The organism is Rahnella sp. Larv3_ips, from assembly GCF_003697865.1.
Classification (GTDB): domain Bacteria; phylum Pseudomonadota; class Gammaproteobacteria; order Enterobacterales; family Enterobacteriaceae; genus Rahnella; species Rahnella rivi.
In genome coordinates, this window is the sequence record NZ_MJIB01000014.1 from 57,672 (window position 1) to 115,342 (window position 57,671).

General features: G+C 53.0%; 37 protein-coding genes (2 of these 37 cut by a window edge). 15 read left to right on the top strand and 22 right to left on the bottom strand.

The genetic code is table 11. From position 1 onward, the window contains the following. On the top strand, nucleotides 1-683 hold the 3' portion of the coding sequence (locus tag ED901_RS16965) for a hypothetical protein (RefSeq protein ID WP_162997888.1). It extends 55 nt beyond the left edge of the window; only the last 683 of its 738 coding nucleotides appear in the window; the start codon falls outside the window, past its left edge; it ends in the stop codon at nucleotides 681-683. A 75-nt stretch (nucleotides 684-758) separates the two neighbouring features. Here ED901_RS16965 and ED901_RS16970 read toward each other — a convergent pair whose 3' ends face one another. The 18 genes from ED901_RS16970 to fhuE form a co-directional block, all read right to left on the bottom strand. Further along, nucleotides 759-1,226, bottom strand: a complete 468-nt coding sequence (locus tag ED901_RS16970; RefSeq protein WP_162997889.1) for a hypothetical protein — start codon at nucleotides 1,224-1,226, stop codon at nucleotides 759-761. A gap of 181 nt (nucleotides 1,227-1,407) precedes the next feature. Next, entirely contained in the window at nucleotides 1,408-2,520 is a 1,113-nt protein-coding gene (locus ED901_RS16975; protein ID WP_122096606.1) for a VasL domain-containing protein, read from the bottom strand. After that, on the bottom strand, nucleotides 2,507-5,041 hold the full coding sequence (gene tssH / locus ED901_RS16980; protein ID WP_122096607.1) for a type VI secretion system ATPase TssH: 2,535 nt from the start codon (nucleotides 5,039-5,041) through the stop codon (nucleotides 2,507-2,509). Before tssH ends, ED901_RS16975 begins: the two co-directional genes overlap by 14 nt. Before the next feature lie 19 nt (nucleotides 5,042-5,060). Continuing rightward, a complete protein-coding gene (locus ED901_RS16985; RefSeq protein WP_122096608.1) occupies nucleotides 5,061-8,492 on the bottom strand; it encodes a type VI secretion protein IcmF/TssM N-terminal domain-containing protein in 3,432 nt (1,143 codons plus the stop codon). 6 nt (nucleotides 8,493-8,498) lie between these two features. Next, nucleotides 8,499-9,116, bottom strand: a complete 618-nt coding sequence (locus ED901_RS16990) for a DotU family type IV/VI secretion system protein (protein WP_122096609.1) — start codon at nucleotides 9,114-9,116, stop codon at nucleotides 8,499-8,501. Next, on the bottom strand, nucleotides 9,113-10,492 hold the full coding sequence (gene tssK, locus ED901_RS16995; protein ID WP_122096610.1) for a type VI secretion system baseplate subunit TssK: 1,380 nt from the start codon (nucleotides 10,490-10,492) through the stop codon (nucleotides 9,113-9,115). The genes ED901_RS16990 and tssK overlap by 4 nt, the downstream gene beginning before the upstream one ends. Nucleotide 10,493: 1 nt before the next feature. Next, a complete protein-coding gene (gene tssJ / locus ED901_RS17000) occupies nucleotides 10,494-11,141 on the bottom strand; it encodes a type VI secretion system lipoprotein TssJ (RefSeq protein WP_240993955.1) in 648 nt (215 codons plus the stop codon). Further along, a complete protein-coding gene (tssA, locus tag ED901_RS17005) occupies nucleotides 11,138-12,211 on the bottom strand; it encodes a type VI secretion system protein TssA (RefSeq protein ID WP_122096612.1) in 1,074 nt (357 codons plus the stop codon). The genes tssJ and tssA overlap by 4 nt, the downstream gene beginning before the upstream one ends. 25 nt (nucleotides 12,212-12,236) lie before the next feature. Further along, entirely contained in the window at nucleotides 12,237-12,536 is a 300-nt protein-coding gene (locus tag ED901_RS17010) for a PAAR domain-containing protein (RefSeq protein WP_056772571.1), read from the bottom strand. Further along, nucleotides 12,536-13,018 (bottom strand): hypothetical protein, encoded by a 483-nt coding sequence (locus ED901_RS17015; RefSeq protein ID WP_122096613.1) that lies wholly within the window; start codon nucleotides 13,016-13,018, stop codon nucleotides 12,536-12,538. Before ED901_RS17015 ends, ED901_RS17010 begins: the two co-directional genes overlap by 1 nt. 9 nt (nucleotides 13,019-13,027) lie before the next feature. After that, nucleotides 13,028-14,989: a type VI secretion system Vgr family protein gene (locus ED901_RS17020; protein ID WP_122096614.1), complete on the bottom strand. Its 1,962-nt coding sequence runs from the start codon at nucleotides 14,987-14,989 to the stop codon at nucleotides 13,028-13,030. Nucleotides 14,990-15,026: 37 nt separating this feature from the next. Beyond that, the gene (tssG, locus tag ED901_RS17025) at nucleotides 15,027-15,980 is read right to left on the bottom strand and encodes a type VI secretion system baseplate subunit TssG (RefSeq protein WP_122096615.1); all 954 of its coding nucleotides are present in this window, start codon (nucleotides 15,978-15,980) and stop codon (nucleotides 15,027-15,029) included. Then, on the bottom strand, nucleotides 15,971-17,767 hold the full coding sequence (gene tssF / locus ED901_RS17030) for a type VI secretion system baseplate subunit TssF (RefSeq protein ID WP_122096616.1): 1,797 nt from the start codon (nucleotides 17,765-17,767) through the stop codon (nucleotides 15,971-15,973). The genes tssG and tssF overlap by 10 nt, the downstream gene beginning before the upstream one ends. Beyond that, a complete protein-coding gene (locus tag ED901_RS17035; protein WP_056772556.1) occupies nucleotides 17,760-18,176 on the bottom strand; it encodes a GPW/gp25 family protein in 417 nt (138 codons plus the stop codon). The genes tssF and ED901_RS17035 overlap by 8 nt, the downstream gene beginning before the upstream one ends. 55 nt (nucleotides 18,177-18,231) lie before the next feature. After that, nucleotides 18,232-18,714: a hypothetical protein gene (locus ED901_RS17040; protein WP_122096617.1), complete on the bottom strand. Its 483-nt coding sequence runs from the start codon at nucleotides 18,712-18,714 to the stop codon at nucleotides 18,232-18,234. Between the two features lie 26 nt (nucleotides 18,715-18,740). After that, nucleotides 18,741-20,222 (bottom strand): type VI secretion system contractile sheath large subunit, encoded by a 1,482-nt coding sequence (gene tssC / locus ED901_RS17045; protein WP_056772548.1) that lies wholly within the window; start codon nucleotides 20,220-20,222, stop codon nucleotides 18,741-18,743. Further along, nucleotides 20,219-20,707, bottom strand: a complete 489-nt coding sequence (gene tssB, locus ED901_RS17050; RefSeq protein WP_056772676.1) for a type VI secretion system contractile sheath small subunit — start codon at nucleotides 20,705-20,707, stop codon at nucleotides 20,219-20,221. Before tssB ends, tssC begins: the two co-directional genes overlap by 4 nt. A gap of 720 nt (nucleotides 20,708-21,427) precedes the next feature. Then, nucleotides 21,428-23,617 (bottom strand): ferric-rhodotorulic acid/ferric-coprogen receptor FhuE, encoded by a 2,190-nt coding sequence (gene fhuE, locus ED901_RS17055; RefSeq protein WP_240993956.1) that lies wholly within the window; start codon nucleotides 23,615-23,617, stop codon nucleotides 21,428-21,430. Between the two features lie 530 nt (nucleotides 23,618-24,147). Between fhuE and ED901_RS17060 the strand changes: the two genes are divergently transcribed. The 7 genes from ED901_RS17060 to ED901_RS17090 all read left to right on the top strand — a co-directional run bounded on the left by ED901_RS17060 (nucleotide 24,148) and on the right by ED901_RS17090 (nucleotide 32,682). Beyond that, nucleotides 24,148-25,053 (top strand): homocysteine S-methyltransferase family protein, encoded by a 906-nt coding sequence (locus tag ED901_RS17060; protein ID WP_122096619.1) that lies wholly within the window; start codon nucleotides 24,148-24,150, stop codon nucleotides 25,051-25,053. Between the two features lie 72 nt (nucleotides 25,054-25,125). After that, the gene (locus ED901_RS17065) at nucleotides 25,126-26,667 is read left to right on the top strand and encodes an ABC transporter substrate-binding protein (protein WP_205965125.1); all 1,542 of its coding nucleotides are present in this window, start codon (nucleotides 25,126-25,128) and stop codon (nucleotides 26,665-26,667) included. 91 nt (nucleotides 26,668-26,758) lie between these two features. Then, entirely contained in the window at nucleotides 26,759-27,697 is a 939-nt protein-coding gene (locus ED901_RS17070) for an ABC transporter permease (protein ID WP_122096938.1), read from the top strand. Between the two features lie 18 nt (nucleotides 27,698-27,715). Further along, complete coding sequence (locus ED901_RS17075; RefSeq protein ID WP_122096621.1) at nucleotides 27,716-28,540, top strand: ABC transporter permease; 825 nt, start codon at nucleotides 27,716-27,718, stop codon at nucleotides 28,538-28,540. Further along, the gene (locus ED901_RS17080; RefSeq protein ID WP_122096622.1) at nucleotides 28,537-30,135 is read left to right on the top strand and encodes an ABC transporter ATP-binding protein; all 1,599 of its coding nucleotides are present in this window, start codon (nucleotides 28,537-28,539) and stop codon (nucleotides 30,133-30,135) included. The genes ED901_RS17075 and ED901_RS17080 overlap by 4 nt, the downstream gene beginning before the upstream one ends. Nucleotides 30,136-30,387: 252 nt before the next feature. Then, complete coding sequence (locus ED901_RS17085; RefSeq protein ID WP_122096623.1) at nucleotides 30,388-32,058, top strand: methyl-accepting chemotaxis protein; 1,671 nt, start codon at nucleotides 30,388-30,390, stop codon at nucleotides 32,056-32,058. 237 nt (nucleotides 32,059-32,295) lie between these two features. Then, nucleotides 32,296-32,682, top strand: a complete 387-nt coding sequence (locus ED901_RS17090; RefSeq protein ID WP_122096624.1) for a YebG family protein — start codon at nucleotides 32,296-32,298, stop codon at nucleotides 32,680-32,682. A gap of 92 nt (nucleotides 32,683-32,774) precedes the next feature. On the opposite strand, the gene ED901_RS17095 is transcribed toward ED901_RS17090, so the two are convergent. Next, a complete protein-coding gene (locus ED901_RS17095) occupies nucleotides 32,775-33,407 on the bottom strand; it encodes a M35 family metallo-endopeptidase (RefSeq protein WP_122096625.1) in 633 nt (210 codons plus the stop codon). 342 nt (nucleotides 33,408-33,749) lie between these two features. On the opposite strand from ED901_RS17095, the gene ED901_RS17100 reads away from it, so the two are divergent. Next, nucleotides 33,750-34,643, top strand: a complete 894-nt coding sequence (locus ED901_RS17100) for a LysR family transcriptional regulator (protein WP_122096626.1) — start codon at nucleotides 33,750-33,752, stop codon at nucleotides 34,641-34,643. 40 nt (nucleotides 34,644-34,683) lie between these two features. Here the strand turns inward: ED901_RS17100 and ED901_RS17105 are convergent, their stop codons facing one another. Continuing rightward, on the bottom strand, nucleotides 34,684-35,673 hold the full coding sequence (locus ED901_RS17105) for an aldo/keto reductase (protein WP_122096627.1): 990 nt from the start codon (nucleotides 35,671-35,673) through the stop codon (nucleotides 34,684-34,686). A gap of 372 nt (nucleotides 35,674-36,045) precedes the next feature. Between ED901_RS17105 and umuD the strand changes: the two genes are divergently transcribed. From umuD to ED901_RS17130, 5 genes are all read left to right on the top strand, one after another. Continuing rightward, on the top strand, nucleotides 36,046-36,483 hold the full coding sequence (gene umuD / locus ED901_RS17110) for a translesion error-prone DNA polymerase V autoproteolytic subunit (RefSeq protein WP_122096628.1): 438 nt from the start codon (nucleotides 36,046-36,048) through the stop codon (nucleotides 36,481-36,483). Further along, complete coding sequence (gene umuC / locus ED901_RS17115; RefSeq protein WP_122096629.1) at nucleotides 36,467-37,732, top strand: translesion error-prone DNA polymerase V subunit UmuC; 1,266 nt, start codon at nucleotides 36,467-36,469, stop codon at nucleotides 37,730-37,732. The genes umuD and umuC overlap by 17 nt, the downstream gene beginning before the upstream one ends. 401 nt (nucleotides 37,733-38,133) lie before the next feature. Further along, nucleotides 38,134-39,090, top strand: coding sequence for a LysR family transcriptional regulator (locus ED901_RS17120; protein ID WP_122096630.1), 957 nt, complete (start codon nucleotides 38,134-38,136; stop codon nucleotides 39,088-39,090). 267 nt (nucleotides 39,091-39,357) lie between these two features. Beyond that, on the top strand, nucleotides 39,358-53,250 hold the full coding sequence (locus ED901_RS17125) for an autotransporter-associated beta strand repeat-containing protein (RefSeq protein WP_162997890.1): 13,893 nt from the start codon (nucleotides 39,358-39,360) through the stop codon (nucleotides 53,248-53,250). A 144-nt stretch (nucleotides 53,251-53,394) separates the two neighbouring features. Then, nucleotides 53,395-54,147: a SapC family protein gene (locus tag ED901_RS17130; protein ID WP_122096632.1), complete on the top strand. Its 753-nt coding sequence runs from the start codon at nucleotides 53,395-53,397 to the stop codon at nucleotides 54,145-54,147. A 176-nt stretch (nucleotides 54,148-54,323) separates the two neighbouring features. Here the strand turns inward: ED901_RS17130 and ED901_RS17135 are convergent, their stop codons facing one another. Beyond that, a complete protein-coding gene (locus ED901_RS17135) occupies nucleotides 54,324-55,265 on the bottom strand; it encodes a LysR family transcriptional regulator (RefSeq protein WP_122096633.1) in 942 nt (313 codons plus the stop codon). Between the two features lie 53 nt (nucleotides 55,266-55,318). Then, nucleotides 55,319-55,564, bottom strand: a complete 246-nt coding sequence (locus ED901_RS17140; RefSeq protein ID WP_122096634.1) for a hypothetical protein — start codon at nucleotides 55,562-55,564, stop codon at nucleotides 55,319-55,321. Nucleotides 55,565-56,152: 588 nt separating this feature from the next. Here ED901_RS17140 and ED901_RS17145 point away from each other — a divergent pair. Next, nucleotides 56,153-57,671, top strand: the 5' portion of a protein-coding gene (locus ED901_RS17145; RefSeq protein WP_162997891.1) for an inverse autotransporter beta domain-containing protein. It continues 731 nt past the right edge of the window; only the first 1,519 of its 2,250 coding nucleotides appear in the window; it begins with the start codon at nucleotides 56,153-56,155; the stop codon falls past the right edge of the window.

Sequence of the window (57,671 nt, forward strand, 5' to 3'; positions counted from 1 at the left end):
GGGTTGCACCCAAAGAGGAGTATTACCCCTCCTCTGATGACGAGGATTGTGCCATCTCACGCAGGAGGATCTCTAAACGTGATAAAGCTCATATTTCAGAAATGGAAATCAGAAATCGGAGAAAGCAATCTCAAAAGAAAGCGAATCAAAATCTTAATAAAGCCAGGGTGCAGAATGCTCAACCCGCGCCTCAAAATATTGTCGACATGTTCCCACGGCTGCCCGGTTTTTTCCCAGAATTCGGTGAGCGGACCGTTTCAGCCTCGACATTCAGACATGTTGAAGTGGAAAGTAAAAAGAGCAAATGGCGTTCATCGCCTGATATTTCTGGAGTGGGTGCGGAATCAAAGACTTCTAAAAAGAACAGTAAATCTTCTCTCAATTCACTTACCCAGATCCCAGAGCAGAAACGTTGGACAATAGATGAAACGCATTTGGTTTTCTTTGAAAATGAGAAGAGATTATTTGATAAATATCAAGAGTTTATCGATTTGATCACAAAGTATAATGTGAGCCCGCTGGACCGTGAATTCGAACAAAAACGTTGGGACGTCAAACTGACTCATCAGAAGATCGGCTATAAACTCTGGAGAGCAAAGCTAACAGATTCTGGCCGGGTAAGCTTTTTAGTTAATGCAAAGGACAGGGTTGTCGAAATCTATACTGTGGGCAAGCATGACTAACCTCGTTTAAACGCACTTTCAACGTGCGGAGTGAAAACCTCTCCGCACACGCTTCATTTTACATTCGTCACGCGGTCAGATAACCAATCCTGTTGCGACATTTTTACGGGCGATGACTCTGTTAATCAGCTGACCATTGAGTCTGTAATGTATCGGCAGGAAGGGGATGTCTTTAAGGTAAAAGATATGTTCTCCGTCCCCTTTTTCGGGGCTTAGCCCGGAAAGATTCAGAACATAACAATAACGAATTTTATTTTGCCACGACTGATACGGGGCGTTTCCGAAAATAAGCGGGGCATAACGGGCACTGTTCTGCCTCATCAATTCCGGCGCAATATCAGTCAGATAGATCCGGCATAAACCTGCGGGCTGGCCGTGTTCATTTTTATTACTGGCGTTAATGGCGTTATCACGTCTGATACCCTGCATACCGGCTTCATTAGTATAATGGAAATAAACATTTCCTTTATTGCTGTTTTCAGAAAGAAAGTATGGCGGTTCCAGAAAGGTTTTAACCTGTTCAGTAATGAATTTTGATTTCACAGGCAGCGCCGACGGGCGGGTATAAGGATGGAACGATCTTTTCATTTAATATATCCCTTATTCAATGAATATCATCAGGTGAATGTGTCTTTCGATATTTCCTTTGATTTGGAAACGGCTATGCCCGCCGGTTAAAGGTCAGGCATATTGATTCCAAAACGTTGTGATTATTTCTGTGCGGCTACTGTTTATTCGTTAAAAGTATCAACCGGCTGTTTAACGCCTCGAGATGTTCAGCAATTTGTTTAATCTCGGCGTTGCTGACGGGTTGCTGTTTGTCGAGCTTACGTTGCAGATCATCCAGTTGCGCCTGCACCGGTTCGCCACCCTGCTGGAGTGTCTGGCGCATCTGATATATCGCGGTTTTCAGCTCAGAAATCGTCATATAGGGTTTGCGCTTTTGTTCAGCTTCCAGCAAACGCAGCTCGACACTGTTTAGCTGGTTGTTCACCAGCGCCCAGCTGTTGATGTCCGGCAACGTGGCACTCAGTTCGGTGTGATGATTTTGCCAGCGGGCCGAGAATGCATTCCCAGGCCAGAGCGCATTCAGGCGGATCGCCGCTGAGGGTTGCGCCAGCCAGTTCAGGGTACTCATCACGCATACCGTGACCGCAATGCCCACGCCGCCGCCGCAAAGCCAGGCTTTCCATGGGCGTGGCGCAGGCAAGGGTGCCGGTTTGACCACCGGGATTGCAGGAGGCGTTACCGGCGCAGGCGCGACGTCGGGCATGGCCGGTTTCGCCATCAGGGCGCGCTTTTGCAGCGTCTGTCGGCTCGATTGCAGATAGTCGAGCAGATTGCGCAGGGGAGCCTGACTGCGCGATTGCAGGGCCAGCGCGTGTTCCAGCATCATCGACACCGCCCCTTCAAGTTGCTGAAGGGTATCGACTTCTGCGCTGTTTAGCGGCAGACCGTACAGGCTGGTCGCCGCATGGGTGGAATACCATTCGATAATTTGCTGACGCAGATCGGTTGCGGCCACCGGCGGCCAGCACTGGCGCTGCTTCTTGCCAAAACCTTCCGCCAGCAGCAGTGTGGCATTCGCCATACCCGCCCAGCCGTGGCGCTGGCAGCTGATCAGACAAAACCAGACGCCGCTTTGCAGGTCGTAGCCGTGGCGCTGAAAAATCTCAAGGCACTGGTTTTCCTGCGTGAGCCACCATGACCGGTCGTGCACGTGGCCTTTCCAGCCGTTCACGCTGTTACTGAGCAGTAAAAACTCGTGATGATGACGGGGATCGTGGCAGCTGATTTTCACGTCGCCCGGCGTCACGCTGTAATTAACTTTTGTCATGAGCCCTCCATGTCACGAGTTTATCCTTGCTGACGCCAATCTTCAGGCCGCCCCGGACGGGTTTCTCATCCTGCAACAGGGTGTCGGTCAGCAACGGCAGAATGTGCCGGTTCAGTGCCTGATCGATATCACGGGCACCGCTCTGCATCACCTGACAGAGTTCTGCCACCCAGCTCACCACGCTCTCGCTGTAACTCAGTTGCACCTCGCCGTTGCTGGCGGCGTGATAGCGCTGGCAGATGCGATCCAGCTTCAGCCTGATGATTTGCGCCAGCGTTTTCGGTTGCAGCGGCAGGTAAGGGATCAGCGTGACGCGCCCCATCAATGCCGGGCGGAACACGTGCTCGAACTCCGGGCGGATCAGCGTACACAGGGCTTCCGGCGACGTTTCCCCTTCGGCGCAGGCGGCGGTGATTTTCGCGCTGGCCAGATTAGATGTCATGATAATCAGCGTGTTACGGAAGTTGATTAACTGACCTTCCGCGTCTTCAATCATCCCTTTATCGAATACCTGATAAAACAGCTCCATGACGTCCGGGTGCGCTTTTTCCACTTCGTCGAGCAGCACGACGCTGTACGGATTGCGTTTCACCGCCTCGGTCAGCACGCCACCCTGACCGTAACCGACATAGCCCGGCGGCGATCCTTTCAGGCCGGACACGCTGTGTGCTTCCTGATATTCCGACATGTTAATGGTCACCAGACTTTGCTCACCGCCGTACAGTAAATCTGCCAGCACCAGCGCCGTTTCGGTTTTACCGATACCCGATGAACCTGCCAGCATATACACCCCGGTCGGTTTCAGCGGATCGTTCAGATTGGCGCGGCTGATGCGCACTTGGGTGGCGATGGTGGAGAGCGCGTGGCGCTGGCCGATAACCCGCTGCTCCAGGCGGTGAAGTAATTCGCCCAACTGTTGCTGTTGTTTTTCTACCATGCGGCCAAGTGGCACACCGGTCCAGCCGGAAACCACATCGGCGATACAGGTGGCATCAACGCACTCAAACACCAGCGCATGAGCCTCATGCAGCTCAGCCAGCTCCCTGCGCCAGGCGGCGATAGCGCTCTCATCACGACTTTGTTGCAGTTGCTGCACCAGACTCTTTTGCTGCTCCCACAGGGGCCGGAGATGGGCGAGATCGGCCAGCAGCTCCGTTTCCCGCAGCGCCAGCGTCGCCAGCCGCTGATCGTGCTGTCCTTCCTTTTGTAAAGCCTCGCGCTCGGTATGCAGATTGCTGAGCAGGGCGTTGATGTCTTCAATCTCTTTCGGATGATGCGACTGGGACACCGCCACGCGGGCGCAGGCGGTATCCAGCAGGCTGACGGATTTGTCCGGCAGTTGTCGCCCGGCGATATAACGGCTGGAGAGATTGACGGCGGCATGGATCGCACTTTCGAGGATCTGCACGCCGTGGTGGCGAGACATGGCCGGTGCAATGGCACGCAGCATGGCGGTGGCGCTGTCGATACCCGGTTCCGCCACCTGTACCAGCTGGAAACGGCGGGTCAGCGCGGCATCTTTCTCAAAATACTTTTTGTATTCCGCCCACGTTGTCGCCGCCACCACGCGCAGTTCACCACGCGCCAGCGCCGGTTTCAGCAGGTTTGCCGCGTCGTTTTGTCCGGCCTGACCGCCCGCGCCAATCAGCGTATGGGCTTCGTCGATAAACAAAATGACCGGCTGAGGCGCGCTGGCGATCTCTTTCATCAGCGCCTGTAAACGGTTTTCAAATTCGCCCTTCACGCTGGCTCCGGCCTGTAACAGACCGAGATCCAGCGTCAGCACGTCCATCTGTCTGAGCACCTCCGGCACATTGCCAGCGGCGATACGCAGCGCCAGGCCTTCCACCAGCGCGGTTTTCCCCACACCGGGTTCGCCGGTGAGAATAGGGTTGTTCTGACGGCGACGCAGCAGGATGTCGATCATCTGACGTATTTCTGCTTCGCGCCCCAGCACCGGATCCAGTTCACCCTTACGAGCCTGAGCGCTCAGATTGCGGGTAAATTTGCCGAGTGCGCTGTTGCTGCTCTGCGTGGCCGGAGACGCTGCATTTTCGCGGGTGTTGCACGCGTCAAGCAGCAGCTGTTCCGCTGCATCCCGCTGGCAGTTCAGCGCCTTACGCACGCCGCTGGTTAACGACGGTGCGGTGTTCTCTTCCAGCAGACAGGCCAGCAGGGCGGCCGGGGCGAGCTGGGTGTGTCCCCAGCTGGCGCTGGCGTGCAGCCAGGCTTTTTCCAGCCACTGAACCAGCCCGGTCGAAAAGACCGGCGCGCGGCTGTTGCCGCTGCGAAAGGTGTTCAGCGCCTGCTGGGTGGCGCTCAGCAAGGCATCCGCCGCCAGACCTGCGCCTAAATTCAGGCTTTCCATCAGATCGCTGTGCTGGACAATCACCGCCAGCAAAAGATGCTCAACGTCCACTTCATGGTGAGTGCGCGAAATCGCCTGACTGACGGCGGCATCCAGACAGCTGCGGCTTTCCGGGGTGAGTTTGTCAACGATGCGTTTTAAATAGCTGCTCATAAATATCCCTTTTATTCAATTACCGGCAGTCAGCCGCGTTTTCCGGAAGCTCGGACATGCGCCCGCGCAGTGCTGCCGAGGGGGTCTGGCTTTGCTGCTGCTGTTCCAGCGCCCGTTTTTGTTCGTTGAGAGCGTCCACTTGCTCAGCAACATTTGCCCAGCCCACCCAGGCATTTTGCAAAATGGCCTGATCCGCCAGTTTAAAGCGCACCAGCACATGTTTGATGTTCAGCGCGGTCAGCGAATCTGCATTGTCATCAAAATCCCGGGCATCAAGCAGTGCTTCGCCACCGGCGAAATTCTCGAGAAAATCAGGCCACGCGCTGTCTCCGGTATAACGATAAGACGCGGTGAACGCGGGGAATTTCACGTCAATGTTGACGGTCTGGCACTGGCCGGGATACCAGATGAACTGGGCCTGTTCGGCGAAGTTCATGCTGTCGAGAACTTTGCTGCCGTTCGTGCATTCCAGCGTAAGACGGACACCGGTTGGGATCAGGCGCGCGCCTTCCGGCACGGTTGCCGGGCCGCTGACGATGGCGAGGCTATAAGGTTTTTGCTCCAGCACTTTTTTCTGCTGCGTCAGTTGCTGCAGTTGGTCGTCCAGCACGGAAAGCTGGTCGGCGTTCTGCGTGTTCTTGCGCTGTGGAACATCGAGCACGTCTTCAGGATTGAGCATATAGCGGGCGATCCGCACAAACTCTTCGTTCAGCGGCAGCGTCTGGCCACGGAACTGACCCGGCTGCGGCCCTTCATCGCTGACGATCAGCAGCCCTTTGGCGGGCCCGCGCACGAAGTCGGCAAGATACTGCCAGGTCAGGCTTTGCTGGGAAGCGTAATCCTGCCCGATGGCGTTTTTACTCATCGGCCACATGATTTTGCTGTGCCACTGTTCATTGAGCCAGCAGGCGGAACGTGCCAGCGCGTGGGAGAGCAGCGCACTGGCATCGCTTTTATACAGCGTCCAGACCGCTTCAACGCCCGCTTCATCGCTGTGCGTTTGCATCGCTTTGTGCAGCTGGTCAAAACTGGCGAACAGGGTGACCAGCGGGTTAACGGTTTTTGCATCGGTCTGGGTCGCGAACAGCCCTTGCGTCAGCACCGGGCTGAGCGCCGCCTGATTCAGTGCTTCACCGGTGGCGGCGGTCAGCGCGGACTGCCATTTCAGCCACACTGCGGTTTGCGGTACCGCTGACGTGGCGGACGTGGCGGAAGATCCGCCTTGTAACCATTTCTTCAGCCCTACGCGCAGTTTCGCATCGGCCCGTTGTACTTTTTGCAGGGTCGGGTGTACCGCCGCCTGCGACGGAAGTTTTTGTAACCGGCGCAGCTCACTCAGCCACACCTGGGCATGGCTGTCCGGGATGTTGTCGAGTTCAAAGGCGATGCGTTGTGCGAATTTAATCCCAGGGCTCTGCCCCTGGCTTAGCGCAATCAGCTGGCTCTGCGTCAGCGAACGCGGCTCACTGTTTTGAAGCCACGGGGTCACGGAAAGCAGCAGGTCACGCCACGCGTTCTGGCGCTGAACCGGTAACGTCTGCATGAAATGCCGGAGCAGCGGTTCCTCTGTCCGGCCACCCGCCTGATTGATCAACGCCACCCATTCGGTCAGTTGCGCTTCGCCCTGACGTGTCCAGATGCCTGACAGCGTCTCCTCATCCGGCGTTTGCGGCCAGAACTCCCGGGTCTGAAACGCTGGCAGTGAATCAGCCGGTGCCACCAGCCATGCCAGCGACTGATCGTAATTGATCAGGGTGGATAACAGGCGGTGCAGCGCTGCCAGATGCTCTGCGCTCATCGGCTGTTGCATCACCCAGCGCTCCTGCGCCAACCGTGCGTGTTCGGTCGCCGCCGGATCTGGCGCGTTGAGCCGCAGGGCATCAGGGATTGCCGGTTGACGGCTGAGTGCGTCGAGTGTGACGTTGTCACGCATGTCCTGTCGGGTGATGATGGTGTGCGCCAGATCCAGCACCATCTGGCGCTGAGCCTGTGCAGAAGCATCCATAAACGCCTGCTGATACCCTGAAATCATCTGCGTGCTGCTGAGAACCTGTGGCGGCAGCGTGGTCATCAGACGCTGTTCAATCAGCCGGTGCTGGTAATTGAGTACGGTGGAAAACGGCAGGTAAACCAGCGGTGCGCTGTGGCGGCTTTCGTTTTTGACCAGTAATTCTGCCAGCGATGCCGAGGAAAGCGTGGCGTAGTTGCGCTGCATTAATCCGGCGCTTTTCACCGCGCTGTAGCCAAGCGCGATGACACAGCCGAGCAGCAACAGACGCCCGGCCATCAGGCGGACTCTTTTATTGTGCTGCCAGAGCACGTCGCGGGTGCTGCTGAACGCAGGCAGATAATGCATCAGCAAATCGTGGACAAAATAGGAGGTACGGCGACTCTTGTTTTTATCCTGCTGCTCACTGGCCGTAAACCATACGCCGCCAAGGGAGGTATTGGTGAAGTAGGCGTTGGGCTCACACAGCGATGCCAGGAAAACCAGCAACGGATTTTGCAGCCCGATAAACGCTTCCGGGAAATCAAGCAGCGCCGCACGCACGTCGGGCGCAACTGGCGTACCGGCCATGCTGAGGCGGGCGAGATCGAAACCGTTTTTCAGTGCGGTAACCAGCGGCAGCAGGGTGGAAGCATCTTTGCCGTCGATGTCCGGTGGCGTCTGCCAGTAATATCCCAGCACCTGTTGTTGCTGTTCGGCGGAAAGGTGTTGCGTCCACAGGCTGAACGCCGGGAATTTGTCGCACTGGGTGATGGTGATATACAGCGGCAACTGGCGTTTAAGTTTGCGCATCAGCGGCTCGATTTGCGCGCGGATTTTGCGGGCTTTATCGTGCAGCGTGCTGATATCGTCATTCATCAGATCGGTCACGGACAGGCCAATCATCACGCCTGCCGGCGCGGGGACTTTCGCCATCCAGCCAACCAGTTTTCCCCATGCGCTCTGGAACGCAGGCGCGCCGGTCAGGAAATTCCCGGAAAGATCGAGGAAACAGACGTTGCGGAAAAACCACCAGCGCAGGGTATAGGTCGGGACAACGGTGTTATCCCCTGCGTCGTTTGAAAACATCGGCAGACCGGAACCCGCCAGCAAAGAGGTTTTGCCGCAGCGGTCCCCCAGCAGCAGATACCAGGGGATCGGCGGGCGTTTGCGCTGAATACGTTTCACCACCGCCGCACCGGATTTCCAGTGCTCAAACAGCACGTATTCCCGGCGGGAAAGGCGAAACTTCTGGAAGAAACGGTTAACTCTCTTCTCTTTAATCAGCAATGTGAACCAGAGGAGTGCGCCCCACAGCAGCACACCGGCCACCAGCACACCCAGCCAGACCAGTAAAATGGTGCCCGTACTCCATTCCAGCCACAGCCCGACGGTGCAGCAAAACAGAAACACCAGGCACAACAGCAGCAGCCATCCGGCAAAAACGAATAATTTTTTCAGCATACGTTCTTATGAAAAATAAAGGGTCTGAAGAAGTACCAGGGTGGCGTGAATCAACGCGATACCCAGCACGGCAAGGATGATGCGGCTCTTTGAGGACGACGCGAGCGAGCGTTTGCGCAGGATCACCGGCGTTATCTCTGCGTCATTCGGCCATGTCTGCCATTCCTGCGGCAGACACAGGCTCCGCTGGCTGTCAATCAACGCCGACAGCGCCGGTTGCTCCTGCCCGGTGCTGTATTTGCCGTGAAAACCGTGTTGCAGGCAGAACAGAAACACCTGTCGCGCCTGCAAATGCTCTTCTTTCAGGTGGCTCAGCCGGGCAAAGAACATCTCGCCGCCGATGGCGGTCTGGAAATATCGGCGTTGCAGCAGATCGCTGCGCCAGTTTTGCGCGAAGGGCAGGGTGGAACACAGCACGGTTTCATCCAGCCAGACAACCACAGCGAAGAACGCCTGATCCCGTTCAAAATCTGAAATGTCGTGATGCTCCGCTTCCTGCACCGCCTGTTCGAGCCGGGTGATGCAAAGCGCGTGGAATGTGCCGTAATCCTCGAAAAGCTCGGGCTGATGGGCAAAGCGGGCGGCCAGTTTAAACACCGGTAAATAGCAGTCGATCAGTTTCATTGTGATGGCACCATGAACACCAGTTGTACCTGTAAATCTTCGGGCGCATCGGCCCAGTAGAAAGCGATACTTTTCTGCTGTTCAACATGTTTCCAGGCGTGTTCATGTTGGTTCAGCACGAAGTAATAGGAGTCTTTGCGGTTGGGGACGCCGCGCGGTGACGGGTTTTCCCATTGCGAGGAAATGCCGGGTAACGCGTGCTGAATGAGCGCGCTGATGGCTTCCTGGCTGGCGATTTTGAACTCGCCGCCGCCGGTGAACTGAACGTGCCAGGATTCGAGTTTTTCCGAACGCAACAGCAACAGGACTTTGCTGCCCGCCGGGGCTTTGGCTGTCAGCAACTCGCCGCGGTAAATCTTCTGGTCATCAGGTTTGAGCGTGACGTAAGTGTTGTCTTCCAGCGCCAGCCCGTTGAGCAGGGTGATCAGCGTTTTTTTGACACTGTTAAAACAGTCAATTAAACGGTAGTGATCGTAAGGCAGCAGGGCGGCGCCGCCATCATGCCATTCGCCATTAAACGAGCACATGTCGTTGAACGAGGAGATCTCCCCCACCAGCTGGATCAACAGTCCGTAGATATGCCACGGATGCAGGGCCGGTGCGCGGCAATAATGTTCGAGCAGCGGCAGCGCGCGGTTTAACGAGCGCATCGCCAGAAGCTGTGTGATGTCACCGGCGCTTTTGCCGATGTCACTCAGGTGCTCCGGGCGTTTATATTCTTCGAGTTTATGGGCGCGGCTGCTGAGTTCGGCGCGTATCCCTTCCAGCAGATTTTTGAGCGCCGGTGAGCCTGCCAGCGTGACAGCGGGCGGGCTGAAACGCGGATCGAGCATGACGCGGTCGTTGTCATAGCGCAGTTGCAGCAGTGGCAAACATTCGCAGTCGACGGCAGTTTCTTTCTCTTCTTCGCTCAGAATGCGCACGTTATACGCGATGCGTGGCACGGCACTTTCAGGGCCGTCGTGATAGACGTCCTTCATCACGCCATCGCCGCTTTGGTTGATCCAGCGGCTGCTGGTGCCTGTGCTGACGTTCGGATGACCGGGGTCGAAGCGGCGCAAGGCCAGCCACAGCGTGAAGGGTTTCTCGCGCTGCTTCCAGGCATCACGAAACTGACGCGGTTCAATCAGGCAGTTACCGGGATATTCCAGATAATAGCCGGAGGGCAGGATCAGACGCAGGTGGTCGATTTTCAGAGAAAAATCCACCAGCGTTTCCGGATTGATATCGCACTGGATCACGCCGACGTTCCACGGCTGCGTCAGCTGGCGCTGCTGTGCCAGCATGTAGCTGTGATGTAAATCCACCGACTGAAAATGCTGCGGTTGCAGATACAGCCCGGAGTACCAGTAAATTTGCTGTTGTTCAGGATACATTCTATTTCTCTCCCTTCGCGGCTGCGTCGTCCGGCGTTTTGATGGCCTGAGGTTCCGTTTGCGGCTGCAGGTCTTGCGGTGAGGCATTCTTTATCAGCTGCGTGATGCTCTGGCTGCCCAGCGTGACGTCGAGGACCAGCGGCGATAATTCTGCCGTCCACTTTTTCGTCCACCAGCCGGTGCTGGTCAGGGTGACCGGAATGCTGACCATCGCCATGTGCTGCTTTTTCGGGAACGGATAGTAGCCGGCGACTATCGCGACCTGGCGGGTGTTCTCGCTGCGATCGATGTGCAGGGTGGTTTTCTGGCCGGGCATGGCGGCGTAGCGGTCAACCTTCAGAATGTCATCCTCGGCGCCGGCACCGTTAAACAGGCTTTTTAGCTGGGCCGGATTCGAGAGGATCTTATTGAGCGAGCTGGCTTTTTGCGCCTGAATGACCAACACCGTGCAGCTGTTGGCGATCTCGTTCCAGGCATTCAGGCCGGGTTCAGCGTTAATACTGAGGGTGATCCCGCCCTGAGCAAACGGCGCGGTGACCTGATCTGCCGCCTGCTGCTCCGCAGAGACGCTTTTCGTCTGATCGCCGGAGCAACCCGAGAGCATCAGCCCGAGAGTCAGGAGTAATAACGTCGTCCTTAAGGCTTTCACTCTTGCTGTCCTTTTAACACGTTGTTGATTTCCCGCAGGCTGCCGCTGTCGGTGAGCATCTCTTCCAGCCATTCGGTGAGCGTCATGTTGGCCCAGCGCGCCGCACGTTCCATCAGAAAAGGTACCGGGCTTGAAGGTTCGGTCTGGCGAAAGAAGTGAGCGATAGACAACATCTGGCTGATGGCAACGTCTCTGGACATCGTCTGGCGGCTGACGGGCGCAATAAACGCCTCAGCCGGTGCCACTTCTTCCTCGGGTTGTGTCGCGTAGTTAAGGCTTAGGGTGTTGCTGGCCAGCGGAATGGCGCGCTGTGCCAGACGTTGCAGGAAATCAGCCAGATCGTTCAGCGTCTGGCGCGTCTGGGCAAACAGCGCGTGCGGTTCTTCCTGGCTCAGCGAGAAATAGCAGGATTCCAGCCGGTCGAGCTGGAGCTGTAACCGTTGCAGAATCTCATCCTGCTGACTGATTTCAATCGAGGAAAACGTCGCCGCGAGACTGTCGAAACTCTCCATGGTCAGATCGCCTTCTTTGGCAATCAGGTCGTCACGGGAATCCGGCCAGGTGCAAATTTTGTGCTCGAACGCCAGCACCTTCTGCCAGTGCGCCAGCGCCGACTCGGGTTGCCTGAGCAGCGGGCGGACATACAGCGCCTGGCTGATATCGCGATCAAGACGGCTGAGTTTGCCATAGCGGAATGTGGCGCCATCATCGTCCAGCGCAGGCCAGCACTGAAACCAAAAGTGGGTGATGAATTCACTGAGAAACTGAAAGCCCGTTTCCGTGCCTTCAATGCCTTGCAGATGGGTCAGCGCCTCGGCAAACCAGCAACTGACCTGCAGATCTTTACTCTGCTGTGTCAGTGCCGTGACGCACAATGTGCGCACTTTGTGCCAGTCTGCCCGGCGCGGTTCAGCAATCGTCCATTCATCCTGCGGAAGGTAGTCCGGGTCGCTCTCCCGCGCTTTGCGGATATCATCATAAATTTGTTCATACTCCAGGTTGATGCCTGCCGGATTTTCCGGGCTGACGGGCATCAGAAGAGCGGCTACTTCTGGCTGAATGGCTGACATGCTTTTTTATCCAATAAAAACGTATTTAACCGATGAGAACTTTCGGGCAACCCATGACGATTGTGCCGCCGTGGGCACAGCTGTCACCCATGCGGGCGGCAGGTTTTTTGCCGATCAGGACTTTGAAACTGCCCATGACGATGCTGTCCGGCGGGCCTACGCAAACGGCCATTGACCCCACGGTGGCGGCAGGCATGCCGCCGATCAACACGGTGGGCACGCCAGGCGGCAATATCGGGCCACCCACATGGGGGATGGGCGGCAATCCGGGCGTGACCATCGGGCAAACGTGCATATCTGAAACGCGGGCTGCGGGTTGTGCCATTAGGCTTTCTCCTGATGGATCCACTGAGTCAGCAGTTGGCGCGTGCCCTCTGCCGGTGTTTCGGGGTCGCCTGCGGCCAACATCAGCAAGACGCAGCGACGCATTTCCGGGCTCAGATGGGGCTGCGGATAGACCGGCTCCAGCCCTTCCGGGCTCATGCTGCCTTGCGACCAGAACAGCGACAGCGCAATCGCACCCGCCGGCGTTTCAAAACCGAGCGTGTCGGCGTGATGGAAAATCTGCCAGCGCAGCTTCTCGTCGGGTTCGGCGTACCAGCGCTGCATTTCATCCAGCAATGACGCCGCCGCCGGTTGGGCTGAACCGCGCAAAATGCGGATCAGCCACAGGCTTAACGCGCGCGGCGAAGCCTGCTGAACCCACAGCGTGAGCGCCTCTTCCCACTGCCCGGCGGCGATTTGTTGCTGCGCATCCTGATGCCAGTGCGCCGCCCCCGCACTGTGGGGATAACCGTAATCGGACATGATGCCTCCTTAACCAATGTTGATGATGCCGCCCTTAATCTGCGTCATGCCGCTTCCCTGCACCGTGGTCATTGCGCCTTTCAGTTCTGCGGTGCCTGACCCTTCGATTTTGATCATCGTGCCGCTGATGGTGATGCCACTCGGTGAAATCGCGATTTTGTTCGAGCCGACTTTCAGCTCGATGGACTGCGTGGATTCGATCACGCAGCTTTTGTCGGTTTTGATCTTGCCGCTGCCGCCGGTCGCCGTGAGGGAGTAGTTACCGTTGCTCAGGCTGGTGGTCATGTTGCCGGTGATTTTTTGCTGCATGTCGCCTTTATTGAGGGTGATGTGCAGCGATCCTTGTTTCAGCACCAGCGTGTCGTCGCCTTTGGTGATTTCGGTGTTGCGGTGGGCGCCGATTTTGCTTTTGACTTCATGCTTCACCTCGCTGGTGACATCATTTTTTACCGTCAGCAACAGATCCTTTTGCGCGGTAATGGTCAGCTTTTCCTCACCTTTTTTATCGTTAAAACTCAGGCGGTGGCCGTCTTCCATTCCACCTTTGCTGGTGCTGCGTGACGCGAAGCCAGATTCGGTTTTCTCGTCCGGTAAAGTGAACGGCAGTTTGTTCTGGCCGTTGTAAACGGAGCCGGTGACCAGCGGGAAATCCGGATTGCCCTGAATAAAACTGACCAGCACTTCGCTGCCGACGCGGGGAATAAACTGAAAACCAAATTTGCTGCCCGCCCAGGGTTGGGAAAGGCGCACCCAGCACGAGCTGGTGTCGTCGTTTTTGTTTTCGCTGTCCCACGGGAACTGGATTTTGATGCGCCCGAATTCATCGGTGTGGATCTCCTCGGAAGAAGGACCGACCACTTTGGCGATCAACACACCGGCAATATCGGGCGGTGTGCGGGTGCAGACTGGCCGCCATTTCACACTGTTGCGCAGTGCGTGAATGTCACAGCGATAACCGCCGGTGCTGCTTTCAAAATTGTTGCTGGCCTCGAGGCTCAGCGACTGGACTCGGTAGGTGTCGTTGTCAGTCGGGTGACCGGTGAGGGTGAACACTTCGCCGCAGCTCAGCCAGTGGGCGTTGACCGTTGCCTCGTACAGCGTGGTATTCGTCTCAAACCCTTCCATCGCGATTCTGGCTTTGCTGGTGAGTTGCGAGCGTTCGGCAAACGGCGTGATGTCAGTAAAGTTCAGATTATCAACGCTCTGGCCCTTTAACGTTGATGCGTATTTGTCGGCCACACCGGCCGCTTTTTGCATGTTGTAGCCGGAAAGCGCGACTTCTGCGGGCATCAGATGCGAACTGGAAGACCAGCTGTCAATGTTACCCCCGGTCAGCACATCGCCCTGATGATGCCAGGCCAGACTGCCCGCTTTGGCGGCCGGATGTCCGGCGGGCTGATCGGCCAGCACCAGAGTGTGTTTATCTGCCTGATGTTTGAAGAAGTAGTAAATGCCTTCTTCTTCCAGCAGACGGCTGATGAACTCGAAGTCAGACTCGCGGTACTGCACGCAATATTCACGTTTCTGATAGGTGCTGCCGAGCTGCACATCCACCTGATTAATCTGGTGTTCACCCAGCAGTTTTTTGACTAAATCTGGCACCGAAATGTTCTGCCAGACGCGCATCGAGCGCCCCATGCGCAGCAGCGCAAAAGCAGGTTCGAGTTTGAGAATGCAGATTGTCTGGTTGTTGGCATCCCGGCCACGCTGGATCTGGGTAACAATGCCGTGCAGGTAGCGCTGGGGCAGGTTGCGGTTCCCGTCGCCAATCTGGCACGACACCGCTTTGCCCTGTAACGCCGCCAGACCTTTTTCATTCATTTCGGTCATGGAACGCAGTTCGTAGCAAAAAGGCGCAGAAACAGACTCCGTGCCCTGCAAAGAAAGCAGTAATAAGTCAGAGGCGATGGTGCCGTTCCAGTGCAGAAAATGATTTTTCTGCATCTCTTTGAGCTTTGCGGTTAGTAGCATTTTCATCTTCCTTTTGAAATGCGCAGTGCATGCAACGTTATGCGGCGTAGACCGGCAGGCAAACCTTGAGCAATTGCTCAGGGTCGCGGTGACCAATACAAATTCCCAGGCCGAGCTGCCCCGCACCCAGCGGAACGGGCAGGGTGTGGCGGCTGCTGATACTGAGGTGGATCGAGAAATCCAGACCCGGTCCGACGTACTCCTGAATGCGCCCCCAGATCTCCTGATAAAACTTCCCCTGAGGGATAAAGTGCTGCGACTGGTTCTGATCCATCGGGCCAAACGTGACGTCAAAATGTGACTGCACTTCCCAGCGCACGCGGCCAATCATCGGCGCGGTGTCCAGCGTTTGCCCCGGTTTTCCCAGCTGGCAGTGCTCGGCAGGATCGACCGTTTTCCAGCCGCCGGTAAAAGGCGTGATGTGCACAGGAACGCCGTAGTAATGGCTGAGCCAGACTTCAAGATTGACCAGCGATCGCACCGGTGAGGAGAACAAATGGGCGTAGTTTTCGCCGCCGGAAACAGACATCGAGGTCAGCAGGCCGGTCAGCGCCAGCGTCGCCTGTTGTAAGGGCTGCTGAGTTTCCGATTCGGCGCGGGCATATAAATGGTTTTTCTGCCAGGCCAGATAGTCCAGGCAGTAAAGCCGGTGGCCGAACATATCAAGGAACGCTTTTGCGCTGTGATCGCCATAACGATAATGACGCTCGATCATCCATTCACTGTAGGCCGTCGGTAACGCGCCCAGCGCACCGGTCATCCCGTTCTGCCACACCGTCACGCGAAGCGGATCTTCCGGCGTCTCCTGTTCAATGCTGGCGATTTGCCCCGCCGGTGCTTCCAGCGAGAGGGTTGAGATCAGCCGCAGTCTGGCGTCCAGCAAGTCGGCGGAGGGCGTGTCTGCGGGCGTGTTACGGTGCCGCAACTTGTGCAGCAACGTTCTGACCTGCTGATAAAAATTGAACCGGCTGGTGATGCGCGTTAAATCCATGACAGTTTCCCTGCGCGCACCGGCCAGAGACGGCGGGTATGCGCTTCGTTTTCAATCTGGGTAGTGACGCGGGTGAAACTGTTGACGGGCGCATACAGCCCCAGGAAGTGATCCAGAAAACAGCACATCAGGTAGTATTCCGGTTCGTTGATCGCCTCATGAGTGAAGGTCAGCGTCAGCGACACCCCGCGCGCCAGCGTTTGCGGATCATTCGCCACCAGCCGGGTGGTGACCGGCTGCACGTCAAGATGCAGGATCATATTGATAATCCGGGTGATCGCCGGCAGGTCATGGAAGTTGTACAGCATCAGCGTTTCACGCAGTACCTGCACGCCCTGACTGCCGCTCAGCAGCATATGATTGAGGGAAAGCTGGGAAATCAGACGCCAGCGCAGGGCGCTCTTGTCCGGCGGCAAGATTGGCCGCGTCGGGCGGTTCAGCGCGCAGATCTTCAGCCCGGCCAGCGGCAGGTCGGAGTCAAAATCCCCCTCCGGATGACCGTTTTTCATCTGCCCCGGAATGGCCTGATTAGTACAGGTCAGGCTGAGGGTCACTATGTCGGCGTCAGGCCTGGCGGGCTGCGTGTTGCGGTTCGCAAAGGCGATGAACACTTTCCGCCCGGCACCGCTGGCAGTCATGGTTTCGCGCTGGAAACTTTGCCAGTAAATACCCGCATCGCCTTCAAGGCGCGAATGGTCGATGCCAAACAGCGGCTGAACGGGCAGCGAGACTCTCTCGTTATCTTCTTTACTCTGAATAAACACGTGGTTGATCGCCCAGACGTCAATCTGCTGCTGACGGCGGATGTCGGGAATCACCGGGTATTCGGCGGTGTTTTCCGTCAGGGTGATCGGCTCTGCACGCTGGGCGAACAGGTTGATGGCCGGAGTGCAGTTAAGCCTGAAGAAAGAGGCATCAATAATTTTCGCCAGCTTCTCCAGGTGCTGGTTGAGGTGTGTGCGGTTAAACACCACTTCAAAACTGAACAGGGAATTGGCGCTGGCGTGAAAAGAATCCGGTAACTGAATATCCAGGAAGTAGAATTTTTGTGGAAAGAAAAAATAGTCCTGCAATAACGCATGGATCGGCGCGACGCGGGGATCTTGTGCCAGCAATCCTTCCTCATGGGTAAAACCCGCCGGGCTTATCGCCGAGCTTTTCAGCGGGTAAAATGCCTCGCCCTGATGGACGTGCAGCTGACTGATTTCAGAGCACAGCAGGGTATAGAGGATATTCACGGCGTTACTCGGTCCGTGCAGAAACAGGCGTAAAGATTCCCCCGCCACCACCGCGCCTGACCACACCTGAAAACCTAAGTGCAGATGCCAGTTAAGATCTTCTTCATTAAAGTTCAGCCGGGCTTTGTCTACCGACAGCGGCAAAAGCACCACCGGATACACTGTCTGGAACTGACACACGACGTCTTCAATGTGGCGCGAAAACAGTGATGCGCCAGCGGCAATGGTGTTTTTATCGGTAATGCCGCTGGTTTGCCGGTTAGGCTCAACCGACACGATGCAGGTTGATGGCATGGCACGCAAAAATTGTGGCGCGATGGCGGTCAGCAATGCTTCGGTGACTTCTGGCATATCGTCATCTAAGCGCTGATGAATGCGCGAGGTTAACAGCGCAAATGATTCGATGATTCTTTCGACGTGCGGGTCTTCAGACTCACCTTCGATCATCCCGAGACGGCGCGCGATTTTAGGAAAACGGCTGGCGAAGGCTTTGCCATGCTGTTTCAAAAAGGTCAGTTCTTTTTGGTAATACGACAGTAGCCTATTCATTGAAATAAAACTTACCCGTACAGTCGTCCCAGACCAGTGCGAATTTCATTGGCAATGCCTGATGAAATGCATTTATTTCAAATATGACGTTGGAAGGATTATTGGTGTTGGTAATAATTTCCACCTGAGTTAATCGCGGCTCAAAGCGCTGCAACGTATTTTTAATCCGTTCTTCAATGACTATTTTCCGGCGATCGGTTTCCTGAATCTGCGAAACTGATTCATTGATGCCGTAATTTAAAATTGATGCATTCACCAGTGGAATGTTTTCAATGGCAGGAAAGCGCGAACGTGAAGAAAAAAGCATCTTAAGCTCGTTCATAAGCCAGGTGCTTTTGTCTTCATTCCGGTAATTTTCTTCTTCTATGTGCGGCTGGTTATCACTGAGCCGAAGTAAAAATGATGGCATTGGAAATCTCATGTCAGTAAAGCAGTGCTTACGCACTGCTTTTTGTAAATAACGATTACTTGAGTGCTTTCTCAGGAATGTCGTATTTGATTGGCCCGATTTTATCCAGACCGGATTCCAGCGCGTTCGGCACGTTGAAGGTGACTTCAACCATGCCTTCGTAACCGAATGTCAGGTTCATGAATAACTTGTCACGCATATCAAAGCTCAGGCTGCTGAATTTACAGTCGTTATAAACGGAACGCTGAATTTCATAATCCTGGTCGAACTGATCTGAACCACGATGAACAATAGTGATCGCGATTTTTTTATAGCCGCGTTTCAGGTATTGCTCGTACAGATTGCTGGTTTCTTTGGTCACCAGAATAGAAGCACTGCAAGACTCGAAATAGGTGCCGTCGGGCCCGGAATAGGTGGTCAGACCCGCAGGGGAAAAACCTTCCATCCAGCCTTTATATTTCTTCTCTTCGGAAGAACCGGCAACATCTTTGCCGTCGATAGTGATTTTGATGAACTGACAGTCTTTTAACTTCACCATTTTTTATTTCCTTTTATAAATGACAATTACGTGTTGGCCGCCGCAGGCAAGTCTGCGACTAAACGTAGTGACATACTTAAACCTTCCAGCTGGAAGTGAGGTTTCAAATAGGCAATCGCGCGGAAGGTGCCAGGCAAGCCAGGCACTTCAACCACTTCAACGCTCGCTTCACGAAGCGGGTAACGGGCTTTGGTTTCCGGCCCGGCGTTATCAGAGGCGACCACGTATTGCATGATCCATTTCTGCAAATATTCTTCGCATTCGCTGCGTGACATGAAGCTGCCGACTTTGTCGCGAACGATAGATTTCAGGTAGTGAGCAAAACGCGACGTTGCAAGGATGTACTGCAACTGGCTGGACAGACGTGCGTTGGCGTTTGCCTGATCCGAGTTATACAGGCGCGGTTTGTTGACCGATTGCACCGCGAAGAACGCCGCATAGTCAGTGCCTTTACAATGCACCAGCGGAATGAAACCAAGATCGGACAACTCTTTCTCGCGGCGATCGGAAATGGCCACCTGTGTCGGACACTGCATGACGCGTTCACCGCTTTCTGACACGTAGTGGTAGGTTGGCAGAGCATTGACCAGGCCGCCGCCTTCCACGCCACGGATCGAGGCGCACCAGCCGTACTCTTCGAACGAGTCGACGATGCGGCCCGCTAATTCGTAAGCGGAGTTGATCCACAGGTAGTCCGAGCCCACTTCGTTTTCCAGAATTTGCTCTTCGAAGCCGAATGTCTCGACCGGCACAGTTTTGGCGCCATACGGCATACGGCCCAGCACCGCAGGCAGCGTCAGGCCGATGTAGCGGCTGTCGTCTGTCTGGCGGAATGAACGCCAGCGGGCGTAATCCGTGGTGTCGAACATTTTTGCCAGATCGCGCGGGCGAGGCATGTCGGAGAAATCGTTCATCGACAACATGCCAGGCGCGATGGCACTCAGGAAGGGCGCATGTGCAGCGGCAGCGACGTGGGAAATTTGCTCGAGCAGCTCGATATCCTGCGGGGTGTTATCGAACTGGAAATCACCGACAAACGCGGAGAAAGGCACGCCACCGAAAGTACCGTACTCGCTTTCGTAGACGCATTTAAACAGCATCGACTGATCGAAATCCGACGCGGATTTGAAGTCTTTCATCAAATCTTGTTTGGTGCACTGCAGCAGGCGCACCTGGGTATTTTCTGTGACGCTTGATTCCACCAGTTTGTGCAGACCACGCCAGGAAGATTCCTTTCTCTGGAATTCTGGCGCGTGCATGATCAGGCTTATCTGGCTGGAGAGCAGCTCATCAATCGCCGTGATACGGTCTTCGATGCTGCCGATGAGATCGCTCGATACCACGACTGCGCCGGATACCACTTCGGCAAGGAAGTTGTTCAGCTGGGACTTCATGCGTCCGCGATCAGATTCGCGACGAATGGCCTGGGTGTTATCAATGATTTTATCGAGATAATCTTCGCTCAGCGCAGAACCGGCCGCCACATTGAGAATTTGCTCAGCACTCATTCCTGCTCTCCTTGCGTTTCACTGAGGTTTAACGACGTGAAATTTTGCTGCTGCAATAACTCGGAAAGCTGTTCTTTCAGGCGTTCATTGCTGGCCGCGCGGTTGCGCAAATCGCACAGCTGCTCACGCAGTTCGATCAGTTTGCGCAGCGGGTCCACCTGGCGGGCAATGTTGTCCGGCGAAAAATCTTCAATGCTGTTGAACGTCAGCGACACGGCCAGATTTCCGGTGTGCTCAGGTAAAGCGCTCTCTACCAGAAACTCCGCTTCAGGCTTCATGGACGCCATGATGCCGCTGAAATTGTCTTTATCAATGTTGAGGAATTTGCGCTCACGCAGGGAGTCATTAGTTTTACTAAAATCGCCCATCACGCCAATAACCAGAGGTAATTCCTTGACGGTTTGTGCATCACCAATATCCACGTCATAAGTAATTTGTACGCGGGGTGGCCTTGCTTTATCTAATTTATGCTGTGTATTGCTCATATATTTATCCGACATTATTTGACTCATGCAATGAGCCAGGTGGGGATTCATTTTAAAATCTAACGATCTAACAATTTTCTGGAAAAGGTTTTTTTTACATACAGATGTAGTGAATGACAAACACATTCACGAAGCGCTGGTATGCTGAAGTTATTCATTAATTACTAAATAATTTAATATGCATCACCATGATGAATCAACTGATTTAATACAATCACCAGGGTCGTTACATGGCCGCACAGACTACCATAAAATTCTTTTTAAGCTATCCTTTAAGATGAATTTTTCCTGATCATGAAATACTCTTTATTTATTATAGGGATGTTCATTAAGTAACGGATTAAATTATATTTACACGAATTATGTTATTTAATTAATTATTAATGATATCTATATCATTAACGGACCGAAAAATATTTCATGGTGGCCGCATGAGATTTAATCAATTCAGGCATGCACGAGAAATTTAAAAACCATCACTGTAAACATGACATATTACTCAGGGTAATATTGGTGAGTAAGTTATAATAAATAACTATTTATCTTAACAAAAAGTCATCACACACTGTTTTTGCGGAAGTTTTTAGCAGAACAGTATTAAGGAGACTTGCAGAAATTGAACATCGGGATGAGGGGCTGGTGGCGTCAGGAAAGGGATTTTTAACACGTCGGCGACCGCCACATTGATGCTGCCGGTCGCCGTAATGTTACCTGGTGTTATCAGAAGCTGTAGTTCGCCGTCACCGACAGGTTACGCGGTTCGCCGTACACCACATACTGATTCACGCTGGTGTCATACTCTTTATCAAACAGGTTGTTGACGTTCGCCTGCACCGACAGTTGTTTGGTGACCTGATAGCGGCTGAACAGGCTGACCAGCGCATAGCTGCCTTGTTCCGCATGACGGGTGCCATCGCCATCCGGGCCTGAGACGTCATCCCAGACGTGAGTCTGCCAGTTCACACCCCCACCGACCGTCAGATCCTGCAACATCGGTAAACGATAGCTTGTAAACAGCTTCAGCTGGGTGCGCGGCAGGTTCGGGTTGACCGCTTCGCCATTTTCATCTTCTGCAATATAACGGGTACCGCCGAAGGTCATCTGCCAGTTGTCGGTCACCGCGCCATTCACTTCAAACTCCACGCCACGGCTGACGGTGCCATTTTTCCCTTCATAAGCGGCATCTGTCGAGCCAGGAATGGTACGGCCTGTGGCCTGGGCGACGTTATCCAGTTCGGCGCGGAAAATCGACACCGAGGTGGTCAGACGGCTGTTCATCCAGTCGGATTTCACACCGGCTTCGTAGTTTTTGCCGATGACCGGCGACAGGTACGCGCCATTGATATCGCGGTAAGTCTGCGGCTGGAACACCGATGTGTAGCTGGCGTAGGTTGACCAGTTTTCGCTGATGTCATACACCAGACCGGCGTAAGGCGTGATGTTGTTCTTCTCGATCTGGTCCGTCAGGGTGTGCGAATTCCAGTTGGTGTAACGCGCGCCCAGGATCAGGTGCAGCGGATCGGCGAGAGAAAGACGGGTGGCGACATAGCCGGATTTCTGGCGAATGGTGTCTTCCTGCGACAGGCTGCGCGGGCTCCATTCGGTTTCCGGGAACTGACCGTTAAAGTTATTAAAGTTACCCAGCTCTTCCGTGGAGATATTGGCGAAGGCGCTGTAATAGGTGTTCTGCTGCTTGCTGTAGCTGATACCGGTCATCAGCTCATGCTCGCGTCCAAACAGCTCAAAGGGGCCGCTGGCGAAAGTATCCACGGAATCCACTTTACGCTTACCGGTGTTGTAGCCGGTACCGCCCACGACCGGATAACCGGCGTAAGAAGAGACGCCCGCGCCGGTAGTTTTATCGAAATAACCGTCGATATACATCTGTTTGCTGTCGATCAGCGTTTCGTTATGTGTGCCGTTCAGCGTCACCACCCAGCCGTTATCAAAGGACTGTTTGAGGGTGGTGAACAGTTTTTTGCTTTCTTTATTGTTGTAAGCCCAGTCCGGCGCGGAGTTAAACCCGCGACGGTAATTTGTTTTGCTGCCGTCTATGTACCAGCGCGGCATTCCGCCCCAGGTCGGGCTGTCGGCGTCGGTCTGCTGGAATTCGTAACCGGCGGAGAGCAGGGTGGAATCGGTCACGTCGGCATCCACGGCGGCATAGACGAACTTTTTGGTTGCGCCGTAACGTTCGACGTAGCTGTTATTGTCCTGATAACCGGTGACCAGACGGCCACGCACGTTGCCCGATTCACTCAATGGCGTGGACAGATCGGCAACATAGCGCTGTTTGTTCCAGCTGCCGTAGGTGGCGGAAACGTTGCCGGTGAATTCTTTGCTGTCGGCGTGTTTACGCACCATGTTTACCGACGCGGAAGGGTTACCCGGCCCGGTCATCAGACCGGTTGCGCCGCGCACCACTTCGATACGTTCGTACAGCGCGGTGTCAGATTCTGCATCGCCCAGGTTCCAGCGCGGCTCAAACACCGTAGGGATACCGTCGGTCATGTAGTTGTCGATGAGAAAACCGCGCGAGTAATACGTGCGGCGATCCATATCCGCGACGTTTTGCGTAATGCCGGTGGTGTTATTGAGTACCTGACCGAGCGTTTGCAACTGCTGATCCTGCATACGCTGTGTGCTGATGATGCTGACCGACTGAGGAATATCGCGCTGCGTCAGCAGCATTTTGGTGCCTGCGGTGGTGACCGGCACGCTGTAATCTTGCGCGGTGCTGCCGGTGTCGTTGCCCGTCTGACCGGTGACAACCACGGTATCGTCGGCGGCTTTCGGCGCGGCGGTTGGTGCAGCCTGCACGGAATGGATCGAAGAGGAAACAAAAACGGCAATAACGGAAAGCGAAAGTTTCCGGCCTAAATGGTTATTCCCCTTACGGGCTGATTTCAATGTCTGACTTTCTGTTAAGGACGGCCCTGAAACGAACAACATTGTTATTCTCCAAACGATTATTTATTTTTTGATACTGCTTTTACGTCGCCACTGCTTTTATGTTTTATGTTCGCGTTACCGCCCGCCCTTTTTCGCCAAACCCTGATAAACACAGGGCTGGAGGCGCAGATAATGGGCGCGGACAATAAAGCGAATGAGAATAATACGCATTGAGCTTTCAGGTGTAAATAAATATAACAAAGGTAAAGTTCGTGGCGGAATTGGGAAAGGGCAGGGATAAGACATAAATTTTATAATGATGATACTTAAGTGAAATATCAGTGCAAACATGCCGGAGAACAGGCTTTTATCATTGCGTTCATTTATTTGCGCTTTGCATCGCATAGTTGCGATGAATGTTTTTTTGCATAGTTTAGCCATTAAGAAATCTAGACATCTAAACGTTCGTTTTGTAGAGTGGAGCCACCTCGCGGATCAACATGACGCAGCGCTTGATTCGGTTAAGAAAAACACCAGGTGACGACACAATGATCAGTAACATTAAAATCCTCGATGGCGGCATGGGCCGCGAACTGGCCCGCATGGGCGCACCCTTTCGTCAGCCTGAATGGTCGGCGCTGGCGCTGATGGAGGCCCCGCAATTTGTCCGGGCTGCGCATGATGCCTTTATCGCCGCGGGTTCTCAGGTGATCACCACCAACAGTTATGCCGTCGTGCCTTTCCACATCAGCGAGTCGGTGTTTGCAGAGCAGGGCGCGGCGCTGATTGCGCTCTCCGGCAAACTGGCGCGTGAAGCGGCAGATTCGTCACCGTCTGCCGTGCAGGTCGCGGGTTCGCTTCCTCCGGTTCTGGGATCTTATCGTCCGGATCTGTTCGAACCGGTAGCCGCCAAAAAATTGCTGCGCGTGCTGGTGGATAATCTGACGGATTACGTCGATGTCTGGCTGGCCGAAACGCAGAGTTCTGTGGCCGAAGTGGAAGCCGTTCGCGAGGTGCTGGGCAATGACCCGCGCCCGCTGTGGCTTTCGTTCACCCTGCAGGACAACCTTGATGAATTCGGCAACGCGCTGCTGCGTTCGGGTGAATCAGTGAATGTCGCGGTAAACGCAGCATTGCGGGTGTCTGCGGGGGCGGTGCTGTTTAACTGCAGCCGCCCGGAAGTGATGGCGACGGCGGTCAATACGGCACGCGCCGCGCTGACGGCACAAGGTTCCGCACTGGATATTGGCGTGTACGCCAACGCATTCGAGCCTTCCGATAACAAACGTGGCGCGAATGAAGGGCTGAGCAAAATGCGTCAGGACACCGATCCTGCCGGTTATCTCGACTTTGCCAAAGACTGGGTGGCGCAGGGCGCCACCATGGTCGGCGGCTGCTGCGGCATCGGGCCGGAACACATTGCCGCGATGAAACAGGCATTTACGAAACAATAACGCATAACAAAACGTCATAACGTATTGACGACATTTGAGGGCGCAGGCCCTCCCTGACAGGGGAAAACCATGATTGATCGTCGTTCATTTATTAAAAGTGCGGGGGCACTTTCCATTGCGGCTGCCACCAGTTCCACGTGGCTGGGCAAAGCCTTCGCCGCTGATGCTGAAAAACCGAAGAAGGGCGGCCACTTAGTGGTGGGCGTCGATAACGCCTCCAGCACAGACCGCCTCGATCCGGCGTTCTGGTTCGAAACCTACATGTATTTTGTCGGTTCACAGCTGTTCAATAATCTGGTGGAAATCGATGAAAACGCCAGACTTGCGCCATCGCTGGCCGAATCCTGGGCATCCGCTGACGGCAGCAAAACCTGGGTACTGAAAATCCGTCAGGGCGTGCAGTTCCATGATGGCCGCTCGCTGGGCGCGAAAGACGTGGTCTACTCCCTCAATCACCACCGTGGCGAAAAATCCACTTCACCGGTGAAGGGATACTTAGAATCCGCCAGCTCGATTGAGGCCACCGGCGAACATGAAGTGACGATCAAACTGAATGCGCCGGATGTCGAATTTGTCTGGCTTCTCAGCGCCGTGCATTTTGCTATCACCGCAGAAAACGAAAGCTTTGATAAAGGCATCGGCACCGGGGCGTTCATTCTGGAAAAATTCCAGCCGGGCGTCACCACGCTGACCAAACGCAATCCGAACTACTGGAACAGCGAACGCGGCCACGTCGATTCTGTCGAAACGCTGGCGATGAACGACTCAACCGCGCGCGTGGCGGCGCTGGTCAGCGGCTCTGCGCAGCTGATCAACCGCGTGAACCCGCGTATTGTCAGCCGTATCGAACGGATGCCGAACCTGAAACTGGTGCGCGCCAAAGACAGTATGATTTATACCTTCCCTGGCCTGTCGAATCTGGCACCCTTTGATAACGTCGATGGCCGTCTGGCGCTGAAATACGCCATTGACCGTCAGCAAATTATCGATACCGTGCTAGGCGGTTACGCCAGCGTGGCGAACGACAACCCGATCTTCCCGTCGAACCGCTACTTCGCCAAAGACATTCCGCAGCGTCCGTACGATCCTGAAAAAGCGCAGTTCCACTGGAAAAAATCCGGCTTCAGCGGCCCGCTGACCCTCAACGTGGCGGATGCCGGTTTCCCCGGTGCCGTCGATGCCGGTCAGCTTTATCAGCAGTCAGCGGCCAAAGCGGGCATTAACCTGAATGTGGTGCGCGTGCCGGACGATGCGTTCTGGAATGATATCTGGCAGAAGAAAGCCTTTGTGTCGTCGAACTGGGCAAACCGTCCGACCGCGGATGCACTGCTTTCACTGGTATTCACCAGCCAGTCTTCGTGGAATGAATCGGCGTGGCACGTACCGGCCTTTGATGCGATGGTCAAAGCCGCGCGCGGTGAGCCGGACGAAGCGCGCCGCAAGCAGATTTACCACGACATTCAGGTCATGCTGGTGGATGAAGGCAGCGAAATCATTCCGCTGTACGCCGATGCGCTGGACGGGTGTTCCACCAAAATCAAAGGGTTCACCTCTGTGCCGGGGATGCCACTCAGTGGCAACCGTGCGGCAGAGAAAGTCTGGATCGAAAGCTGAACCGGGTAAAATAATGTCAGATTTGTCCTCTCAAAAAGTGACACAACGGCCTGCGGGCCGTTTTTCGCACTCCCGTTCCGGCCTGCTGAGCATGGTGCTGGTACGCCTGTTTTACGGCGTACTGATTGTCCTCGCGGTGTCGGTGCTGATTTTCGCCGGTGTGCAGTTGTTACCGGGTAACGCCGCCACGGCGATCCTCGGCCAGAGCGCCACGCCGGATGCCATTCGTGAACTGAACCTGCAACTGGGGCTGGATAAACCGGCTGTCAGCCGTTATCTGAGCTGGCTGTTTGGCATTCTGCACGGCGATTTCGGCACCAGTTTCTCCACCCGCGAAGCCATCAGCGGCCCGTTGTTTACCCGCCTTGGCAATACGCTGTTTCTGGCGGGCTGCACCGCGGCCATCGCTGTACCTCTGGCCCTGCTGATTGGCTTTATCTCGGTGCGCTTTCACGGCAGCTGGGTAGATACCCTGCTCAACGCCATCACCCGCGCCACCGTTGCGCTGCCGGAATTCTTCTCCGGTTATCTGTTGATCCTGATTTTCGCCATCACGCTGGCGTGGGCGCCGAGCAACAGCAGCATCACGGCGGACATGCCGCTGGCGGCAAAACTGTCGGCGATTTCCCTGCCGTGCGCCACGCTGGTGCTGGCGATCCTCGGGCACATGAGCAACATGACCCGCGCCGCGCTGATCGCCGCGCAAAGTTCTGCCTACGTGGACACCGCGCTGCTGAAGGGGCTGTCGCCGTCGCGCATTCTGTGGCGTCACGTTCTGCCCAACGCGATCGGCCCGATCATTAACGTCGTGGCAATCAATCTGGCTTATCTGATGGTCGGCGTGGTGATTGTCGAGAACGTGTTTGTGTATCCGGGGCTGGGACAGTACATGGTCGACAGCATCAGTAAACGCGATATTCCTGTGATGCAGGACTGTGCGTTGTTGCTGGCCGGGATTTATATCCTGTTGAATTTGCTGGCGGATGTGATGGCCCTGGTTGCCAATCCGCGTTTGCGCCACAACCGTTAAATCTTAGGAATTGCTGCAATGCCCGCTTTCGCTTCACTCAGACCCGCCTCCGCTCTTGGCCTGCTGGTGCTGAGCCTCTTTATTCTCATCGCTATTTTTGCGCCATGGCTGGCACCCCATGCGCCGGATCAGACTCTCGGTATGTCGTGGGATTTGCCGGGGCCGGAGGCCATTCTGGGCACCGATAATCTTGGCCGCGATCTGCTTTCGCGCCTCATCTGGGGAACGCGCGTTTCTCTCGGCGTGACTGCACTGGCGACGCTGGTGGCTTTCGCCGTCGGCTGCACCTTAGGCTTTATTGCCGGTCTGCGCGGTGGCTGGCTGGATCAGGTGATTTCACGCTGTAACGATATTGTGATGGCGATACCCACGCTTATTCTGGCGCTGATCGTGCTCGCGGTGCTGCCAAAAACCATTCTGGTGCTGACGCTGGTGCTCGGCCTGCTGGAATCTACCCGCGTGCTGCGGGTGGCACGGTCCTTAGCGGTGGATATCGGCGTGATGGAGTTTGTTGACGTGGCGCGGCTGCGCGGTGAAAGCCTCGGCTGGATCCTCTGGCACGTGATTTTACCCAACGCGTTGCAGACGCTGATCGCCGAATTCGGCCTGCGTTTCATCTTTATTTTGCTGTTTCTCTCGGCGCTCTCGTTCCTCGGTTTAGGCATCCAGCCACCGACCGCAGACTGGGGCGGGCTGGCGCGTGATAACAAAGACGGCATCTTGTTCGGCGTCTGGGCGGCACTGGTGCCGGGCGGTGCGATTGCCGTGCTGGCACTCGCGGTGAACGCCGTGGCGGACTGGCTGATGAGCGGCACCACGCGCGTCTGGGGGAGAAAAGCATGAGCGGGAATTTACTGAGCGTCGACAATTTACGCGTGGTTTCACAGGGAAAAAATCCGCGCACGCTGGTGGATAATGTATCGTTCACCGTAAATCGTGGCGAAGTGCTGGGGCTGATTGGTGAATCCGGTGCCGGGAAATCGACCATCGGGCTGGCAATTCTCGGCCATTGTCGTCAGGGGATGCGCATCGAATCCGGCAGCATTTTGTTCAACGGTCAGGAGCTGACCACGCTTTCCGATCGCCGTTTACGTCAGGTTCGCGGGCGGCATATTGCCTACGTGGCGCAGTCTGCCGGGGCGGCGTTTAACCCGGCGATCACGCTGGGCGAGCAGGTGATTGAAGCTGCGCTCAAACATAAGGTGGCGGATCGCCGGCAGGCGCAGGCAAAAGCCCTGGAGCTGTTTGAATTGCTCGGTTTGCCTGAGCCGCAACAGTTTTATCAGCGCTATCCGCATCAGGTGTCGGGCGGCCAGTTGCAACGCGCGATGATTGCGATGGCGCTGTGCGCAGGCCCCGAATTGCTGATTTTCGATGAGCCGACGACCGCGCTGGACGTCACCACGCAGCTCGGCGTGCTGAAAGCCATCCGCGACGTGATCCGCCTTTCCGGCGTGGCGGCGATTTACATCAGTCACGATCTGGCGGTGGTGGCGCAGTTAAGCGATCAGATCATGGTGCTGCAACAGGGTAAAACCGTCGAACAGGCGCCCACTCCTCAGTTGCTGACGCAACCGCAGCAGGATTACACCCGGCGGCTTCTTCATGCGCAGGGAGAGGTGAAAACGCCGCAAACCGGCGACGCACCGGCGGCCCTGACGATAAACAACATCAGCGCCCGTTATCATGCGCAGCCGGTATTGCGCAGTGTGTCGCTGCGTTTGCCGCGCGGGCGCACGCTGGCGGTGATCGGCGAATCCGGTTCGGGGAAATCGACGCTCGGCAAGGTCATTTGCGGCCTGCTCAGCCCGGAGTCCGGAGAGGTGAGCCTGGGGCAGGATCGTCTGCCTGCGAATTTGCGTCAGCGCAGCCGCCTGCAACTGCGTGACGTGCAGATGATTCATCAGATCCCCGACACCGCACTGAATCCGAAAGAACGCGTCGGCAGCCAGATCGCCCGCGTGCTGAGCTGTTTTTCCGATCTCAACCGCAGCCAGCGCGATGCCCGCGTCAGGGAGCTGCTGGCGCAGGTCGGCCTGCACGCTGAACTGGCAGAACGTTTTCCGGCCGCACTCTCCGGCGGGCAGAAGCAGCGCGTTTGCATTGCGCGGGCGCTGGCGGCAGAGCCAAAACTGATTGTGTGCGATGAACCGACATCGGCGCTCGATCCGCTGGTCGCGCGCGACGTGCTGGCGCTGCTGCGTCGCATTCAGCAGGACACCGGCATCGCCTATTTATTCATCACGCATGATTTACAGGTGGTGCGTGAAATCGCCGATGAAGTGGCGGTTCTGAAAGAGGGCGTGATTGTGCGTCAGGGGCCGGTGGCGTCGACGCTGGTTGAACCGCTGGATGAATACACCCGCGAACTGCTGGGCTCGGTGCCTGAAATGCGCGTCGGCTGGCTGGAAGAGAGGTTTGCCAGCGTTATTCTCTGACCTTAATCCTCCTCACACATCCTCCCTCTTTGCAGGGGAGGATGTGACCCCGCTTTGTTCAGTAACGTTATAAATTCATTCACCTCTTTTTACACTTTCCATTCTGCTGTGCGCCTAAAGTTCCCCTTATTTCTACCGATAACCCCTCTGAATTAAATAAGATATTCGAAAGTAGTTTCGCTATGAAATCGTCAATATTTTGAATTATTTTTGATGGTATTTGTTTTTTATAGTCAGGAAATAAGGGAAAAAATGTTCAATTTTATCAGCAATATGAAGGTAGGCGCTCGTCTGGGCGCCGCCTTCGGTCTGGTTGTTTTGTTATTAATCATCGTCAGCGTTACCGCCATCACCAAAATAAGCAGCATTAACGACGCCGTAGAACAAATTATCGGCGATCGCTATGTCAAAGTGCGTCTGGCTTTTGATGTTCGTGACAGCGTCAATTCACAGATTAAATTCCTGCGCGGCATTGTTATTGATATTAAAAACCCTGAGCAAAATAAAAATCGTTATTTGCAGCTTGATAGCGCAACTCAGGAAACGAATTCCTCAATGAATAAAATTGCCGCGATCCAGAGCACGGTGACCGGGAAACAAAAAATTCAGGTGTTGCAAAAGGCCGGTGAAACGTTCGAAACCGCCAAGCAGGAGCTGATCGCACTGACCCGCGCCGGGGATGTGGACGGCGCCAACGAATACGTGTTGCGTAAACTGACCACCTCGCAAAATGCGTTCTTAGACCTGGCGAACGCGTTCGCGAATTCACAGGACCAACAACTGCGTGCCGAAGGCAAACAGGCCGTCGCAGAGGGCGCAACGGCCATTCAGCTGACGCTTATCTTCTCCGTCATCGCCGTTCTGCTGGCGATGATCATGGGCTATTTCCTCACCCGTTCCATTACCCGCCCGCTGGGCACGGCGGTGCAGGTGGCGGAAAGTGTCGCCGCCGGGGATCTGACCACGGACATCCGCGTGACCTCCACCGATGAAACCGGCCAGCTGATGCAGGGGCTGAAAAATATGAATGAAAACCTGCTCAGGATCGTCACCGAAGTGCGTTCGGGTACGCAGGCCATCAGCAGTGCGTCCAGTCAGATTGCAGCGGGTAACCTGGATCTCTCTTCCCGCACCGAACAGCAGGCCAGCTCGCTGGAAGAAACCGCGTCGGCCATGGAAGAAATGACCGCCACCGTGAAACAGAACGCCGACAACGCGCGTCAGGCGAATCAGCTTGCCGCGAAGGCGTCGCGTGTTGCCGTCGAAGGCGGGGAAGTGGTCGGGCAGGTGGTCAGCACGATGGAAGGCATTAACGTTTCCTCACGCAAAATTGTCGATATCATTTCTGTGATTGACGGCATCGCTTTCCAGACCAACATTCTGGCGCTGAACGCCGCGGTAGAAGCCGCCCGCGCGGGTGAGCAGGGGCGTGGATTTGCGGTGGTGGCCTCGGAAGTTCGCAACCTCGCGCAGCGCTCTGCCTCTGCGGCAAAAGAGATCAAAGTGCTGATCGACGATTCTGTGTCGAAAGTCGATAACGGCACGCAACTGGTGGCGAAAGCCGGTGCCACCATGGCGGAAGTGGTGTCCAGCGTGAAGAACGTGACGGATATCGTCGGTGAAATCTCTATCGCCAGCCATGAGCAAAGCACGGGGATCGAAGAGATCAACAAAGCCATCACCCAAATGGACGAAGTGACGCAGCAGAACGCCGCGTTAGTGCAGGAAGCCTCGTCGGCGGCGTATTCCCTGAACGAGCAGGCCGAGCGTCTGGCGGAGTCCATCAGCATCTTTAAAGTCAGTGCGGCGGGAGTGAACACACCGGTGCGTCAGACGCCGCCGTTGAAAAGATCGGCGCTGCTGTCTCACCGCATGAATTCTCCGCTGGACAAAGGTGATGAAGGTTCCTGGGAGACGTTTTAATTCCGGGTTGATCGTCTCTTTCCGATAAACCTCTGACGCCAGCCCACGGGCGTCAGAGGTTGCTCAGCCTCTGTTTCTTATTCCGATAGCCGCTTTTTCTCCCGCTGAAAACCTCTTTCATTGATCCCGCCGTATAATGCGCGCCATTAAAAATACGCATCAAAAATTTAAATGTATGATGTCAGCGTTACCCATTGTTGATATACTGTACATAATTACAGTATAAGGAGTGAAATCATGGCTGTTGAAACAAAATTTGTGGTGGTCAGAAAAGGTGAAGAAAAAATGACATTTGCCAATAAGAAAGAAGCAGACGCCTACGACAAAATGCTCGACATGGCAGATACTTTTACTGACTGGCTGTTACAGAGCAATATTGAAATCGACGAAGCGCTGGCGGAAACCATCGCCATGCACCTCGCCGAGCAGAAAGACGCCGTTCAGCACATCCTGCGCACCAGTAAACTGCCTGAAACGGAAAGTGCCCCGGCGAACGTCGCAGCTCAATCAGACGTGACGGAAGAGGCTGATGCACAAGACGAGCATACCGAAGACGCGCAAATGGAAGAACAGCCGGAAGAAGCGGTAAAAACCAAAAAGGTACGCGCCGTCAAAGCGGCCTGATGACCTGACGATAACGCCCTGATCGCGGTTTCCCGCTGTCAGGGCGTTTTTGCGTGGGCAGGCGGGCGACGCGCACTGACACCGGGATCGGATCAGGAACACATCTCTATACAGAAACCATAATTGTCCGCGTTATGTAACGCGTATTGCGGATCTTTATCGCGTAAGTTTTTTGCCTCGTGGGCATATTTCTCGGCAGAGTAGTTGCCCGTTTTCCGGTTGGTGCCAATCACCAGATGAGAAAGCTCGTGTGCCAACGCAATAATCTGCACGCCGTTGTTATTCCGGTTTTTCATCAGATATTTCACCCGGTCATTGGTCTGTGCGGTACAGAATTTCCTGGTTAAATAAATGGCGGGAACACGTAAAGGATCATCGAGACGCCGGGAATAAGTATACGCAATCGCGGTGGGAATATTGGCAAGGGGATCAAAAGCAATCGTCAATGGCTTGGTTGAATTAACGAAGTTCTGTAATAACGTCAGCCTGGCCAGAAGTTCCGGTGACGACTCCATGTGTTTTCCAAACCAGCTTTGTCGCGCCCAGCGCGCTCTGGCGGTATCCTGAGTGCAATATTGCAGGCCTGCCACCACCGCATTCCATGCCTGCATAATCACTTCCCGCGGGGCGATATGTTCAATGACATCGTGGGTAATATGAGGAGTCATAAAAACCTTAATTATGTGAAGCGATCCCGCCTCGTTATCTGAATGGACGAGTAGCATACCTTTTTATTCAGGCTGTTATTAGCCGGGCGGAGTTAATTCGTTATTCCGGAGGGCGTTATTTCATAATGATTTTCCAGGCTGGCGGAAATAAGCTAATAAGTATTTATGCCATCAATTGTTTTTAATTCATATATTCTAATTTCAAATGTATTTTTTCATTATTACGGGCGCGGCATCACGGCAATGCTTTTTCGCGCTCACCCGGCCTCTGTGGGTAAACCCACGAAAATCCTCATAAAAAACAAGCATAACATCGCCCTGCGGGGGTAAACTGTCTGCGTTCATGAACTGACTTCATGAGTGCCACCTTCTGCCGCCATGCTTTTTAAGGAATACGCCATGCTAAAAGAAAACTTCAATGAGCTTCAGGTCTTTCTGGTCGTTGCCAGAGAGAGAAGTTTTACCAAAGCAGCGGGTAAACTGGGCGTCTCGCAGTCAGCGTTAAGCCATGCGATTAAAGGGCTGGAAGAGCGGTTAAACCTTCGTCTTCTCACCCGTACCACCCGCAGCGTCGCCCCGACGGAAGCGGGAGAGAGCATTATTGCCTGTCTTGAGCCACGCCTTGCCGATCTTGAGCAGGAACTTGACACCCTTCTTCAGAGCAACCGCGCCCCGTCCGGCAATATCAGGATTTCTGCGGGTGAACATGCCGCCCAAACTCTGCTGTGGCCAAAGCTAAAACCGTTCTTGTGGGAATACCCGGAAATTAATGTCGAACTGGTGGTCGATAACGGCTTCGTAAATATCGTCGATGGCCGGTTCGATGCCGGGGTTCGTCTGGGCGAGAGTGTGGATAAGGACATGGTGGCGGTCAAAATGGGGGGAGACATGCGCATGGTGGTGGTCGGCGCACCGTCGTATTTCAGCGATTACGGCACCCCGCGTACGCCGCATGAATTGCAGGATCACCGGTGTATTAACATGCGGCTGCCTACTGCCGGAGGCATATATCACTGGGAGTTTGAAAAAGAGGGCAAGCCGTTGCGCGTGAGGGTCGAAGGGCAGCTGATTTTCAATCATCTGGCTGAAAGAATTGATGCCGTGTTGTCCGGATTTGGTATTGCCTGTGTGCCGGAAGATTTGGTGGCAGAAGCGGTTAAATCGGGAGCCCTGATCCAGATCCTCGACGAATGGTGCCCGTCATTCCCGGGCTATTACCTGTATTACCCGAGCCGCAAGCAGCACCCACCGGCTTTCGCACTGATGATTGATGCGCTGCGTTACAAAGAATGAATGACCGGCGGAATCTGCGAGAAACCGCCGGTCAGATGGCTTAACGCCCGACCCGCGCCTGCAATGCCGCCGGATAGCGCTCGCCGGTAATGTTGACCGAGTCCAGAGCCTGCGAGATTTTTTGCAAATCATCCGGTGAGAGCACCACGTCGGCTGCGGCCATGTTCTCTTCCAGACGATGCAGCTTAGTGGTGCCGGGGATAGGAACAATCCACGGTTTTTGCGCCAGTAACCAGGCCAGTGCAATTTGCGCGGAGGTAACGTGTTTTTCTGCCGCCAGTCCGGACAGCAAGACCGTCAGGTGTTCATTGGCCTCAAGCGCTTCAGCGGCAAAACGTGGCACTATGCTGCGGAAATCATCCTCGCCAAAGGTGGTACCCGTTTTGATGGCCCCGGTCAAAAAGCCTTTCCCTAACGGGCTGAACGGCACGAAGCCAATGCCCAGTTCTTCAAGCGTCGGTAAAATCTCTTGCTCAGGCTGACGCCACCACATGGAGTATTCACTTTGCAGTGCCGTCACCGGCTGAACCGCATGAGCCCGGCGAATGGTTTCAACACCCGCTTCGGACAACCCGAAATGCTTCACTTTCCCTTCGGCAATCAGGTCTTTTACCGCCCCAGCCACCTCTTCAATCGGTACGTCAGGATCGACACGGTGCTGATAAAGCAGATCGATAACATCCGTTTTCAACCGACGCAGTGAACCTTCAACCGCCTGACGAATATGCTCCGGGCGGCTGTTTAAATTCTGCTGTTTATTATCGTCGCCAAAGGTGAAGCCAAACTTGGTTGCAATAACGACCCGGTCGCGAAACGGTTTTAAGGCTTCCCCGACGACATCTTCATTCAGATAAGGGCCATACACTTCGGCGGTATCAAAAAATGTCACGCCGCGCTCAACGGCGGCACGGATTAACGCGACAGCCTCGCGGGTATCTGTCGCCGGGCCGTAGCCGTGGCTCAACCCCATACACCCCAGGCCGAGCGCTGAGACTTCAAGCCCTGAATTACCGAGATAGCGTTTTTGCATTGTTCAGTTCCTCACGATTTAGGTGAATCACAGGCGATGACATATCGCGGTGATGAATGAAGAGTAGCGTTAATCCATTAATAAATAATGGCGTGTAAACGGATAGACTCTATGAACTGAGTTCATGAATAGGGCGTTCAGCTGACAATAACGTCATGCCGGGCACGCATGGCTGAGACTACATGGCGTCTGCCAGAGCAGGGTGCGGAAAGCGTTGCTATGCGAAAAAGGCGCTGATTATCTTTTTAGTGAGATCAAGCTGATAGTCTTGCGAACGAGAGGAGCGGGGGTTTATCCACGCCGGGAGCATTGATCTGAAAATCTCATCAACTATACTGTATATAAACACAGTAATTGATGTGAGAACCCCTTATGATGCTTTACAAGATAGCCACGCGGCAGCAAAAAACGAATATTCCTTTGTATTTAAACAATATTTCAGCAGGTTTCCCCAGCCCGGCTGCCGACTATGTGGAGAAAGGGATCGATCTGGTGGCACATCTGATCGCCCATCCTTCCTCTACGTATGTGCTTAAGGTGTCCGGGGATTCTATGCGGGACGCGGCGATTATCGATGGTTCCATGCTGCTGGTCGATTTCAGCCTCAAGCCTGCCCACAATGATATTGTTGTGGCCAGCCTCGATGGGGAATTCACCGTCAAAAGGCTGATGCTTCATCCTTTTCCTCATCTGCGCGCTGAAAATCCGGCTTATGCGCCGATCCCTCTGAATGAGGACCGAGAAGTCGAGATTGTCGGCGTGGTGACAACTGTTATCAGCATGATGCATCGCAATGTACGCACTCGCTGATGTGAACTCGTTTTACGCGAGCTGCGAAGTGGCCTGGCGGCCCGATCTGCAAGGCAGACCCGTCGTGGTGCTTTCCAACAATGACGGCTGCGTGATCGCACTGTCTGCGGAAGCGAAAGCGCTCAACATAAAAATGGGCGCGCCATACTTCAAACAAAAAGCCATTTTTCAGCAACATAACGTGGTGGTGTTCAGCAGTAACTATGAACTTTACGGAGATATGAGCCAGCGCGTGATGGATACGCTCGAGCAGATCTGTCCACAGATTGAAATTTATAGCATTGATGAAGCCTTTCTCGATCTTCGCGAGTTACCTCACAACACGGATTTGCACGCATTTGGCAAAAAGATACGGCAGACCGTGGGGCAGCATACCCGCCTGAAGATCGGCGTCGGCATCGCGCCGACCAAAACGCTGGCAAAACTCGCCAATTATGCTGCCAAAAAGTGGACTCAGTCCGAGGGCGTGATTGATCTGTCTGATCCCGCACGCCAGCGTAAACTGATGGCGCTTCTGCCCGTTGACGAGGTGTGGGGCATCGGGCGAAGGACATCAAAAAAACTGCATGATGCCGGTATCGATAAAGCCCTCAAACTGGCCGAATGCGACCTGGGATACATCAGGAAAAACTTTAGCGTGGTGATGGAAAGGACCGTGCGTGAACTGCGCGGAGAACCCTGTCTCGGATTTGAAGAATTTGCACCGGCTAAACAGCAAATTGTGTGTTCGCGCTCTTTCGGCACTCGGGTCAGCGCCTATCAGGAGATGCGCGAAGCCATCTGTTTTCACGCCAGCCGCGCGGCTGAAAAACTGCGTGGCGAGCATCAGTTTTGCCGGCAAATCTGCGTATTTATTAAAACCAGCCCTTTCGACAACGGCGGCATTTATTACGGCAACCTCGCCAATACCCGGCTGATGACGCCGACGCAGGATACCCGCGACATTATCTCAGCGGCGTTACGCTGCCTGGATAACGTCTGGAAAGAGGGCTACCGCTACCAAAAAGCGGGCGTGATGCTGGGTGACTTTTTCAGCCAGGGTGTGGCCCAGCTGCATTTGTTCGATGAGTCTCCGCCCCGGCCCAACAGCGATGCACTGATGACACTTTTTGATGACATCAATAAGAAAAGCAAAGGCACGCTGTGGTTTGCCGGGCAGGGCACCGACCGGCGCTGGCAGATGAAGCGCGACATGCTTTCACCGGCCTGGACCACCCGCTGGAGCGATGTGCCGATCGTGCGTGCGTGATGCGGGTGCAGCGGCCAGACGGGAAGCCTGGCCGCTGAGAAAAGTCCCGTTACGCCAGTTTCTAAAACTTCTCAATAACCTCAGCTTAACTGGATAAAAAAACACGTCAGGTACCACTGTCTGCATGAGGGTATTTGCAGATTTACTGCATCAGTGACAGGTCGAATTGCTTAAAAGTATCTCTTACTCTTTTGAATTACTTGATATTTAGCACAGCTTAATCGCATGTAAGTATTTGTGCTTTGCTCATTTCAAGCACGCGTTGTTACTATGCACTCCGTTAAGCAAACGCTCTAAAACAAAGTTAAAACCCAGCGAGCAGACTCTGCTACGCTTCACAATGAAATTCTTTGGTTTTGGACGTTTTTTTAACTACATCGAACAGGGGTTTGAGACGGCATATGGTGAATAAAGAATTTATTTCTAATATCCAAAAAATGCATGGTTTTGATTTAAATCTCCTGTTGGTTTTTGAAGTCGTGTTTACCTACAAAAGCGTCACGAAAGCCGCACAAGTTCTTAATGTGAGTCCTTCCGCGATCAGTCAGTCGCTGACCAGACTCCGCGATTTCTTCTCTGACGCATTGTTTATCCGTAGCGGAAACGGGTTAGATGCGACAAAAACCGCAAAAGACTTGCACGTGCATTTGAACACGAACTTCAACCTTCAGCAGTTATTGGGAAGTTTGAACGATTTTTCCAACGTCATGGCAAAGAAAAAAATAGTTATTCATGCCACGCCTTATGTTGCATTGAGATTATTGCCTGCCATTTATACCGCAGTGGATAATGCAGGGCTGAATTGTGAAATTGTTCATATCAGTGCGGATTTAACCGAGAACAGCGCTGAAGATATTTTGACATACAGAAAGGCGGATATTGTATTTGATATAAAGCAAAATTATTCGTTCGCTACGATTTCAAAACATCTTTTGACTGAAAAGGCTGTGCCTATTTGCAGAAAGAATCACCCGCGATTAGGAACGACATTAAGTCCGGAAGAGATGCAATTTGAGAAGTCTACGTTCCTGAACGTAAACTCTGATGGGCTTAAGAAAACCCAGGCTGATATTCAGAATTATTTTAGTAGTCGCAATTTTTTGTTCAGCAGCGGCTCGATGTTCGTGAATGCCAGCATTGTTGAAACCTCGGATATTGTGAGTTTTGTTCCTAAATGGTTTGCGGATAAATTTGCAACCAGCTTTAATTTTAAAGTACTCGAGTGTTTATATGAGCCTGAGCCAGTAGATTTTTATATGATATATAATAAAAAATCACTTGATGACAGTCATTTTGTAGAGCTTTTAGAAATAACCGATAGATGTAAAGAATCAAACGTATGGAACCCTGCGCAGTAAAGGAACTACTTCAAATAGTCGTTAATTACTGAAGGAATTAATCTATCGTCATTGCACGATAGATCCTTCTGTTATTCAACTCGTAAATCAATCGGCAATCACTATCTTCTGTTTTGCTATCTTATTCTGTTTTATTACAGAAGGCATGTCAGCAAAAAAACAGAATAGGATCGGAATCAAATGAAAAGAAAATGTGAAAAAGTCTTTATATTAAAAAAACTATATAAAGAGTTGTCGTCTGCTTGTAAATCAATGCAGCACAACAATATGAATAATGCCTTTACTGGTTCTGAAAACATAACCCGTAATACTCTGATCAGTATTCTGGGTGGCGGCGCATTGCTTTTGGGCGGCTCTGCCTATGGTGCATCTGCCGACTGGACCGGTGCGGCTGATGACAACTGGAGTGAAGCATCAAACTGGTCATTATCATTGGTGCCAAATAGCGCAGGGACCAGTGTTAACTTTATTAATAATGATGCTGTTAAGATTGATGGAAAAACAGTTTCCCTCGGAACGTCCACCAACACGATTGGCTCGCTTTCCATTGCGTCAACCGACATTTCCGCTATGTCGAATTTTGGCATTTCCGGCGGCACACTGAATTTCGATAATCTCGGCTCTGACTCGCTGATTTCTCTCCTGGACAGTATTAACGCGACGATTGATTCGAAAATCACCACCAGCAACAACCTGAATATTACCAATGACAGCACCTACGGCGCAAAACTTACGCTGAATGGGACGATTAATGGCGGCGGGAAAAAATTAACATTTGAAGATGGAACAAATAACAAGATCATTGTTAATGGGGCAATAACTAATGCCTCTTCCGTTAATAAAGAGGGTGTGGGTAGCCTGGCTTTAAATGGCGCGAACTCCTTCAATGGTCAGTTTAATTTCAATGCCGGTACCGTTGCTGTGGGTAATAATTCCGCATTCGGAAATGCCATCATTGTTTTAGCCGACGGTGGCGATCAAGAATTCGATGTTTCATCCGGCAGTCGTACCCTTAGCAACCAGGTTACGCTTAATGACGGATTCAGCGTTGCCGGCGTAGGTAAAACGCTCAAATTAAATGCTAATGAAATCGCCACGCTGACAAAAGACTTAAATCTGGAAGCCGGTAATGGCGCAACATTAGATTTCGGATCTAATTTCGCATTGCAGGGTAGCAGTGCCATCAACAAAACCGACAAAGGCACCCTGGTACTTGAATCAAAAAATAACACCTTCTCCGGTGGCCTGAACATTCAACAAGGCGCTGTCGGCACTGGCACAGTTTCCGATACCTTAACGATTGGTAATGCCAGTGGCACCAATCATATGCTCGGCACCGGCGATATTGACGTTTCGAGCGCATCTTCAATTCTGAATATTAATACCTCTGCAACAGGCAATGTCGATTTTGCAGGCAGTACCACCAAAATAACAGATGGTGCGACGATTAATGTGTTGGGCGGAGGTACGACTACATTATCTGGCGGTACTATTGATTTTGGTAATAGTGCAACCAAAGGAAGCCTTCACTCCAGCGGCTCAGTTGTTTTGGGCAATACCACTTTACTTAATAGTGGTGGCGTAATTCTGGATGTAGGGAAAGACCTGACGATATTGTCAGGTTCTACCAGTGTGCAATCCGGAATAGGCATCACTATGGATTCCGCCTCAGCACAGAACATTAACGGTACGGGTGCCATTACAGGCGTCGGGGCGTTGACGAAGTCAGGAAAAGGCACCCTGACTGTGCAAAGCGGAATAACCGATTTGGGCCTTCTGTCGCTCACTGCGTTAGACGGAACTCTGGATCTGGGCACCGCTACGATAGCCACCTCTACCGTCAATTTAGGCGGCGGTACGCTTGTCATGCATCAGGCTGATCAGATTTCACCGTGGATGGATCTCAATTTAGTTCAGGACACTGATTCAACACTGAATTTTAACGGCTATGATCAACACTTCACCGGCGTAAACAGCGGCAATAACAGTTCACTGACCGTCAATATGGGCGGTACAGGTGGAAGTTCCAACCTGGTTGCTTTGGGTACGCTTTCCGGTGCAAGCGATGCACTGCGTATCGGTGGCTGGGAAGGCAATCTGGGTTCATCGCTGGATCATGTCACTGTTGATAACACGCTGACTGCCGATCAACTGAGTTCTGTCTGGTTCCAGGGCTTTAACCAGGGCGCAGTTCAGGTGGGTGACGAACTCCGTCCGCTTGAAAACATGACGGCAGAATGGAGCGGAGCGGCAGGAAGCTCTCTGTGGGGTAACGGCCAAAACTGGGTGGGTGGAGACACCTATAATATTCCTGACCACGCAGGTGCCTCTGTCATATTTGGCGCCTCCGCCACCGGCCTCAGCAGCCTGATTTTAGGGGGCACAGATCGTACTATTGGTTCATTAACCGTAGGTACTGGCGCTGCTGCCGGTTATGCCATGACGGTTAGCGGAGGAACTCTGATTTTTGATAGCGGCGATGCTAACACGCAAGCGGCTATCACCCAGACCGACCGCGATGGTACGTTGAACTTTAACAATGCTCAGTTAAACAGCGATACAGTAGTGACCACCGACTCACAAAGGTCAATCGGGGCTGTGGGCGTTGGTTTTAACAGCGTACTGACAGGTGCCGGGCAACTGATCGTCAATGGTCTGGTAAATCTGGGCCAGAACCTCGATTCTTCTAATTTCAGCGGCGATATCACTCTTCTTTCAAACTCTATGCTCCGACTCGCTAATTCAGCGGGCACCGGCGAGATAACAATTGAAAACGGGGCATCCATTGTTTCCAATAATATCGGGCTAGATTCGATTGCTGTCGTGGATAACGCACTGGATATCAACGGTGATTTCTCGGCGCAAAATATAGATTTCACCCATGCTCAAGATTTCAACTTAGACGGTATTGACAGAACGATCCGTGTAAATGGGCAGGTCACCTTTGAAAGCGGGACCAACTTCACCGGAAATGGCTCTCTGACGTCAGTATCCAATGGCTATGGCGGTGGAGTTTTAAACCTGGAGAGTGCCAATAATACCTTTGGCGGCGGTCTGTTTGTCACGAACACGGGAAATGCCGCGGGAGGGGTTTCAACCTCATTAACCAGCGATTTGAATATCGGTCAACTGGAAGCCGGTCATAACTACCTGGGTTCCGGCAATATTACCGTGAGTAACGGCAACAAGGTCACGATAGACAGTCATGGCTATAACGCCACGCTCAACGATTCCACACTGACGCTGCAAAACAACGGTGGATTGGATTATTTAGACGGCGGTACTTTCACTCTGGCCAGTGGTGTACTGGACGGTGGGACGGCGAATAGCAAAGGAACGCTGGGCGTATCAGGGGATCTTATTTTCTCTGGCACGACGCTGGTCAATACACCCAATATCGTTATGAGCAGCGAAGATTCAAATACCATTAGCTCAACGGTTGGCGGCACAATTTCTGGTTTGGGGCATGTCTCTAAATTAGGCTCCGGCACGGTAAAAATTGATGACAGCATCACGGATTTATCTGCCATCGACCTGAATATTACCGAAGGGACAATCGAATTATCCCGGGATAACCAGATCACCTCGTCTACTAATCTGGTGCTTAATGGCGGTGCGCTGGATACCGATAACTATCAGCAAAGTTTAGGCTCATTATCCTTGCTGGATAACTCCACCATTCTGATGGATAACAGTGGAATAACCGTAGCCTCACGTAATAAAAAATCCAATGGTTGGGTCGACGGCAAGATATTAACGCTGGCAAGTTCCAGTGCCTGGGATCAGGTGGGTGGCTCGTATCTGCGCTTCGCCGCGGACCCAACATTTACCACTAATCAATTATCTAATGTGGCGTTTACAGGCTATGAATCCGGTGCGTATGTCTCAGACTCGCTGTATAGCGGTTTCTGGACGCTATTACCGAATGGCGATGCGACCAACGAATGGAATGGCGCGACGTCAAATCCCGATTACCTCTGGAGTGATGCAGCAAACTGGCTGGCGGGTATCGTGCCTGATGCCGTCGATCAAAGTGCAACCATCCGCGATCTCGATGGCAAGTTAAATGGTAAAACCATCAAGGTCGATGGCGATTATACGTTAGGCCACCTTATGATTGAGGCGGTCGGAAAGGAAAGCTTTACGCTGGGAGGGAATGGCTCCCTTACCTTTGATGACAACAGTGACGCCATCCTGCACCACTCAGGTAACAACATCGTCACTTTCACTGCCGATGTGCATCTGGCTGATACGCTTAACTATATTGATGATGTTGCCAAAACCGTCGGTTATCTTGACTGGACGGGCGATGTCGATGGCAACGGCGGCATCAACAAAACTGGCACGGGTACGCTGCGTATTTCCGGCGGGTCGGCAAACTCTTATACCGGCGGGTTCTTCTGGAAAGATGCCTCTGTTATTCAAATTAACGAAGACGGTTCACTGTTCGGCACCGCGGGTTTAACCGTAGGTAACGGCGGCGCCGGCACCTATACGCTTGAATCTCGTGATGGGGATCATACCGTGGACGGGCCGTTATTCATTGACGGTAATCTGGCATTACGTCGTGATACGGATGCCGGAATCATCAGCACCAATGGCGGTGACCTGACATTTACTGGCTCAACAACATTAACCGCGGGTCAGCATTCCCTTGATGCCGGCTATGGCAGCCAACTGATTCTGGATGGCGATATCTCCGGCTCGGGGGGTATCAGAAACACCGGCTCCGGTACGCTGGTTCTGAATGGCGCTAATAATACCTTCACCGGTGGTGTAGTGCTCGATGGCACTAATGTGGTGGTTGCCCACGACCAGGGGTTGGGAACGGGTACGATCTCTGTCACTAATGGTTCTGTAAGCCATGGGATAACCTATAACAGTACCGGTAGATCTGACTTCCTGGAGTTAAGTAATGAGCTGAATTTAGCCGGCGGCATGACATTGTCAGGCAATATTAACTTTGACCACCAGGGGACCAGTACCGTTTCGAAAGTTAACGATATGAGTTCGAGTAGCATTTCTCAGATCGCATTTGGCAAGGACCATATTCTGGATGGTGCCGGTGGGTTTAACTTTGGTCGTATCGGTTCATACACAAACTCCGGCAGCTTCGTATTTCTGGGGCAAAACACCTTCAGCGGCGGGGTTAACGAGGCGTCTGGTCAGCTATATGTTGGCGCGGACTCGGTTAAAGATGCTTCAGGGAATATCATCAGCGGTGCGTTGGGGACCGGTGCGTATACCTCGAACGGTGGCTGGCTAGGCGCTTACAGTGAAACCGGCAGCGGGATCACCTCTCGCCGCATGTCTAATCAGATTGTCCTCGCGGGCTCAAACATCGGTATTACAAGTAGTGGCGATGCCAAAACCCTGATTTGGGACACCTCAACCATCGATTTGTCATCCACGAGTATGTCTTTATCGAATAACACCACCCTGTCTGTCGAGTCACAGTTTGTCGACAATAAGACGGGTAAACCCAGCCTGCTTGCGATAAGTGGTCCAGGTACTCTGGAATTAAAGAACGGCGACAATCAGATTTCCGGTGGCATTAAGGTCGGTAATTCGTCTACGTTGCTGGCTACTGCAACGGGCGATGTGACGACCGGAGCTGTCGACCAGGGTCATAACTACTTCGGCACAGGCCATCTCAATCTTGATAATGGTTTGACCAAAATTGTCACCACAGACGGTTCAACTGTTCGCCTTTCTGGTGACGGTATGACCATGAGTAATGGTGCAAGACTGGTCATTGAGGGGGGCGCGAACACTGACACCGTGTTCGATGGTAACTCAGCCTTTACCGGTACGAATACCACAGGCTCTATCACGACCTCAGGTAAACTGATTAAGAAAGGTGCCGGCACCACCACATCTGTGGGTGCTAAGTTGATTACCCCTGAATTGCTGATTGAACCTGATGCCACTCTGTCCCTGACGAATGCCAATCTGGTCGGCGTTGTCGGAACACTCAATCTTAACGGCGGCACTCTGGCGGTGAACGGTCTTAATCAGACCTTCAGCTCAGCCTCGCAAGTGGTGCTGAACGCTGACAGCCATATCGATTTTGGTGATGGTGCCAGTATCGTTACCGTCGGTTCCCTTAATATGACCGCCGACGGAAAATATGTCGGTCGCTCAGACCTGACCTTAAACCTTGATAACTGGGACGGTAATGCCAGCTCAGGCGGCGGCGCGGATCAGTTCGTGGTGCTCAATGGCCTGACGGACAACCAGAAGATCCAAAACATCTGGTTCACCGGCGGGTATGCGCCGGGTGCGAAAGCGCTGATTAATCCGAATGGCAGGACTGAACTGGTTCCAGTGGGCCTGGCGTATGTCTGGGATGATCATGCTAATAACGATCTGTGGTCATCCAGCAACTGGACCGATATCGGCTCACCAAACGGTGCTGGCGATTCGGCGGTATTTGATAATACTGACGCAAATCTTGATGGCAGCACGATTTCTCTTGGCCGAAATACGACTATTGGGTCTATTTCGTTTGAAAGCGACCAGGGCCAGGCCTTCACGCTGAGCGGGGGCACAATCACCCTCGATAGCGGTGATGTTAATACACCAGCGCTTATTCGTGTCATGAGTAATACTGCGCCAACCATCGCTTCACAGATTCTTTTGCAAAGTAATCTGAACATCTCTGAAGTGGATGCGCTCTCGGTACTGAACTTAACCGGTACGATCAGCGGTCCGTTTGTCGGGATTACTAAAACAGGCTTCGGTACTCTGGGTCTGATGTCTGCCGATTCAAACTACACCAACGGGACAACCATTGAAGGTGGCCTGCTGCAAGTAGGTGCATCCAGTTCACTGGATCAGTATGGCCGTGTGCTGAAAGGGCCTGCAGGTCTGGGGGTGTTGACCCTGGCAAACGGCAGCAGTATCGAAGCAGCCGGTGGCAATCAAACCTTACATAATGGCGTGGTATTCAACGGAAACGTGGGTGTCATGGGTGCCAATACCCTGACGCTTCAAGGCTCTCTGGGGAGTGAAGGCAAAATCGCGTCGGCGACGACGTTGAACGTGGCTGATGCGGCTGGCGCACTGACATTTGGCAGTGATCTGTTGCTGACCGGCACCGAGAACCTGACCAAAACCGGTTCGGGTACGGTTAACTTCAATTCCACGGCCACCAATTTTAGCGGCAATGTGCTTGTTAATCAGGGCAGCGTCGGTATCGGCACCAATAAGGGCTTTGGTCAGGGATCTGTTTCTCTGGCGAACGGCACCACTCTGGTTGCCAACACCAACGGGCTGGCGGTCGATAATAATATTTCCCTGGCTGCAGGTACTGAGTCCATCAACAGCGGTGCTCATAATCTCACCCTGACCGGCGACATTACTGGCGCAGGTACGCTGAACAAAACCGGTAGCGGTACGCTCACTCTGGACACTGTCTCCACCTACAGCGGCGGCACATCCGTGTCCGAAGGCGCTGTGGTCATGACTAACAATGACGCAGCGGGCGCAGGCAATATCAGCATCGCATCAGGGGCAGCGCTGAATGCTAATTTCTCAGGCGATACGCTGAGCAATGTGCTGACAGGCGCCGGTACCCTGAACATCAAGGGTACTGATGTGAAGGTTGCTGCGGATAACTCCGGTTTCAGCGGTGTGCTGGACGTTAATAACAATGCTTCAGCCATCGTGAACGATGCCGTAAGCCTCGGGCAGAGCAGTGTGGCACTGAGCGGCAACGGCGAACTGACGATTGCTCCGGCAGATGCAGATTTCATCTTTGATAACCAGCTTTCCGGTTCCGGTCTGCTGACCGTTGATTTGGGGGGTACCGATCACCAGTTCAACTTTGGTGCAAACACGGGCTCTGCCTTTACCGGTACAGCGGATATCGCTCATGGTATTGCGAATCTGGATGCCAACGCATCAACCGCGTTAGCTAACGCAACGCTGAAGCTTGAAGCAGGCAGTAAAGCAACCATGACCGGTAACGTCACGGCAGGTAACACGACGCTGAACGGTGGCAGCTTGCTGACTACGATGAACTCATCAGGTGTGATCGATGGGAAAATCACTACCAATACGCTCACGCTGAACAGCGGTTCCGTGCAGCTGGATCTGGCAGCAATGAATTCTGCTGCAGGTCTGTTGCTGGCCGATGACGGTGTGACGAATCAGCTGATTGCCGCCACCACCATTGCCGGTGATGTTAAAAACCTGCAAATGGTTGACGGCAAAGGCGCGGTAATGGGTGCTAACAGCGTACAAAACATTACCCAGGGTGGGAATGTTGTCGCGAAAGGCAACTACAGTGAGTCTCTGGCAAGCACCGGCGCGGGCGGCAACGGACTCTACGTTTCCTACCAGCTGGATCAGGTTGATCTGCAAGATAATCAAACGCTGTCTCTGAACGAAGGTACAGCAACCAACACGGCTGCTGAACTGAAAGCCAAACTGACTGGCGCAGGTAACCTGGATATCGCGGCGACCAATGCCATCACGATTTCAGGTGTTAACAATACTTATACTGGCACGACAACCGTTTCATCCGGCACCGCGAAAGCAGGTGCGGTGAATGTCTTTGCCAGCAGCAAAGCCGTTGATGTTAAAAAGAATGCCACGCTCGATCTGAACAGTAACGCGCAGCAGCTGAACAATCTGACCGGCGCGGGTAACGTTCTGGTATCAGCAGGATTAACCGCTAACAACACCGCAGACAGTACCTTCAGTGGTGTACTGAACGGAACAAGTTCATTAACCAAAACCGGCAGCGGCAAGCTGACCCTTTCCGGCGACAACACGCTGGGCGGCACCACGCAGATTAATGCGGGTACCCTTGCATTGCAGAGCAATAAATCGGTGGGTACTTCGGCGGTTTCTGTCGCTGCGGGTAGCAAACTGGATCTGGCATTCAGCAAGCTTGGCTTCAGCAACACGATTGCCGGCAACGGCACAGTGGACATTACGGGTACCGATGTTGGCCTGACGGGTGTCAATACGCTGGCAGGCATGTGGAACATCGTCGGTTCCGCGGCTGTGACGGCGATGAACAACCTCGGGACTGCGGGCGTTAACCTCAGCAGTGCTGCGAGCACACTGAATGTCACGCCGGCAGCGGGCAATATTGCCTTCGGCAACAAACTGACCGGAAACGGTACGCTGAATGTGCAGCTTGCTGACAACACGAAATCGTTTGATTTCACCTCCGCAGCGGGTAACGCGTTTACGGGTACTGTCGACCTGAAACAGACTTCATTTGCTCTGAAGGGCGACAATACCTCAGCGCTGACCAATGCCACGCTGAAGGCCGACAAAGACTCCATTGTGACGGTCGGCAGCGGCAATCAGCAAATCGGCGGTCTGACATTTGCCGGTGGTAAAGTCATTTTCGATGCCACTATCCCGGCTCAAACCCAGGCTAACGGCATTATTACAGCCAAAAATATCGACATTAACGGTGCAGGTACCGTGCAGGTAACGACGCCAACGTTGATGCCAACGGCGCCATCCGCAGGCGGCAACACCAATATTCTGTCTCAGGATGACTCAGGTGCTATCACTAAGCTGGCCGGTGCAGGCTCCATTACCGGTGCAGGCGGCGCGCTGACGCTCGTTGATCAGAACGGCAAGGTCATCAGTAACGGGCAGTCCATTGATATCTCCAGCGGCGGCAAAAAAGTTGCAACAGGTGTTTATGATTACCGCCTGAATACCGGTGATAAAAATGACGGCATGTATGTCTCTTACGCTCTGAAAAGTGTGGATGTTATCGACGGAGAGACGTTGTCTCTGACGCCTGATACCAGCGCAAGCGGTCTGGCAACAGACATGTCTGCAACCATTACCGGCAAAGGGAATCTTGATATTTCCGCCGGTGCGGGGCACACGGTGTCACTGACCAACGCATCTAATGCTTATACCGGGAAAACAACCGTTACCACCGGTACCCTGGCAGCAGGTTCCAATAACGCATTCGGTAAGACAAGTCTGCTGGATATCGCCGCGGCGGCAACAGCAGATCTGAATGGTTACAGCCAGACGGTAGGCAGCTTCAGCGGTGCGACAGGCTCTACGCTCAATGTTCACGGCGGGACATTGTCGATGACCAACGGCGGGACCTCTGACGGTGCATTAACCGGTGCAGGTCAGCTGAATGTTAATGGCGGTAATTTCGCAGTGAAAGGGGCTAACACCTCTCTGAGCTCGAATGTCTCTGTCGCTTCCGGCGCGTCTGCAACGCTAAACAACGTGGCAGGTCTGGGTAACACCGGCACCGTCACCACGGCGGGCAAACTGGAACTGAACAATGCGTCTGGCGTAATGGCGAAAAACATTGCCGGAAGCGGTTCTCTGGATCTGACGAATGGTTCAAACGTCACAGTAACCGGAACTAACACACTGTCCGGCGCGATTAACATTGCGGCTAATAACTCCGTGACGGCGTCACGTGCAGCCAACCTTGGCACAGCGACCATCAACAACACCGGCGGCTTTATTCTGGATACCGCCACCAACTGGACATTCACTAACGCCATCACCGGTGCGGGTCTGTTCACGAAAAATGGCACAGGTAATTTGACCATCAGCCGCGCGAATAATCGCACCGGCAGTACCAACATCGCCGCAGGTAAAATGACCCTGACCGATAAAGGCGCGCTCGGAACGGGTGTGGTTAACGTCAATACCGCTGCCGGAAACAGTGCGCAAGGTCTGAACCTGGCGTTCGGCACGGCACAAAGCTTCGCCTCCACGCTGGCAGGTGCGGGTGTGACGTCAGTCACCGGCGCAGGTACAGCAACGATCACCGGCGCAAACTCTGCGTATACCGGTAACTGGAATATCAGTGGTAAAGCGGCAGTCGATGCGGCAGCCACCACGTCCGGTCAACACCTTGGGACGGGCGCCATTAACCTGGTCAGCGGCGGTGCACTGAACACGGATACCACAGGTGCATTTGCTTTCAACAATCTGCTGACCGGTAACGGCACGCTGAATGCATCGAATGCGGGTAACGCATTCTCCTTCGGCAGCGGTGCAGGCCATGCATTCACCGGTACCGTGGCGCTGACGGATAACACCTTCAGCTTGTCTGGTGACAATACCGCCACCCTCGCCGGTGCAACATTGTCGTTAGGTGCCGGCAACGTGACCAAGGTGGGCAACGGTGTGCAAAACATCGGTAACCTGACGCTGGCGGGTGGTCGCATTGATTTCAGCAACACCACCATCCCGACGGATATCGCGGCGAAAGGCAGCGTTTCAACCGGCGTACTGGATGTCACTAAAGCCTCTGAAGTGAGCATCAGTGCAGCGGCGGCGGCGCAGGTCATTAACCCGGCACCGTCAGGTACGTTGAATCTGATGTCTCAGGATGACGATGCAAAACTGAAACTCATTGACTCCACCTCGATCGCGGCAGGCTCCTCTGTGGGCAACCTGAAGCTGGTCGACGCGCAGGGCAATGCGATCAGCGCAATGAACATCAATGACATCATTGAAGGCGGAAACACGGTGGCGATCGGTACTTACGATTACACCACCAGCTTCGGTGATACCAATGATGGCCTGTACGTGGGCTACGGCCTGAAGAAAGTGGATCTGCAGGCGGGTCAGTCCCTGACGTTGACGCCTGACGCCGGTGCCACCGGTGCCGCAATGGACTTCAGCACCCAAATTACAGGTACAGGTAACCTGGCAATCAACGCTGGCGTGGGTCGTTCGTTGTCGCTCTCTAACAACATGAATGATTTCACCGGTGAAACGGTTGTTCAAACGGGCGACTTAAAACTTGCTGCAGACGATGTGTTGGGCAAAACCGCCAATCTGGCGATTGACGGGGGTGCATCGGTTGATATGAATGGCCGTTCACAAACCATCGGCGCGCTCGCTGCGTATACCGGCAGCGTATTGAATCTCGACGGTACGCTGACAATTTCTGACAGCCAGCGTTCTGCGGGTGATGTATCCGGTGGATTTGCGAGCGATAACACGCTGTTCGGCAACGGTAAACTGGTTATCGATCCTTCCGTCATGAGCGTAGCGGGTACTCAGCTTGGCTTTACCGGCCAGATTGATGTCACCGACGGTTCACAACTGTTCCTCAATACCGCCGAAGCGTTTAACAATGCGCAGGGTATTACGCTGACCACTGACAGTGACAAAGTGACATTCGCTAACCTGTCAGCGCAGGACGCGTCATGGACTTCCACACCAGATGGCATCAGCAGCGTTGGTTTCTCTGGTCTGGGAAGCGTTGAACTGCGTGATGGCTCGAATGTAGCCTTGACCGGTGACAGCTCGGCATTCGAAGGACAGTTTGATGTTGCGAAAGACTCAACGCTGACTGCTGATGAGTCGAAAAATCTGGGTACCGCAGACCTGCTGCTGGATGGCACATTCAACGCCAACACTGAAACTGACTGGACATTCAGCAATAACGTGACCGGCAACGGTGAGTTCAACAAACTCGGTTCAGCGACGTTCATGGTGGACTCTCAACTGAGCGGTTTCAGCGGAAATACCACCGTCAGCGATGGCGTGATGATGCTGGGTAACCGCACATCAACAGCTTCAACGATGGCGGGTGACCTGAACATCAATGCGAACGGTACCTTCTCCGGTATCGGTGCGGTGAATGGCAGCGTCAATAACGAGGGTCGTATCGTTTCTTACAACGTACTTCCTCTGGTTAACGGCGGCGGTGATAGCGCAGTGTCTAACCTGACAGTGGGGTCATTGACCAACAGCGGTCTGGTGCAACTGGCCGGTCAAAATGTCGGTAACTCACTGACTGTTAAGGGCGACATGATCGGTGCGGGCGGTACTGTTGCCATCAATACCGTTCTGGGTAACGACGCCTCCGCGACGGATAAACTTATCCTGGATGGCGGTAAGACCACCGGCATAACCTCTCTGGCTGTCTTCAATAATGGCGGAGCAGGTGCTAAAACCGATATCGGCATTGAAGTTGTTGACGCCATCAATGGCGCAATCACGGAAAACGGTTCATTCACGCTTTCTTCACAGTCAACGGGCTATCGTTCTACCACCGGTACCCTGGCGATAGGGGCCTACGATTACGGTCTGGTGCGTGGCGGCAAAGGGGGCGATGCAGAAAGCTGGTACCTGAGCTCAACCAGCACAGAAGCTGAAGACGGTAATGAAGGTAACGAGGGTGATGACGATAAAGGCGGTGATGACGACAACAACAATAACAGCAACGCAGGTCTGCGTCCGGAAGCCGGGGTCTACGCAGGAAACATGCTGGCAGCTCAGTCAATGTTTGAAATGACGCTGCACGATCGTGAGAGCTATAACCGCTCAACCGGTCAGAACGGCGTTGAAGATGAGCATGCAAGTTGGGCGCGTGTTACCGGCAGCCACTCCTCAGGGAAAATGGCGAATGGCGCACTGTCAAACTCTGCGGATATATCTTCTGTCCAGATGGGTGTTGATCTGCTGAGCAAACCGGATACGCAGTTCGGTTCTGTGTATGCCGGTGTCATGGGCGGTTGGGGTTCTGCTAAGACCTACGCCAAAAAAGATCAAGGCAATCACATTCACGCCGATGGCTCTGTAAGTGGTTACTCAGCCGGTGTTTATGGCACCTGGTATGAGAAAGACAAAGATCTGGGCGGCGCCTATGTCGATTCATGGATGCAACACAACTGGTTTGATAACAGCGTTCATGGCTTCGGTTTACCAGAGGAATCGTATGGTTCTCAAATGGACACCGTTTCAGTGGAAACTGGCTATGCTATTAAGCTGAGTGATGATGAAAACACTAAGATTTTCGTCGAACCTCAGGGCCAGTTGAAATATTCCTCTTACCGTTCAGACAACCATACAGAAGTCGGTGGGACGAAAGTGAGTACAGAGGATGCGGAAGGTGTTACCGCGCGTGCAGGTGCCCGTCTGTATGGCGTTCATACGCTGAAAGGTGGTCAGACGATTCGACCGTTTGTTGAGGTCAACTACTGGTACACACAGAACACCGGCACAGTCGTGATGAATGACGACGCGATTAAAAGTGGAGCACCTAAATCGTACGGAGAAGTGAAGGCAGGGATTGTCAGTGATGTGACGAGAAACCTGCAGGTCACGACGCAGGTCGGCGGGCAGTCTGGAGATAATGACTTCACCTCATTGTCCGGCCAGATCGGTATCAAATACTCCTGGTAAAGCCATTTTGTAATATCAGGAACAGTGCCCGGTTGAAATCCGCCGGGTACTGTTCCCCCTTAGCATTCATTAATCTCACCGCGACGCTTCGCGTGTGGAAACTCTATTACTTACTCCCGGGCCTTGTGCCCACAAGGAATTAAAATGTCTACAACAATGCTTTTCTATAAAAACGTTACTGCACTTTCCCGTGATAGCCATAAGAAGTTAAAACTCGATCCCGTCAACGGGTTTGATATGGCAGCGAATACCCATTGGTTACCGGTTGTTGGTGGAGAGTTTTATCAGGCATCCCCGCATTATCCGATCGTATTCGCCGCTGAAACCAAAGAGGGCGCAGAAGTTATCACCCCCATTCTGCTGTTAGGCCTTGAAGCGGGTCATAATGATTATGTGGCTAAGGATATGAGCTGGAAGGCCGGGACTTATTTACCTGCCTTTGTACGTCGCTATCCATTCGTACTGGCATCAACAGATCAGGCGTCAAAAGACTTCACTATTTGTTTTGACAAAGATTTCGCGGGCTTCAACGAGAAGAAAGGGAAAGAGCTGTTTAATAAAGACGGCTCAAACAGTGAGTTCCTGGATGAGACAATCAAATTCATGAATGGATTCACGGTTGAAATGGAGCGAACGAAAGAGTTCGTGGCGCTGCTGAGCAAATTCCAGCTTCTGGAAAAACGTAATGCAGAAATCACCAGCAGCACTGGCGCATCCTTTAAGGTTCAGGATTTCCATGTTGTGAGTGAAGCTAAACTGGCGAAACTGACCGGTGAAGAACTGGTTGAGCTTAACCAGAAAGGCTATTTGGGTTGGATCATTGCTCATCTGATGTCATTGGCCAATCTGCCAAAACTTCTCGATATGCATTTGGAGAACCGCAAAAGCGCTAAGTGAATTAAAGAAGCGTGAGTCGTATATTTCTACTATCTGAACAATAACCTGCTTAAGCTGTGTTAAATCGACTCGTGGAGTGCGCGCACTCCCGAGTCGAGAACCTTCCCGAAGACCTTTCCCCCTCTCAAACCCGCAGACAGAATGCACTGTTATCGCTTTGAACTACCCTTGCCAGTTCAACAGGTGAGAGTTTTCAACAGGTGAGAGTTGATCCCCTCGATGATTTGTACAAATGAAGAGTTATTGAGCGATGTTTTGTTATAAATCATGTAAATAGACACCGGCTTCATACTCAACTCCGGTTTCAACATTTTGATGTCATAACTGCTCTTCATTTTTTCAAACAGGCGTTTAGGGATTGCACCGACCAGATCGCTTTTTTCTGTCGCGGCGAGAACACATAAAAGTGAACGCGTTCTCATGCCGATATTTCTTTCGCCAAAATAGTTGTCAGCGTAGACCTGAAACTCGTTAATCACTTCGCTGTCTGTTTCTAATAGAACGAATTTCTCTTGCCTGGATTGCTCAACATCTATCGTATCAGTAAGGCGCGGGTGCGTTTTACTGCATATAAAAACGATTTCTTCTTCGAATATTTTTTTAGAAACGAACTGCATACTGAAATGCGGATTGGAATCAAAGATAATGTCTGCCCGCCGGTAAATCAGCGCCTCTTCAGCGGAGTTCGACGTAGGGTCACTGATGGTATGCACGATCTCGCATTGTGGGATGCTGTCCAGGACTAACGTGGTAATGACGGGAATGAGGATGCCTGAAAGATACGCTGAACAGTCAATCACCAGACGATTGTGAGAGGTTTGTTTTGAGACTTTCTGAAAAGCAAACAGGAAATTATCAAAGCTCGGGCTCAATGCCTGATGAATACTGACTGCCACTGTCGTGGCACTTAATGATTTCCCTTCCCGAACAAACAAAGGATCCCCAAAGTACAATCTGAGTTTTTGCAAAGACTGACTGACGGAAGAAGGCGAGAGGTCGAGAGATTCAGCAGCCATGGTGACACTTCCATAGATGTATACCGCTTCAAACATGACTAACAAGTTGAAGTCAAAATCTTTTGTAGTCCAGAATACATCGGTAATGTTACCTGACTGCATGCTCTCTCCTTATAAACGAGTGGCTATATTTCGCGGGGAAATGATAGTCATAATTATAAGTCACGGTTAAAAATTTGCTGCAGTTTTTCTTCCGTCAGGAAAAGCAAATCATCCAATACCGGCGTTATCCTGGAGCCTCTGATAAGCACTAATACCGGATAATCGGTGGGATGATTGAGTGATAACTGCTTTTTATAATCAGACCACTTTTTAAAATGACCATCAGACTCTGCGCTGGCCATAATGAATACGGTGGTAATGAATTCATCGTACTCATATAGGTTATTCAAAAGGAACATAAAACCTCACTCACTATTAATAAAATGGCAATGTAGGAAATAAGAAGTTACAGATGCAGACTCCTTAAGCAGATAATATTTCAACGGCTCATCCTCCAGAAGTTTCCAGTCAAAGACAATGCCATATCCTGAAAGATGTTTTTGCAAATCTGCATGAACCCTTATGGGCGTTCCTCTTTCTGTATAAATGCTCTGGCTCAGCGTTATTCTCAGGAGTGAAAGTTCTCATCAGACGTCATCCTGGTGCATGAGATTAAATTTATCGCCATAAAAAATCGCACTGAATCGCATAAATTCCTGACAGGGGTTTTAATATTTGCACTGTAAAACAGTGAGTTAAATTCATTTGTTGAGTGGATGTTGATTTTTAGAATTGATCATTCAGCAAACGATATTGCAGCGGGGGTTGGGTAAGAATATTATTTTCGCAAGCAGGAGGTCTGGCAGATGTTAATAGAGTTCAGATTCTTAATGACTGCACTACTTATATATAAACCCGGCGCGATGATGTTCTGTCTTTTCATCCTCCGTTAATTTTTCTCCAGCAATATGATAGGTTATTTTTTATCATTCAGGTCAATACGTAATATGAAGAAATTATCTTTATTTACGCTGGCAGCAATCACATTCTGCCCGCTGATGAGCAGTCATGTTATTGCCGCAGAAAGCCTGCTATTGCCAGATTTAGGCAGTGCTGAAACGGTAAAGAATAACGCTTCTGCGGAAGATCTTTCTGCGCAGACAAATAATGGTTTTGCAGCCAAAACAGCGCAAACCGCTGTGAGCGAAGCACAACAGAATTTTGAAAATTTAACGCCGGAAGGGATGAAGTCTCAGGCCTATCAATATGGCAAAAGTGTTGCCACCAGTGCGGCACAGAATCAGATTGAAAAAACGCTGTCGCCTTATGGCCATGTCAGTACACAAATCAGTCTCAATGACGACGGAAGTTTAGACGGGTCATCGCTGGATTATCTGATCCCCTGGTATGAAGGAGAGAGCAATTTAATTTTTACCCAATTCTCTGCTCACAATACCGATGATCGTACCATTGCTAACTTCGGGGCAGGGTTACGCCATAACCTGAATAAAGACTGGCTGGTGGGCGTCAATGCCTTTTACGATTACGACCTGACCCGAAATCATCGCCGTTACGGCGTAGGTGCAGAAGCCTGGACTAACTACCTGAAGTTTAGCGGCAACTATTATATTCCGCTGTCTTCATGGAAAAATTCGCCAGACCTGGAAGATTACGAAGAGCGCCCATCCAGAGGGTGGGACGTTCGTGCGCAGGCTTATTTACCTGCATACCCGCAGCTGGGCTCGTCGGTCATCTATGAAAAGTATTACGGCGAACAGGTTGCGCTCTTTGGGACTGACAGTTTACAGAAAAACCCGTCGGCAGTGACGTTGGGAGTGGATTACACCCCGGTGCCGATGATCACCATGGGGCTGGGCTATAAAAAGGGTAATTCTGATAACACCGAACTGACTGCCAACGTGGCGCTGGATTACCGCATCGGTGTGCCGATGGCGCAACAGCTGGACCCTTCAGCCGTCGCCGATATGCGCAGCCTGGCGGGAAGTCGCATGGATTTCGTCGATCGTAATAATCATATTGTGCTCGAGTACCGCGAGAAAAGGGATCTGGATGTCGGCCTGTACCTGAAACCGACCGGCACGCCCGCGCAATGTATTCTTTCTGATGCGCCGGATGAAGCCCAGGCTTATGAGGGGTGTCACTGGACGGTTAACGCCACCATTACGTCGCATCTGAAAATTAAAGACGCGCAGTGGGTTCCGCTCGGCGGTTTCTCTGCGGAAAGCAAACTGGCCTTACCGGCATTGTCTCCACAGCAAAATATCAGCGCCGGTCAGAATAACCACTGGACGCTCACATTCCCTGCATGGGTTGATTCCGCCGATCCTGAGGCCAACAAATACGCGCTGGCGGTGATGCTGGTTGATGATAAAGGGCACGCGAAGCAATCCAATATCGTCAACATTGAAGTGTCTGAAGCGCCTGTGAATTATCAGCTGGTGATTAACGATGCCGGTGAAGAGAAAAAAGCCATCAAGGTGTTATCTAACGGCAACGATGTCGTCA

Bases quoted from the DNA above. Each gene is read 5' to 3' on its own strand.
- ED901_RS16975 (WP_122096606.1), bottom strand. From the start codon at position 2,520: ATGACAAAAGTTAATTACAGCGTGACGCCGGGCGACGTGAAAATCAGC.
- tssH (WP_122096607.1), bottom strand. From the start codon at position 5,041: ATGAGCAGCTATTTAAAACGCATCGTTGACAAACTCACCCCGGAAAGC.
- ED901_RS16985 (WP_122096608.1), bottom strand. From the start codon at position 8,492: ATGCTGAAAAAATTATTCGTTTTTGCCGGATGGCTGCTGCTGTTGTGC.
- ED901_RS16990 (WP_122096609.1), bottom strand. From the start codon at position 9,116: ATGAAACTGATCGACTGCTATTTACCGGTGTTTAAACTGGCCGCCCGC.
- tssK (WP_122096610.1), bottom strand. From the start codon at position 10,492: ATGTATCCTGAACAACAGCAAATTTACTGGTACTCCGGGCTGTATCTG.
- tssA (WP_122096612.1), bottom strand. From the start codon at position 12,211: ATGTCAGCCATTCAGCCAGAAGTAGCCGCTCTTCTGATGCCCGTCAGC.
- ED901_RS17010 (WP_056772571.1), bottom strand. From the start codon at position 12,536: ATGGCACAACCCGCAGCCCGCGTTTCAGATATGCACGTTTGCCCGATG.
- ED901_RS17015 (WP_122096613.1), bottom strand. From the start codon at position 13,018: ATGTCCGATTACGGTTATCCCCACAGTGCGGGGGCGGCGCACTGGCAT.
- ED901_RS17020 (WP_122096614.1), bottom strand. From the start codon at position 14,989: ATGCTACTAACCGCAAAGCTCAAAGAGATGCAGAAAAATCATTTTCTG.
- tssG (WP_122096615.1), bottom strand. From the start codon at position 15,980: ATGGATTTAACGCGCATCACCAGCCGGTTCAATTTTTATCAGCAGGTC.
- tssF (WP_122096616.1), bottom strand. From the start codon at position 17,767: ATGAATAGGCTACTGTCGTATTACCAAAAAGAACTGACCTTTTTGAAA.
- ED901_RS17035 (WP_056772556.1), bottom strand. From the start codon at position 18,176: ATGCCATCATTTTTACTTCGGCTCAGTGATAACCAGCCGCACATAGAA.
- ED901_RS17040 (WP_122096617.1), bottom strand. From the start codon at position 18,714: ATGGTGAAGTTAAAAGACTGTCAGTTCATCAAAATCACTATCGACGGC.
- tssC (WP_056772548.1), bottom strand. From the start codon at position 20,222: ATGAGTGCTGAGCAAATTCTCAATGTGGCGGCCGGTTCTGCGCTGAGC.
- tssB (WP_056772676.1), bottom strand. From the start codon at position 20,707: ATGAGCAATACACAGCATAAATTAGATAAAGCAAGGCCACCCCGCGTA.
- ED901_RS17060 (WP_122096619.1), top strand. From the start codon at position 24,148: ATGATCAGTAACATTAAAATCCTCGATGGCGGCATGGGCCGCGAACTG.
- ED901_RS17070 (WP_122096938.1), top strand. From the start codon at position 26,759: ATGGTGCTGGTACGCCTGTTTTACGGCGTACTGATTGTCCTCGCGGTG.
- ED901_RS17075 (WP_122096621.1), top strand. From the start codon at position 27,716: ATGCCCGCTTTCGCTTCACTCAGACCCGCCTCCGCTCTTGGCCTGCTG.
- ED901_RS17080 (WP_122096622.1), top strand. From the start codon at position 28,537: ATGAGCGGGAATTTACTGAGCGTCGACAATTTACGCGTGGTTTCACAG.
- ED901_RS17085 (WP_122096623.1), top strand. From the start codon at position 30,388: ATGTTCAATTTTATCAGCAATATGAAGGTAGGCGCTCGTCTGGGCGCC.
- ED901_RS17090 (WP_122096624.1), top strand. From the start codon at position 32,296: ATGGCTGTTGAAACAAAATTTGTGGTGGTCAGAAAAGGTGAAGAAAAA.
- ED901_RS17095 (WP_122096625.1), bottom strand. From the start codon at position 33,407: ATGCTACTCGTCCATTCAGATAACGAGGCGGGATCGCTTCACATAATT.
- ED901_RS17100 (WP_122096626.1), top strand. From the start codon at position 33,750: ATGCTAAAAGAAAACTTCAATGAGCTTCAGGTCTTTCTGGTCGTTGCC.
- ED901_RS17105 (WP_122096627.1), bottom strand. From the start codon at position 35,673: ATGCAAAAACGCTATCTCGGTAATTCAGGGCTTGAAGTCTCAGCGCTC.
- umuD (WP_122096628.1), top strand. From the start codon at position 36,046: ATGATGCTTTACAAGATAGCCACGCGGCAGCAAAAAACGAATATTCCT.
- umuC (WP_122096629.1), top strand. From the start codon at position 36,467: ATGTACGCACTCGCTGATGTGAACTCGTTTTACGCGAGCTGCGAAGTG.
- ED901_RS17120 (WP_122096630.1), top strand. From the start codon at position 38,134: ATGGTGAATAAAGAATTTATTTCTAATATCCAAAAAATGCATGGTTTT.
- ED901_RS17125 (WP_162997890.1), top strand. From the start codon at position 39,358: ATGAATAATGCCTTTACTGGTTCTGAAAACATAACCCGTAATACTCTG.
- ED901_RS17130 (WP_122096632.1), top strand. From the start codon at position 53,395: ATGTCTACAACAATGCTTTTCTATAAAAACGTTACTGCACTTTCCCGT.
- ED901_RS17135 (WP_122096633.1), bottom strand. From the start codon at position 55,265: ATGCAGTCAGGTAACATTACCGATGTATTCTGGACTACAAAAGATTTT.
- ED901_RS17140 (WP_122096634.1), bottom strand. From the start codon at position 55,564: ATGTTCCTTTTGAATAACCTATATGAGTACGATGAATTCATTACCACC.